The 57,671-nt window shown below is 37.7% G+C and carries 61 protein-coding genes (2 of these 61 running past the window's edge); 25 read left to right on the forward strand and 36 right to left on the reverse strand.

Annotated features, from left to right (window positions below; translation table 11 throughout):
- On the reverse strand, positions 1-138 hold the beginning of the coding sequence (locus tag HL290_RS06095) for an AraC family transcriptional regulator (protein WP_198495920.1). Its footprint begins 885 nt before the window's first position; only the first 138 of its 1,023 coding nucleotides appear in the window; it begins with the start codon at positions 136-138; the stop codon falls past the left edge of the window.
- A 121-nt stretch (positions 139-259) separates the two neighbouring features.
- On the opposite strand from HL290_RS06095, the gene HL290_RS06100 reads away from it, so the two are divergent.
- Together HL290_RS06100 and HL290_RS06105 are read left to right on the forward strand one after the other, a co-directional pair.
- Positions 260-1,807, forward strand: a complete 1,548-nt coding sequence (locus tag HL290_RS06100; RefSeq protein ID WP_198495921.1) for a flavin-containing monooxygenase — start codon at positions 260-262, stop codon at positions 1,805-1,807.
- Between the two features lie 49 nt (positions 1,808-1,856).
- Positions 1,857-2,768 carry a lysine exporter LysO family protein gene (locus HL290_RS06105; RefSeq protein ID WP_198495922.1) on the forward strand — a complete coding sequence of 304 codons (912 nt, stop codon included), beginning with the start codon at positions 1,857-1,859 and terminating at the stop codon, positions 2,766-2,768.
- Here HL290_RS06105 and pyrF read toward each other — a convergent pair.
- From pyrF to HL290_RS06245, 28 genes are all read right to left on the reverse strand, one after another.
- Entirely contained in the window at positions 2,765-3,463 is a 699-nt protein-coding gene (gene pyrF, locus HL290_RS06110; RefSeq protein WP_198495923.1) for an orotidine-5'-phosphate decarboxylase, read from the reverse strand. The two genes, HL290_RS06105 and pyrF, sit on opposite strands and share 4 nt — an antisense overlap.
- Before the next feature lie 185 nt (positions 3,464-3,648).
- Entirely contained in the window at positions 3,649-4,014 is a 366-nt protein-coding gene (locus HL290_RS06115; RefSeq protein WP_005041071.1) for a lipopolysaccharide assembly protein LapA domain-containing protein, read from the reverse strand.
- A gap of 25 nt (positions 4,015-4,039) precedes the next feature.
- Positions 4,040-4,342, reverse strand: a complete 303-nt coding sequence (locus HL290_RS06120; protein ID WP_003651488.1) for an integration host factor subunit beta — start codon at positions 4,340-4,342, stop codon at positions 4,040-4,042.
- Between the two features lie 156 nt (positions 4,343-4,498).
- On the reverse strand, positions 4,499-6,172 hold the full coding sequence (rpsA, locus tag HL290_RS06125; protein WP_003651487.1) for a 30S ribosomal protein S1: 1,674 nt from the start codon (positions 6,170-6,172) through the stop codon (positions 4,499-4,501).
- A 111-nt stretch (positions 6,173-6,283) separates the two neighbouring features.
- Complete coding sequence (gene cmk / locus HL290_RS06130) at positions 6,284-6,964, reverse strand: (d)CMP kinase (protein ID WP_198495924.1); 681 nt, start codon at positions 6,962-6,964, stop codon at positions 6,284-6,286.
- Between the two features lie 10 nt (positions 6,965-6,974).
- Positions 6,975-7,415, reverse strand: coding sequence for an SRPBCC family protein (locus tag HL290_RS06135; protein WP_198495925.1), 441 nt, complete (start codon positions 7,413-7,415; stop codon positions 6,975-6,977).
- A gap of 69 nt (positions 7,416-7,484) precedes the next feature.
- Entirely contained in the window at positions 7,485-7,988 is a 504-nt protein-coding gene (tadA, locus tag HL290_RS06140) for a tRNA adenosine(34) deaminase TadA (RefSeq protein ID WP_198495926.1), read from the reverse strand.
- Between the two features lie 5 nt (positions 7,989-7,993).
- Entirely contained in the window at positions 7,994-9,118 is a 1,125-nt protein-coding gene (locus tag HL290_RS06145) for an enoyl-CoA hydratase/isomerase family protein (protein WP_003651483.1), read from the reverse strand.
- Complete coding sequence (ung, locus tag HL290_RS06150; protein WP_198495927.1) at positions 9,115-9,828, reverse strand: uracil-DNA glycosylase; 714 nt, start codon at positions 9,826-9,828, stop codon at positions 9,115-9,117. The genes HL290_RS06145 and ung overlap by 4 nt, the downstream gene beginning before the upstream one ends.
- A gap of 49 nt (positions 9,829-9,877) precedes the next feature.
- Positions 9,878-10,474 carry a 6-pyruvoyl trahydropterin synthase family protein gene (locus HL290_RS06155; protein WP_003651480.1) on the reverse strand — a complete coding sequence of 199 codons (597 nt, stop codon included), beginning with the start codon at positions 10,472-10,474 and terminating at the stop codon, positions 9,878-9,880.
- Positions 10,475-10,703: 229 nt separating this feature from the next.
- Positions 10,704-11,663: a type II secretion system minor pseudopilin GspK gene (gene gspK, locus HL290_RS06160; protein ID WP_198495928.1), complete on the reverse strand. Its 960-nt coding sequence runs from the start codon at positions 11,661-11,663 to the stop codon at positions 10,704-10,706.
- The gene (gene gspJ, locus HL290_RS06165) at positions 11,663-12,418 is read right to left on the reverse strand and encodes a type II secretion system minor pseudopilin GspJ (RefSeq protein WP_198495929.1); all 756 of its coding nucleotides are present in this window, start codon (positions 12,416-12,418) and stop codon (positions 11,663-11,665) included. Before gspJ ends, gspK begins: the two co-directional genes overlap by 1 nt.
- Positions 12,418-12,798, reverse strand: a complete 381-nt coding sequence (gene gspI / locus HL290_RS06170) for a type II secretion system minor pseudopilin GspI (protein WP_003651473.1) — start codon at positions 12,796-12,798, stop codon at positions 12,418-12,420. The genes gspJ and gspI overlap by 1 nt, the downstream gene beginning before the upstream one ends.
- Positions 12,788-13,342, reverse strand: coding sequence for a type II secretion system protein (locus tag HL290_RS06175; protein ID WP_198495930.1), 555 nt, complete (start codon positions 13,340-13,342; stop codon positions 12,788-12,790). Before HL290_RS06175 ends, gspI begins: the two co-directional genes overlap by 11 nt.
- Before the next feature lie 9 nt (positions 13,343-13,351).
- The gene (locus HL290_RS06180; protein WP_198496397.1) at positions 13,352-13,960 is read right to left on the reverse strand and encodes a TetR/AcrR family transcriptional regulator; all 609 of its coding nucleotides are present in this window, start codon (positions 13,958-13,960) and stop codon (positions 13,352-13,354) included.
- Positions 13,961-13,996: 36 nt separating this feature from the next.
- On the reverse strand, positions 13,997-14,770 hold the full coding sequence (locus HL290_RS06185; protein WP_198495931.1) for a TatD family hydrolase: 774 nt from the start codon (positions 14,768-14,770) through the stop codon (positions 13,997-13,999).
- Between the two features lie 17 nt (positions 14,771-14,787).
- Entirely contained in the window at positions 14,788-15,129 is a 342-nt protein-coding gene (locus tag HL290_RS06190) for a PilZ domain-containing protein (RefSeq protein ID WP_003651467.1), read from the reverse strand.
- Between the two features lie 10 nt (positions 15,130-15,139).
- On the reverse strand, positions 15,140-16,120 hold the full coding sequence (locus HL290_RS06195; RefSeq protein WP_005041101.1) for a DNA polymerase III, delta' subunit: 981 nt from the start codon (positions 16,118-16,120) through the stop codon (positions 15,140-15,142).
- Positions 16,121-16,133: 13 nt separating this feature from the next.
- Positions 16,134-16,895 carry a 3-deoxy-manno-octulosonate cytidylyltransferase gene (gene kdsB / locus HL290_RS06200; RefSeq protein WP_017390561.1) on the reverse strand — a complete coding sequence of 254 codons (762 nt, stop codon included), beginning with the start codon at positions 16,893-16,895 and terminating at the stop codon, positions 16,134-16,136.
- 9 nt (positions 16,896-16,904) lie between these two features.
- On the reverse strand, positions 16,905-17,915 hold the full coding sequence (gene lpxK / locus HL290_RS06205) for a tetraacyldisaccharide 4'-kinase (RefSeq protein WP_198495932.1): 1,011 nt from the start codon (positions 17,913-17,915) through the stop codon (positions 16,905-16,907).
- Between the two features lie 2 nt (positions 17,916-17,917).
- Complete coding sequence (gene msbA, locus HL290_RS06210) at positions 17,918-19,645, reverse strand: lipid A export permease/ATP-binding protein MsbA (RefSeq protein WP_045432725.1); 1,728 nt, start codon at positions 19,643-19,645, stop codon at positions 17,918-17,920.
- On the reverse strand, positions 19,642-20,070 hold the full coding sequence (locus HL290_RS06215; protein ID WP_004642621.1) for an ExbD/TolR family protein: 429 nt from the start codon (positions 20,068-20,070) through the stop codon (positions 19,642-19,644). The genes msbA and HL290_RS06215 overlap by 4 nt, the downstream gene beginning before the upstream one ends.
- 14 nt (positions 20,071-20,084) lie before the next feature.
- Positions 20,085-20,720, reverse strand: a complete 636-nt coding sequence (locus HL290_RS06220) for a MotA/TolQ/ExbB proton channel family protein (RefSeq protein ID WP_005041113.1) — start codon at positions 20,718-20,720, stop codon at positions 20,085-20,087.
- A gap of 50 nt (positions 20,721-20,770) precedes the next feature.
- Positions 20,771-21,658, reverse strand: coding sequence for a ParB/RepB/Spo0J family partition protein (locus HL290_RS06225; RefSeq protein ID WP_016138313.1), 888 nt, complete (start codon positions 21,656-21,658; stop codon positions 20,771-20,773).
- The gene (locus tag HL290_RS06230) at positions 21,655-22,437 is read right to left on the reverse strand and encodes a ParA family protein (RefSeq protein ID WP_003651453.1); all 783 of its coding nucleotides are present in this window, start codon (positions 22,435-22,437) and stop codon (positions 21,655-21,657) included. The genes HL290_RS06225 and HL290_RS06230 overlap by 4 nt, the downstream gene beginning before the upstream one ends.
- A 21-nt stretch (positions 22,438-22,458) precedes the next feature.
- The gene (gene rsmG, locus HL290_RS06235; RefSeq protein ID WP_198495933.1) at positions 22,459-23,091 is read right to left on the reverse strand and encodes a 16S rRNA (guanine(527)-N(7))-methyltransferase RsmG; all 633 of its coding nucleotides are present in this window, start codon (positions 23,089-23,091) and stop codon (positions 22,459-22,461) included.
- A gap of 87 nt (positions 23,092-23,178) precedes the next feature.
- On the reverse strand, positions 23,179-23,868 hold the full coding sequence (gene murU, locus HL290_RS06240) for an N-acetylmuramate alpha-1-phosphate uridylyltransferase MurU (RefSeq protein ID WP_198495934.1): 690 nt from the start codon (positions 23,866-23,868) through the stop codon (positions 23,179-23,181).
- The gene (locus HL290_RS06245) at positions 23,868-24,881 is read right to left on the reverse strand and encodes an aminoglycoside phosphotransferase family protein (protein ID WP_198495935.1); all 1,014 of its coding nucleotides are present in this window, start codon (positions 24,879-24,881) and stop codon (positions 23,868-23,870) included. Before HL290_RS06245 ends, murU begins: the two co-directional genes overlap by 1 nt.
- 120 nt (positions 24,882-25,001) lie before the next feature.
- On the opposite strand from HL290_RS06245, the gene HL290_RS06250 reads away from it, so the two are divergent.
- Positions 25,002-27,434 (forward strand): LPS-assembly protein LptD, encoded by a 2,433-nt coding sequence (locus HL290_RS06250; RefSeq protein ID WP_198495936.1) that lies wholly within the window; start codon positions 25,002-25,004, stop codon positions 27,432-27,434.
- Positions 27,434-28,744: a peptidylprolyl isomerase gene (locus tag HL290_RS06255; protein WP_198495937.1), complete on the forward strand. Its 1,311-nt coding sequence runs from the start codon at positions 27,434-27,436 to the stop codon at positions 28,742-28,744. The genes HL290_RS06250 and HL290_RS06255 overlap by 1 nt, the downstream gene beginning before the upstream one ends.
- A 118-nt stretch (positions 28,745-28,862) precedes the next feature.
- On the opposite strand, the gene fba is transcribed toward HL290_RS06255, so the two are convergent.
- The 3 genes from fba to HL290_RS06270 all read right to left on the reverse strand — a co-directional run bounded on the left by fba (position 28,863) and on the right by HL290_RS06270 (position 31,580).
- Positions 28,863-29,900 (reverse strand): class II fructose-bisphosphate aldolase, encoded by a 1,038-nt coding sequence (fba, locus tag HL290_RS06260; protein ID WP_003651441.1) that lies wholly within the window; start codon positions 29,898-29,900, stop codon positions 28,863-28,865.
- A gap of 121 nt (positions 29,901-30,021) precedes the next feature.
- Entirely contained in the window at positions 30,022-30,267 is a 246-nt protein-coding gene (locus HL290_RS06265) for a hypothetical protein (protein ID WP_005041128.1), read from the reverse strand.
- Between the two features lie 125 nt (positions 30,268-30,392).
- On the reverse strand, positions 30,393-31,580 hold the full coding sequence (locus tag HL290_RS06270) for a phosphoglycerate kinase (RefSeq protein WP_198495938.1): 1,188 nt from the start codon (positions 31,578-31,580) through the stop codon (positions 30,393-30,395).
- 138 nt (positions 31,581-31,718) lie between these two features.
- On the opposite strand from HL290_RS06270, the gene HL290_RS06275 reads away from it, so the two are divergent.
- The 14 genes from HL290_RS06275 (at position 31,719) to putP (ending at position 45,343) form a co-directional block, all read left to right on the forward strand.
- On the forward strand, positions 31,719-32,102 hold the full coding sequence (locus HL290_RS06275; protein WP_003651438.1) for a DUF2237 family protein: 384 nt from the start codon (positions 31,719-31,721) through the stop codon (positions 32,100-32,102).
- The gene (locus HL290_RS06280) at positions 32,102-32,695 is read left to right on the forward strand and encodes a Maf family protein (RefSeq protein WP_198495939.1); all 594 of its coding nucleotides are present in this window, start codon (positions 32,102-32,104) and stop codon (positions 32,693-32,695) included. The genes HL290_RS06275 and HL290_RS06280 overlap by 1 nt, the downstream gene beginning before the upstream one ends.
- Positions 32,696-32,726: 31 nt before the next feature.
- Complete coding sequence (locus HL290_RS06285; RefSeq protein ID WP_198495940.1) at positions 32,727-33,890, forward strand: cupin domain-containing protein; 1,164 nt, start codon at positions 32,727-32,729, stop codon at positions 33,888-33,890.
- Positions 33,891-34,264: 374 nt separating this feature from the next.
- Positions 34,265-34,828 (forward strand): TetR/AcrR family transcriptional regulator, encoded by a 564-nt coding sequence (locus HL290_RS06290; protein WP_003651435.1) that lies wholly within the window; start codon positions 34,265-34,267, stop codon positions 34,826-34,828.
- A 466-nt stretch (positions 34,829-35,294) separates the two neighbouring features.
- On the forward strand, positions 35,295-35,606 hold the full coding sequence (locus HL290_RS06295) for an ArsR/SmtB family transcription factor (RefSeq protein ID WP_002121379.1): 312 nt from the start codon (positions 35,295-35,297) through the stop codon (positions 35,604-35,606).
- Positions 35,607-36,016: 410 nt separating this feature from the next.
- The gene (gene sstT / locus HL290_RS06300; RefSeq protein WP_198495941.1) at positions 36,017-37,219 is read left to right on the forward strand and encodes a serine/threonine transporter SstT; all 1,203 of its coding nucleotides are present in this window, start codon (positions 36,017-36,019) and stop codon (positions 37,217-37,219) included.
- A 5-nt stretch (positions 37,220-37,224) separates the two neighbouring features.
- Positions 37,225-37,905 carry a YoaK family protein gene (locus HL290_RS06305; protein WP_198495942.1) on the forward strand — a complete coding sequence of 227 codons (681 nt, stop codon included), beginning with the start codon at positions 37,225-37,227 and terminating at the stop codon, positions 37,903-37,905.
- 3 nt (positions 37,906-37,908) lie between these two features.
- Positions 37,909-38,445, forward strand: a complete 537-nt coding sequence (locus tag HL290_RS06310) for a DUF2058 domain-containing protein (protein WP_003651432.1) — start codon at positions 37,909-37,911, stop codon at positions 38,443-38,445.
- A 367-nt stretch (positions 38,446-38,812) separates the two neighbouring features.
- Positions 38,813-40,660: an ABC transporter ATP-binding protein gene (locus HL290_RS06315; protein WP_045432750.1), complete on the forward strand. Its 1,848-nt coding sequence runs from the start codon at positions 38,813-38,815 to the stop codon at positions 40,658-40,660.
- A complete protein-coding gene (locus tag HL290_RS06320) occupies positions 40,660-41,100 on the forward strand; it encodes a MaoC family dehydratase (protein ID WP_003651428.1) in 441 nt (146 codons plus the stop codon). Before HL290_RS06315 ends, HL290_RS06320 begins: the two co-directional genes overlap by 1 nt.
- A 107-nt stretch (positions 41,101-41,207) precedes the next feature.
- On the forward strand, positions 41,208-42,233 hold the full coding sequence (locus HL290_RS06325) for an AraC family transcriptional regulator (protein WP_004642603.1): 1,026 nt from the start codon (positions 41,208-41,210) through the stop codon (positions 42,231-42,233).
- Between the two features lie 37 nt (positions 42,234-42,270).
- A complete protein-coding gene (gene gcvH, locus HL290_RS06330; protein WP_003651425.1) occupies positions 42,271-42,645 on the forward strand; it encodes a glycine cleavage system protein GcvH in 375 nt (124 codons plus the stop codon).
- A gap of 99 nt (positions 42,646-42,744) precedes the next feature.
- Positions 42,745-43,452: an SIR2 family NAD-dependent protein deacylase gene (locus tag HL290_RS06335; protein WP_198495943.1), complete on the forward strand. Its 708-nt coding sequence runs from the start codon at positions 42,745-42,747 to the stop codon at positions 43,450-43,452.
- A 400-nt stretch (positions 43,453-43,852) separates the two neighbouring features.
- Positions 43,853-45,343, forward strand: coding sequence for a sodium/proline symporter PutP (gene putP / locus HL290_RS06340; protein WP_045432757.1), 1,491 nt, complete (start codon positions 43,853-43,855; stop codon positions 45,341-45,343).
- 33 nt (positions 45,344-45,376) lie between these two features.
- Here putP and HL290_RS06345 read toward each other — a convergent pair whose 3' ends face one another.
- Complete coding sequence (locus HL290_RS06345; protein ID WP_003651419.1) at positions 45,377-45,865, reverse strand: Lrp/AsnC ligand binding domain-containing protein; 489 nt, start codon at positions 45,863-45,865, stop codon at positions 45,377-45,379.
- 125 nt (positions 45,866-45,990) lie between these two features.
- Here HL290_RS06345 and putA point away from each other — a divergent pair, with 125 nt between their 5' ends.
- From putA to HL290_RS06365, 4 genes are all read left to right on the forward strand, one after another.
- On the forward strand, positions 45,991-49,743 hold the full coding sequence (putA, locus tag HL290_RS06350) for a trifunctional transcriptional regulator/proline dehydrogenase/L-glutamate gamma-semialdehyde dehydrogenase (RefSeq protein WP_198495944.1): 3,753 nt from the start codon (positions 45,991-45,993) through the stop codon (positions 49,741-49,743).
- A gap of 107 nt (positions 49,744-49,850) precedes the next feature.
- Positions 49,851-50,330, forward strand: coding sequence for a GrpB family protein (locus HL290_RS06355; RefSeq protein ID WP_198495945.1), 480 nt, complete (start codon positions 49,851-49,853; stop codon positions 50,328-50,330).
- Positions 50,331-50,428: 98 nt separating this feature from the next.
- On the forward strand, positions 50,429-51,514 hold the full coding sequence (trmA, locus tag HL290_RS06360; RefSeq protein ID WP_003651414.1) for a tRNA (uridine(54)-C5)-methyltransferase TrmA: 1,086 nt from the start codon (positions 50,429-50,431) through the stop codon (positions 51,512-51,514).
- 249 nt (positions 51,515-51,763) lie between these two features.
- Positions 51,764-51,994 (forward strand): hypothetical protein, encoded by a 231-nt coding sequence (locus HL290_RS06365; RefSeq protein ID WP_003651412.1) that lies wholly within the window; start codon positions 51,764-51,766, stop codon positions 51,992-51,994.
- 35 nt (positions 51,995-52,029) lie between these two features.
- Here HL290_RS06365 and HL290_RS06370 read toward each other — a convergent pair whose 3' ends face one another.
- Positions 52,030-52,776 carry a phosphodiester glycosidase family protein gene (locus HL290_RS06370; protein WP_198495946.1) on the reverse strand — a complete coding sequence of 249 codons (747 nt, stop codon included), beginning with the start codon at positions 52,774-52,776 and terminating at the stop codon, positions 52,030-52,032.
- A gap of 194 nt (positions 52,777-52,970) precedes the next feature.
- Here HL290_RS06370 and HL290_RS06375 point away from each other — a divergent pair, with 194 nt between their 5' ends.
- Positions 52,971-53,561, forward strand: a complete 591-nt coding sequence (locus HL290_RS06375; RefSeq protein WP_198495947.1) for a lecithin retinol acyltransferase family protein — start codon at positions 52,971-52,973, stop codon at positions 53,559-53,561.
- Between the two features lie 43 nt (positions 53,562-53,604).
- On the opposite strand, the gene HL290_RS06380 is transcribed toward HL290_RS06375, so the two are convergent.
- Positions 53,605-54,186, reverse strand: coding sequence for a YceI family protein (locus HL290_RS06380; RefSeq protein WP_005041161.1), 582 nt, complete (start codon positions 54,184-54,186; stop codon positions 53,605-53,607).
- 218 nt (positions 54,187-54,404) lie between these two features.
- Here HL290_RS06380 and HL290_RS06385 point away from each other — a divergent pair, with 218 nt between their 5' ends.
- Entirely contained in the window at positions 54,405-54,812 is a 408-nt protein-coding gene (locus HL290_RS06385) for an OsmC family protein (protein ID WP_045432773.1), read from the forward strand.
- 58 nt (positions 54,813-54,870) lie between these two features.
- Here the strand turns inward: HL290_RS06385 and tkt are convergent, their stop codons facing one another.
- The gene (tkt, locus tag HL290_RS06390) at positions 54,871-56,859 is read right to left on the reverse strand and encodes a transketolase (protein ID WP_198495948.1); all 1,989 of its coding nucleotides are present in this window, start codon (positions 56,857-56,859) and stop codon (positions 54,871-54,873) included.
- Between the two features lie 538 nt (positions 56,860-57,397).
- On the opposite strand from tkt, the gene metK reads away from it, so the two are divergent.
- Positions 57,398-57,671 carry the beginning of a methionine adenosyltransferase gene (gene metK / locus HL290_RS06395; protein ID WP_198495949.1) on the forward strand. 893 nt of this gene lie beyond the right edge of the window, so 274 of the gene's 1,167 nt are visible here — the first part of the coding sequence; the start codon lies at positions 57,398-57,400; its stop codon lies beyond the right edge, outside the window.

Genomic DNA, 57,671 nt, shown 5'->3' on the forward strand with positions numbered 1-57,671 from the left:
TAGGCGATCATGAATTGTGGAACTCGGATCTAAAGCATCAACCTTAATTCCTATACCAGCCAAACGTGAGTCGACATCAATGCCTGCATTGCGCATTCCTTGAATTAAATACATTAAACCAAGTATCGACCGTTTCATTCTTCTATCAATTTCCCTAGACTCAAATGTTTTACTATAAACAAGAAAGAAAATTAATTGCCGAATCTATCAATTTTCACGTCGATACAATCATGTTTAAACTGGTTAAAAAACGTTAGTCTTGCCTGCAATCCTCCTTTTAGCTTATGCAGGGTTTCCAATGCTAAACGCAAAGCAAGATGCTATTCAAAAAACTAAAATCGCTATTATTGGTGCTGGATTTGGTGGCCTAGCAATGGCAATCCGTTTACTGCAAAATCAACAGCAAGACTTTGTTATTTTAGAAAAATCAAATGATGTTGGCGGAACTTGGCGAGAAAATCGCTACCCAGGTGCGGCATGTGATGTTCAATCTCATATGTATTCTCTCTCTTTTGCACCCAAAACCGACTGGTCAAAACGCTATGCTGAAGCTCCTGAAATTTTTCAATATATTCAAGATATTACAGAAAAATATAAGATTAAAAATTACTGCAAGTTTAACCATGATGTGAGTAATATCCAATATGATGAAGCACGTCATATATGGACTCTAGACTTTAAAAATCAGCCTTCTATTGAAGCTCAATTTGTAGTTTTTGCATCAGGCCCGTTGCATATCCCACAAATTCCCCATATCCAGGGTATCGAAAAATTTAAAGGCAAAGTTTTCCATTCATCACAATGGGAACATGACTATAATTTGAATGGTAAATCAGTTGCATCTATTGGTACAGGTGGTAGCGCAATTCAATATATTCCGCAAATAGCTGGAGATGTTAAGCAACTCTATGTATTTCAAAGAACGGCAGCATGGGTAATACCACGAGATGAACGCAAATACTCAGGTTTGAGTAAAGCATTATTCAAATCTTCCAATATTTATCGCCAAATTCATCGTAGTCGTCTTTATTGGAGTAATGAGTCACGCGTTGTACCGATTGTTCAACCTCAAATTATGAAATATGGTCAAAAGTTGGCAGAAGCTTTCATTCGCTTCCAAGTTAAAGACAAGGAAGTGGCTAAGAAACTCACACCGGACTTTGTGATGGGATGTAAACGTATTCTTATTTCAAATAAATACTTCCCTACATTTAACCGTAAAAATGTTGAGCTAATAACGGATAACATTCAAGAAATTAAAGAAAACAGTATTATTACTAAAGATGGTAAAGAACGGCCTATTGATTGTTTAATTTACGGCACAGGTTTTATTACTGACCCACGTATTTACTTAAAACATTTCACTTGTATTGGACGCAATCAACTCGAGTTAAAACAAGCATGGAAAGATGGTGCAGAAAGTTATTATGGCATTATGACTAAAAACTTTCCCAACCTATTCCAATTGGTCGGCCCCAACACAGTATTAGGTCATAATTCAGTTATTTTTATGATTGAATCTCAAGTAAATTACATTTTACAGCTCATTCAACTTGTAGAGAAATCTGGTCAAAAAGCAATTGAGATCAAACCAGAAGTTCAAGATGCTTTTAACGAGCGGGTTCAAACTCAGCTTCAAGGGACTGTGTGGCAAGCTGGAGGCTGTAGTAGCTGGTATCAATCTGCCGATGGAAAAAACTTTTCGTTATGGCCAACCTATACATGGAAGTACTGGCTAGAAACGCGCAAAGTTAATCCTAAAGATTATTTACTATTAAATAAAAACTCACAGAGCTATGCAGCTTAAAATGTTCAAGACATAATAGGTGGGTTAAAAACAATCCACCTATTATTATATGCAATCTTTTTATCTTATCATTCAAATTTTTTTAGCACTTGCTTCCGGATATTTTTTAGCACCTAAATTATCTCTAAATATCCGCCAGTTTATTTTTAAAATACTGCCCTATTTTTCTTATATTCTTTTAGCAAGTGTGGCTTTAGAGTTAACACTAGCACTTGATCAAATTAAGAACCCTTCTGCGATACTTCCACCAGCTATAATCATTGCGCTTACCACATCTTTTGGTTCTTTTTTTACGTGTTTATTGGCTTATACAATTTTCGATAAACAAAGTGTAAAAGGAAAAATCTCACTTCAACTTTTTGTAAATGCTTTAAAGAATATTGCAAAAGCCTTTCTTGCCTTAGGCGTCGGTGTTCTATTGGGAGCTATTGTCACTCAATTCAATGCACATATTGCATTTAATAGTTGGTATTTATTATTACTGTTTATTTTCTTAATTGGTATTGAACTTGCCTTCACTCATTTCAACCGTACGTGGTTAAGCTGGAAGATTTTAATTGTACCTTTAGCTGCTTTTATAGGGTCATGTATTGCTGGCTTCTTCAACTACTTTTTGCTTAACAAGCATTTTGCACTGAACGAAACATTAGCATTAGCACAAGGTTATGGCTGGTACTCAATGTCAGGAATCTTATTTACGCAATTACATTCGGCAGAACTAGGTGGCATCGCGCTATTGACTGATTTATTTAGAGAAATTGTTGCTATATTTTTAATGTATACAATGGGATGGCGTTTTCCTCGCCCTGCTATCTCAAGTGCTGGCGCAACGTCAATGGATGTTACCTTAGCAATGGTAAAACAGTCATGCGGTACACATTATGTACCACATGCCATGATGAGTGGCTTATTATTAAGCCTACTCGCCCCGTTATTAATTAGCTTATTTCTAAATTTTTAAGCAATTGAAGTAAGAATAGACTTCAACATTTCTGTTGGATCTTCTGCTTTAGTAATCGGTCGACCAATGACCAGATGTGTAGAACCATCAAGCATAGCCTGCTTTGGAGTTACAATACGTTTTTGGTCGTCTGCATTAGAACCCTCTGGACGAATACCGGGTGTTACCAAAGAGAAGTCTTGCCCAATTAATTCACGAAGAATCTTAGCTTCTTGAGCAGAACAAACTACCCCATCCAAGCCACTTTCTTTAGTGAGTTTAGCTAAGCGCTTTACATGCTCTACAGGTTCAACATCTAGACCAATATCTTTTAGATCTTCTCGACCCATTGATGTGAGTACTGTCACAGCAATAAGCTGGGTTTGATAGTTACCTGCTTTTAAACGCTCCACACAGGTTTCCATCATTTTACGGCCACCTGAAGCGTGAACATTTACCATCCACACTCCTAAATCAGCTGCTGCACAAACAGCCTGAGCGGTAGTATTTGGAATATCATGAAATTTAAGATCAAGAAAAACTTCAAAATTTTGTTCTTGAAGTTTTTTTACAACAGATGGGCCTTCATGAGTAAAAAGCTCTTTACCCACTTTTACACGGCATAAAGTAGGATCAAGTTGTTCAACAATTTTTAAAGCGTCATATTGGCTTTTTGCATCTAACGCAACAATGATACTCAAGAGACTTTCTTCCATCACATAAAATCAGCGTCATTATAATAGACAAGTCATCAAGTAATAAAGGAATGTATAAGGAAGGCTTTCAAATTTAGAGACAATAATGTCACGGGGACTAATTTTTAGAAAAATAAAAAGAAGAAAACACTTATAAATTAAGGAATACACTACTCTTTATTCGTGAATAAAGAGTAGTGTTCGAATTATAGCGGAGTAGAGTTTTTATCTTGAGGATAAACATCTAAAACGGTTTTTTCATGTCTTACATTTGCAGCGGCTTCTGCTGCTGCTAATTGAGCACTTTGAATCTGTTCTTTTCTCAAATGGTCAATATCTTTACGAAGACGTTTAATTTCCCAGCTTTGTTGAAACACTCTGAAAACCTGTACACCTAGCAAAAGACCGACCACCGTTCCAAGTACTAATGTGAGTAGCAATAATAAGCCTAATCGCATAGCTGGAACTTGAGTAAATAGCAAATCAACAGACAGCTCTGTTGGATTTTGCAATACAAGGGCTAAAGAATAACCAAATACAACAATAAGCAATGCAATTAAAATATAACGCATAGGCACCCCACTTATAAATTTTTATTTATTTTCCGGATTCATTGACTGCATCACGCAGTGCTTTCCCGGGTTTGAAATGCGGAACAGCTTTAGCTGCCACTTCAACTGATCTTCCTGTTTTAGGATTGCGACCAACTCTTGGATCACGGTGGTGTAAAGCAAAGCTACCAAAACCACGGATTTCAATTCGATTATCAGTTGATAGTGCTTCTATCATTTGATCAATCATAATTTTAACCGCCTCTTCCACCAAAGGTTCAGCTAAGTGTGGGTTTTTTAGCGCAATGCGTTCAATCAAATCAGACTTATTAAGAGCTTCAGTAGTCATCTACGACCTCGTTATTTATTGCTACTCTATGTCGTCTGATAATAACCTGTTTAAATACAAAACGGTAGCGCAGTATGTTGAATACTAGGCTACCGTTTACAGTAATTTGTATAAAAAGTACAATTCCGTTACATGAAACTGTACTTTGTTAACCTATTACTTCATTTGTGCTTTGATCAAATCACCAATAGTCTTAGGACCATTTTCTTGACTTGTTGTTACTGTACGTAAAGTAGCAACTGCTTCTTTCTCTTCAGCTTCGTCTTTCGCTTTAACAGACAAGTTGATAGAGCGAGATTTACGATCAACGTTGATGATTTTCGCTTCAACTTCTTGACCAACTTCTAAGAATTTAGTTGCATCTTCAACGCGGTCACGGTTGATTTCAGAAGCTTTAAGAGTAGCTTCTACTTCGTCAGCTAACTTAACAGTTGCGCCACGAGCATCAACTGCAGTTACAGTACCTTTAACTAAAGCACCACGTTCGTTAGCAGCTAAGAAATCATTGAACGGATCGCTGTTCAATTGCTTGATACCAAGGCTGATACGGTTACCTTCAGCGTCTACAGACAAGATAACAGCTTCAACAGTGTCACCTTTCTTGTAACGACGAATAGCTTCTTCGCCTTGCTCGTTCCAAGAAATATCAGACAAGTGTACTAAACCGTCGATACCGCCATTCAAGCCGATGAAGATACCAAAGTCAGTGATAGACTTGATAGTACCAGATACTTTTTCGCCTTTCTCATGAGCTTTAGCAAACTCTTCCCATGGGTTAGCACGAGTTTGTTTGATACCAAGGCTGATACGACGACGTTCTTCATCAACTTCAAGAACCATAACATCAACTTCATCACCAATCTGAACAACTTTAGATGGGTGGATGTTTTTGTTAGTGTGGTCCATTTCAGAAACGTGAACTAAACCTTCAACGCCTTCAGCGATTTCAGCGAAACAACCGTAGTCAGTTAAGTTAGTTACACGAGCTTTAACGATAGAACCTTTAGGGTAACGGCTCATGATCGCTAACCATGGATCTTCGCCTAATTGTTTAAGGCCTAAAGATACGCGGTTACGCTCACGGTCAAATTTAAGTACTTTAACAGTAACTTCTTGACCAACTTCAACAACTTCTGAAGGGTGCTTGATACGTTTCCAAGCCATATCTGTGATATGGAGAAGACCATCAATACCGCCAAGATCAACGAATGCGCCGTAATCAGTAAGGTTCTTGATTGTACCTGTAACTGTTTGACCTTCTTCAAGTTGAGCAAGTAATGCTTCACGGTCAGCAGAAGATTCTGCTTCCATAACAGCACGACGAGATACAACAACGTTATTACGTTTAGCATCAAGTTTGATTACTTTAAACTCTAACTCTTTACCTTCAAGGTGAGTAGTGTCACGAATAGGACGAGTATCAACTAATGAACCTGGTAAGAATGCACGAACAGGACCGATGTCAACAGTGAAACCGCCTTTAACTTTACCAGAGATAACACCAGTAACGATTTCGCCATCTTCAAAGATTTTTTCAAGTTTAGTCCAAGTTTCAGCACGCTTAGCTTTTTCACGTGATAAAACTGTTTGACCCATACCGTTGTCAAGAGCTTCAACAACTACGTCAACAGTATCACCAACCTGAACTTCAAGTTCACGTTGTTCATTTAAAAATTCAGCACGGTCAACAATGCCTTCAGACTTTAGGCCAGTGTCAACAGTTACCCAGTCGCTATCGATGTTTACAACAACACCTTGGATGACTGCACCCTTTTCAACGTTGAGGTTTAATTCACTTTCTTCAAAGAGGGCTGCAAAAGATTCGGTCATGATATACCTGATAAATTCCGCGGTCTTGGATCAGACAAGGCCGGTTTAGTTAAGTATCAACATAGTCTTTATAGACTGATCAAGCTATGCGTCAACTGATAATTCTATTTGCTAAATGGTACGGCTATCGACATAATCAACCATCAACTTAAATACCTGATCGATCGTTAATTCCGAACTATCAATGATATAAGCGTCTTCGGCTGGCTTGAGTGGAGCAACTTCTCGCTCCATATCTCTTTTGTCACGCGCCTGTATATTAGCTAAAATGTCGTTTATTTTAGCATCTAGGCCCATGCCCTGCAACTGTTTTACTCTTCGCTCGGCACGCGACTCAGCTGAAGCCGTTAGATAAATTTTCGCATTTGCTTCAGGAAAAATAGCTGTTGCCATGTCACGGCCATCTGCAACTAAACCAGGATTTTGTGCAAAAGCTCTTTGTCGCTCAAATAATGCCTGTCTAAGTTCTGGAATTGCGGCAACTTTCGATGCATATTCACCAACCCGTTCTGTACGAATTGTTTGAGATACATCTTCGCCATCTAGAAAAACTAAAATCCCTGCTGCGGAAGTTTCAAATTTAATATCCAGTTGACGTGCATATTGAACGCATTCATCAAGCTGACTGTCTAATTTCTCTAATAAATTGTGTTTATGTAATGACAACCCTAATAAACGATATAAGGCACCAGAATCGAGTAAATGATATTGATAATGTGCTGCAAGTTTTGCGGCCAATGTTCCTTTACCCGAACCACTCGGACCATCAATAGTAATAATTTGAACTGTCATTGAACTCTCACTAAGAAGCAATTGCTTTAGCTAATCTCGAAAAGCCTAGTGTAATGGCTAGTTTTAGCTGTGCAAGGATTAATTTACTTACCACTGGAGCTTTTGCTGTTAACTCGATGCGGTATGTAACTAAAGTTATATATGGGGTAATTTCAGAAAACTCGATTCGACCTAAATGGTGTTTAATCAAAGGATTGTCTATTAATTTATATTCAATGCTTTTATTTTCTTCAAGCAATATAATTTCTTCTTTAAGTGGTTTAATTGGACCAAATCCCATACGACGAACTGAGCCTAAACCATCAGGTCTTTTAGAATCTGCTGAGTCTTTTACACGTACAACTTGTAACGGTGCAAAAGCAGTATTATAAGTTGAATGTTTAGAGAGCAAGTTAAATACATCATCAAGTGGAGCATTAAATTCTTTTTTTACGGTAATTACATTACGCATGGGTGTTCCTTATTAAATAGAATCATGGCAGTAAAATCGCGTTAGTGTGCCATAAGCTCATGTTACTTTTTAATCATTTAAGGACGTTTTTTGTTGTTTTTCTAGTTTCTTTTGCTCACGTCTTTGTTTAAAAAAATGACTGAGTTGTTGGGCACATTTTTCTTGTAAACAACCATGCTGAAAGGTAAATTTGTGATTGTAATAACCATGTTGTAGTAACTGTCGAGCGCTTACCAATGAACCTGCTTTAGGTTCTGTTGTACCAAAAACCACATGTTTGATTCTTGCATGTACTAATGCTCCTACGCACATTGTGCACGGCTCAAGAGTGACATATAAAGTTGCATCTTCAGGTAATCGATAATTTTCTAATGATAAACACGCTGCACGAATAGCCTGAATTTCTGCATGTGCAGTTGGATCTAACAGACTAATTGGAGCATTATATCCCGATCCAATCACTCTATTTTGGCTCACCACAACCGCTCCAACTGGGATCTCACCCTGCTGAGCGGCTAATTCAGCTTGCTCGTAAGCAAGCTGCATCCAATATTCATCACTATATTCAGTCATGTATTTTAGGTGATCACACCATGTTGTCTAAGCAAAGCATTCCAGCTATCTATTGAGGTAACTGGTGGACAATCAGCTAATATACCTCTTAGGCTTAGGTCTTCACATGGTTTCCATTCTGGTGATAAATCTTTATCAACCAAGCGTGCACGGACACCTTCTACAAAGTCAGGATGACGAATTTTCCACTCAGAAATCTGAGCTTCTAAATCAAAGACCTCATCCCAAGAATGTATTTGTTTACCCCATTGCCAAAGCAACCAAGTAATTGCCGCAGTACTAGGAGATCCTTTTTGCAAGTTCTCACTCGCTTGGCGGAGCCAATCACTGCTAGCATCACGCAAGCTAACAATAGCTTGGTAATCTTGTTCAAAATTAAAACCACGGCAAACGCTATGAATCACATCTAGCGAGTTTTGCAATGGACCTGCCGCAACAGGACGATGCAAACTATTTAAAGTATCATCAATTGCGCGAAAATCCCCTGCAGGATAATGAGCCCAATTAATATTTAAAACTTTTTGCAAAACATTATCACGCTGTGCTTCACAAATATGTGTTGCCCAACCGATGCTATATGCTCCAGCGGCTGTCATGATTGAACCAGTTAAACCAGTAAATAAACCTACTGGACCACGATCTGCCAGGAAACGACTCGCCCCAACATCTGGATATAAACCAATATTAATCTCAGGCATTGCCAAACGAGAATATGGGGTTACTAGACGGAATGGTGCTGCCATAAACAAGCCCAAACCACCACCCATAACATAGCCTTCACCCCAAACAACCACAGGTTTAGCATAATTATGTAAGAGTAAGTCTAAAGCATATTCTTGCTGAAAAAATTTATTCGCAGTATCTACTTCTTGATTTATAACAAGTTGACGCAATTTTCTAACGTCGCCACCTGCACAAAAAGCTTTTGGTGTAGTTGAATCTAACCAAATTGCTTTAACGCTCTCATCATCACGAAAATCTTCAAATACACGTAATAATGCCGTTACGATTGACTCATCTAAAGCATGCAATGATTTAGGACGATTCAAACGTACTATACGCCAGCCGTTTTTTGCTTCTTCAACCACCAAGTCCGGGTGATAGTTATTTACATTGGGAGAGTTCATCATGCGTCCAATTGCCAGTCTATGGGCTCAATGCCATGTTGTTTCAAATATTGATTTGTTTTTGAGAACACTTTGCATCCAAAAAAACCACCTCTATTTGCAGCAAGAGGTGATGGATGTGCGGCGGTTAAAACCAAGTGTCTATCTCTATTTATACGTTGTCCTTTGCGCTGTGCATAAGCACCCCACAAAATAAATACCACATGTTCTCTTTGCTCATTCAAAACATCAATGACTTCATCAGTAAATGCTTCCCAACCTTGCTTTTGATGTGAAGTTGGCTGCCCAGCTTCAACAGTAAGCACGCTGTTCAGTAAAAGCACCCCTTGTTTAGCCCATTTCGTTAAGTCACCATGGCGAGGAGCTGGAATACCCAAATCTGTCTGCAATTCATGAAAAATATTACGTAAAGATGGTGGTAATGCAATACCTTTTTGAACAGAGAAACTTAATCCATTCGCTTGGTTCGGTCCATGATATGGATCTTGTCCCAGAATAACGACCTTCACATCAGCCAATGGTGTCGTATTTAAAGCACTAAAGATTTGTTTACTCGGTGGATATATTATTTTTTGTGCTTGCTTCTCTTGAAATAAGAAATCGCGCAAATTATCCATTTGAGGACTTAACAAAAAAGGTGCTAAAGATATTTTCCAGCTTTCTTCTAATTGAACTTTACTGAGTTTATCTTGCTGTTGCTCAGTTAATTGCATTAATGTCATCCTAGATCAATTTTCAATTCTACAAATAGAGTAATTCGATTTACACTTCGACTTGCAAATCAACTTGAGGATTATTAAATTTCATCCCTTTTTTCAAGTCTTCATACATTTGCGGATTTGCCCACTCTATCTGAATTTGTTCTGAAAAAACAATTCCATCAAGACTTAAGATACCCATTTGTTCGTTTTGAATATCTTCAATAAAACTTTGCGCATATCCAGTATCGGTCTCATGAACAATAACTGAATAAACCTCAACATCACCTTCCCCATTTTGAGTGATTGTTGATTGCAAAACTTGCTGAGCTAAATAAAAGAAAATACGAGAGAACTGTTCGGCTGAGGGTGAAACCGGTAAAGAAATCCAGCGAGCACTAAAAGTCTGACAAGCATCAATATATTGAGAATCATCTTTTTCCCAAAAACAGATTGCATGATCAAAGCTGTCAATAAGGTCTTTTATTACCCCTTTTAAAAGCCCAAAATCATAAACCATTTGTCCATGATCTAATTTCGAAGCTTTAAGCAATAATTCGACTTTATAGCTATGTCCATGAATTGATCGCTTACAACGATCCGATGTACAGTTACGTACAACATGTGCATTTTCAAACTTAAATAACTTGCGAATTAACATGTGCCAAATCGATCATTCCTTCTAAGAACATTATTATAAAGCAAAAGACAAAAACTTCGCACCACTTTTCAATTAGAAACAATTAGCGAAAAGTATGATAAGACTTGTGAAGAAATATTGAAGATAAGCATATGGAAAATTTATATTTATTCTATTATGCCCATTAGAGAAATTCATAAAAACGACTTTTCAACGACATCACCCAAACAAATAAATTACAATTTTTCAACTAGTTAAATGGTGACATATTTCTAGAATAAACATAAACCTGCTTATCATTACGCATGAGTGCACTTGTAAATTGTCTTTTTCTATTATTAAGCACTACCTCAATTTGTGCTTGAAAAAAACTCGACTTTACATCTAACAGGCTATTCACCTCAGTTCTCTTTTGAGTATCGACTGTTGAAAAAGCATTCAATTGCCATAATTCATCAACATTTTGAAAGAATTTTAAATTTTGTTGGCGCATTTGAAGTTCTTTTCCTACCGCTCCTACATCTAATTTTTCATCAATACTCGCTAAGACTAATGGTGAAGCAGTATTAATATTCACTTTTGTATTCTCGGGTAATGCCGAAATATAAGGGGCAATTAAATCATATTTCTTGCCGTCAAAACCTCTTACTAATTTCAACTCTTCAATGCGATGAAATTTAGCGTTTGAAGCTAAATAGCTAGGATCAAGACCTTCATAATAGCTACTTTCTGCTCCCATAGGTCCAGATGGTTCGTCATCTGGATCTTGCCAATCGATGACTGCTTGACTTAATTCTGCTGGTAAGCCTACACGTACAAGTAATCGCTCAAACCAATTTTTAGCAGCTTCGTTTACCTTGCCTTCATTCGTCGTCAAATTGTTTAGGTTAAATTTGCCTGACTCATCTAGTAACCGCCCTGATACAGCTCCATCTTCTATTGGAAAAGGTGGCATTGGCTGTGCCCATGTTTCCTTTAAATGATCAACGCCACCTGCATTGTTTGCATCTTGAATTAATAACTCAGAAAAAAAAGCTTCTGCACTTTTTGCATAGAGTAATGACTGATTTTGACGCATTAAATAACCAGTGTTTTCCATCGTATTGGTTTGATGCTTTGCAATAGAGGCAGCTAAAATTGTAGCCAATGCAACCATAATTAAAATTGTGAGCAAAGCTACACCTTGCTGGCTCTTTTTATAGTGCAACATTATGCTCCTCCTTGTTTGGAGAGCGATAAATTCCCTTGGTTTAAGCTATAAATCCACTCATAACTTACACCAGCAACTGTGAGTTGTATTTTTATTCCTTTCGGCAGTTTTCTAAACTCTTCTGGCTTTGTGGGATCAATATTAATTTCTGGCCACTTTGTCACTTCTTGTGGCGTGAGCACCATAATTTGAAACTGTTCAACTTGACTCAACAAAGTGCTAGATAAAGGTTGCTCTCTGTTTGAAGTATTTAAATTGCTATATTTAAGACGATAAAGCTTTTTTTGATCAGGATCATATCGATATTCAATACGCTCAAAAGGTGATAACCCTTGTTTTAAAGGATCAGTAACACCAGCCTTACTAAAGCGAAGAACTTGATTATCAAGTTCTAATGCTGGATGAAGCTGCCCCCCTTGATTTGCCGATAAGGGTATAATTTGTAATGTATCTCGCAAAACTTGTTGATACGCATCTTGTAATTCAAATAGCTGCACTTCATGTTGAGCATTACGATCACGGACTTTTAATAAATAATCAAAAATCTTCCAACCTAACAAAGATAAAACAGCAAAAATTGCAATTGCGACTAAAAGCTCAACTAAAGTAAATCCTGAGCGAGGATTAACAAAGCGAAGCTTTGTCTGAGCGCAAGACGAAGAGCTTTGCTCGGAGTAACCCCTCATCATCTGCTCCGATCGTGCTGCAAGACGTGAAGCTGTGATTCGAGAGCGAAGATATCTATTTTTTATCATTATTTTGCTTTCATTGGATAATTAAAAAACACCAAATGGGTAATACCATTTTGAACTTTTCCTTTATCAGAATCATATAAGCTAATTTGTAAATCTACTTTCTGAACATTCGGGCTGATTGTGGATTCTGCTGATTTATCAATCTGCCAAGTTTCCCCTTGAGAAGTAACCTGCTTACTTTGAGTACCTTGAAGCCATTCTTGATTTATCTCCATTAAGGCTACTTCATTCATTGCCACAAACTGAGCTTTTGTTCTAAGAATTGCATTTGAGGTAGATTGGGTATATTGCATGGCCACTTTAGTTAACGCGACAGCAGCTACTGCAAAAATTGCTAAAGCTACCATTACTTCTAATAGAGTAAAGCCTTTAGATTTCATTTATTTTACCCAAATGATCAATTTGTATTTCTGAACCAATTGGTTTTTGTTCAAAGTAAAACTGTATTTTAACTGTTTTAGCTTCACCATTTCCAAACCAGATTAACTGAGGAGCCTGTCCTCCAACTAAATCTGTATTAGTCGCTTTTGAATAGTTCTGCCCATCTAGAGGCTGTATTGTAAACGATACATGTTTAGGCAATTGGCGCGTAGTAAATTCTGGGTATTTCTGCCAGCGGTTTTTTAAATCTTGGACCTGTAATTTACTCTGATCGTGGTATTCATACAGTTCATAGGAAAATGGGGAAACATCAGTCTCACTCAGAGTAGATAAAGCTAAAACACGAGATTGATCAAGTGATTCTTTACCAATTTTATGTACATCAAGCAAAAATAATTCTCTTGCTTGCATCGCTTTCTTTTGGTCAACCCCACCTATGTTGAGTACAACGAGAGAGGTCATAATCGTCATAATAACAATCACCACCATCACTTCAATGAGGGTAAAACCTTTTTGTGATTTAGGTGGTGATGGAGATTTCATATCGACCTATTAAGCATATTGTTCAACAGCTTGTTTAGGTAAGGCTAATGCCTGATCAATATAAGCCACTCTTAATGTGTCCCTTGAACCTAAATACCGTTGGTAAAAACTTGAGTTAAGAATAGCTGCTGCACCATGAGTTAATGACCAAATAGATGCCAGATAATCTCGAGTTGTCATATTGCTTTGAATAGATTCTAAATAGTGATCTGTCATGCGAATGATAATTCGTAATCGCTGTTTACGCACCTGATAAAGTTCATTAAAAAGGTGATGCACACCTTGAGCTGTAATCGAAAGTTTTTCCTCAATTTGATGAAATAAAACTGTCCGCTCAGGATGATGTAAATGATGCAACATGAAAAAGGCTAAGTGTTCTGGAAAGGCCTTTTCAGTATCTTGAACCATTTCAAGTAACATACCTTCATTACGAATAATCAATAGCATGTACAATTCATCTTTACTTTGAAAGTGTTTGTACAAAGTTCCTTTTGCTAAATCAAGCTCAGCAGCCAAGACATCAAGTGTCATTCCGGCTTCGCCATTTTCTAGCAATAATTGCTCCGCAACCTGAAATATTAATACTTCTCTTGCTCGGAACTGAGCCTGACGATCCATCTTCACGCAATTACTCTCTTATATAGTTTCTATAACTTAAATCGCTTTTAGCAAGTTCTCAAAATTTTGTGAGGTGATCATTGCAATTTCCTCAACCGATTTATCATATACATCACTGAGCGCTTTGGCTACATAAGGCACATATTTTGGTTCATTTGTTTTACCGCGGTATGGAACAGGTGCTAAATAAGGGCTATCTGTTTCAATTAAAAGTCGATCTAGTGGCACTTGTTTAGCTACATCACGCAAGTCTTGTGCATTTTTAAATGACACAATACCTGAAAAAGAAATGTAATAACCACAATCCAGTACAGCCTTAGCTGTTTCCCAATCTTCGGTAAAACAGTGCAAAATTCCATGCGTGGAATGTTCTGCACGGATAATATCTACCGTATCATGCCTTGCTGAACGCGTATGAACGACGACTGGTTTTTTTACAATTTTCGAAGCTTGGATATGTCTTGCAAAACATGCCTTTTGTTCTTCAACAAAATCTGTACTGTGATAATAGTCCAGTCCCGTTTCACCCAGAGCCCATACTTTTTCTGATTGAGCTAATTCAATCAAGTGCTCGGTCGTTGCACGTGCCATCGTATCTACATCTTCACAAGGATGCACACCTACCGTATAACCAACGTCTTCATGCCTATTTGCAATTTCTGCTAGTGCAATATGGTCATCAAGATCAACGGAAATTGCCATAAACTTAGACACTCCTTCTGCTCGCGCTGCAGCGAGCGCAAGGTCCAGATCACCGTTATAAGGCGTTAAATCTAACATCGTTAAATGGCAATGCGTATCAACAAACACTTTTCTATCCTATTTGATTACATGGTATAACTTGGACGATCTAGAGACATACTACCAGCCAAAACTCTTTCTGCCTCAGCTTTATAGTAAATTCCCTTATCTCCACTTAATTGAATAGCAAAACCTTGAGGTTTAAATCCACTTTGCTTGTGCGATATCCAAATCACCTTACCAGTGAGAGGAATTTTTTGAGACTGCTCAGGTAAAGTAGCTAAAATGAAAATTTCTTGTCCCATCTTTACCTTTTGTTTTGATGGTACAAATAGGCCTCCACCTTGCACATATCCCATATAGCTTGCTTGCAAAGTAGCTCTATCAGGAATATTTACCTGAATAATCCCCCCCATTTGCGGTTGCATAATCTTCCCCTTAAATATTCATTAACGTTATAAACAATTGATCTATAATAAGTTGACTTTGTACATTTTGCTCAACAAGCTTTTTTGCTTGTTGTACTTCACTATAAATATTAAATAAGCTTTCTAAATCGTAATATGGACTTAATTGATCAAAATCTAAATCAGTATTTTTTTGTGGCTGATTTAGCTTGACACAAATTAAATCTCCCAACAAGTATTCAAAAAGTACGATAAAATCATTAAAACTTAATTCTTTTTGCCATTTTCCTGAGAAAAATAGAGGCATATTTTTTTGAGCTACAATTTTTAGCCAGTCATTTAAGAAAATCTGTCGTTTAGCAAACCAATCACTTTTTGCAATTTCTATTGCTTGCAAAGGCATATCATTAGATAGACCAAGTAATAAATCAGGTTGTACTTCTGCAAGTTCAGATAAATGCTCATCCAAATATGAAGTAGCCTGTTCATATGAAATACGATCTAAAGCAAAATGCTGCAATCGGCTACGAATAGTGGCTGGTAATTTAAGATAATGATCAGCCAATAAAATTAAAACAACACGTTCACCGGGTTCTTCTAAAGTTTTTAGTAGCGCATTCGATGATGCCAAGTTAAGAGCTTCAGCAGGCTCAATAAGAATAACGCGCCAGCCTTCTCCAGTTTGTTGCACGAAAGGCAGTAAATCTCGGATCTTTTCGATTTTTATTTTTGCATTCTGCTTTTTATTTTCTTCATCTGTTGTGATATGGACATAATTGGGATGAGTGTCTGATTTTAACCATTGACAACTGCTACACTCACCACAAGCGCCATGGGGCTGCTTATTAAGGCAAAGCACCCATGCCAAAAAATGCTTAGCAAAAGCATGTTTCCCACAGCCTTGCTTGCCATAAAATAATAGGCCATGTCCAATATTGGGAAACCTTGTTGTTAAGGTATCCCATGTTGTTTTTTGCCAAGGATAAACCTTTGAGGTTACATTCGGATTCATTAAAAATTAACGCTTATTCAAAAGATTCGACAGGCATTTTATTTAAGCGATCAAGATCAGCTTGAGTGTCCACACCAGGAGGTAAATTTGCTTGAGCGACAGCAATCGCAATGCGATGTCCATTTTCTAAAACACGTAATTGTTCAAGACTTTCTAACTTTTCAAGCTTACCCATATCCCAAGTCACATATTCTTGCAGTAAGCTCACTCGATAGGCATATAAACCTAAATGGCGAAATGCTTGGTTATGTAAACTTGGCTCTGCCTGCGCAGCCCCATCACGGTCGTACGGAATGGTTGCCCGGCTAAAATATAACGCTTCATTTTGCTTAGACATGACTACTTTTACAATACTATCACGCTGAAATTCATCTAAGGTATGAATAGGCTCGCACAACGTAGACATTGAACAATTTGGTTTATCAACCAAGAGTTTTGCAACTTGTTGAACAAGCTGAGCTGGCAATAAAGGTTCATCCCCCTGAACATTCACAATAATATCATCTGCTGCCCACCCCTTAATACGAGCAACTTCGCTTAATCGGTCTGTTCCTGACGGATGATCAGGACTCGTAAGCACAACGTCCACACCATCTGCACGGCAAATCTCAGCAATACGCTCATCATCTGTTGCCACACATAGATCATCAAAGCCTTCGACTTTTTTTGCTTGATCCACCACACGCAAAATCATAGGACGGTCATGAATAAGCAACAATGGTTTACCTGGCAAACGCGAACTTGAGAAGCGTGCTGGAATGACGATGTGTTTCATTTTTTCTTCCTAAGATAATTGGATATCAAGTTTTTGCAGTTGCTGTTTTAAAACCTGATAACACTCTATAGACAGGATAGCTTTAACAGGAACAACCCAAATAGGCTGTTTAAATTCCGGATTTTTTTCAAGCAATGGTAATAATTTAACTGCATCTTTTTCAGTTGTAATAAGTGGCAGTTCATCATTAAAAATTAAATCATTGATTGAGTAATCATGATGGTCACGAAATGCATGTTCTTGAAACTGTTTTAGGCCTAAATCTTTAAGTGTTTGATAAAAACGCTGTGGAAAGCCAATACCCACTACAGCATGATAATTACTTTGAGGATTAAAGCTGTGCTCGGCCCTTGACGAAGGATTGAGTAAATATGGCTGTCCAGTCTCAAGATGCATATTTAATTCTGTAGTTGGTTTATACGCATGTTCAATTACTGTTCCAGTTTCTAAACGCTCAACTGGCTCTCTTAAATATCCTTCAGGCAATAGTTTTTTATTTCCTAAGCCACGACTCTGGTCGAGTACAATCCACTCGATTTGTCGCCCCAATGCCCAATGCTGCAAACCATCATCACTAATAATTAAATCTAGTGGTGTTGATGCAATCAAGAGCTCTATTGCAGCCTGCCTATTAGGACCCACAGCCATTGGCACACTCGTCGATTGAACAATTAATGCAGGCTCATCTCCGACCTGAGTTGCTTGAGCACCCGAAGTAACCAGCATTGGAAAAGGACCATTACCACCATACCCCCGACTAATTACTCCAACTTTGACATTATGCTGTTGTAGATAATTCACCAGTTGTATTAATAATGGAGTTTTCCCACTGCCACCCACCGTAATATTGCCAATCACCATGACAGGTACAGGTGCTTTATAAACTTTCTTTAAACCAGCAGTATAAAAATTACGATTTAATAGAAACCCAGCACGATACAAACAAGATAATGGACGTAAAGCAATCAACCAACTCGATTGCTTATTCCATGCATTCTGGATCAGCTGGGCCAATGACATGCTTAGTTATCCTCAAAATTACGCTGATGTAATTGATAATAAGCACCATGTTTTTCAAGAAGTTCTTGATGAGTACCTTGCTCAACAATTTGTCCTTGATCCATCACTACAATACAATCAGCATTTTCAATTGTTGATAAACGGTGAGCAATAACAATTGTTGTGCGATCTTGCATTGCTTCATCAAATGCTTGCTGAATAAAATGTTCAGATTCATTATCGAGAGCACTTGTAGCTTCATCTAAAATTAGAATTGGAGCATTCTTTAAAATTGCTCGAGCAATTGCAATTCGCTGACGCTGACCACCTGATAGGTTTAGACCTTGTGCCCCTAAAACAGTATCATAACCGTTTGGTAAATTCATAATGAAGTCATGTGCATAGGCTGCTTTTGCCGCTGCATAGATTTTTTCATCTGATGCACCTTCCAACTGACCATATGCGATGTTTTCACGAACAGTACGGTTAAACAATATAACTTGTTGATTTACCATTGCAATTTGCGTGCGTAGACTAGAAAGCTCAATATCATTAATTGGCAAATCATCTAAATAAATTTGTCCACTCGATACTTCTTGAAAACGTACCAACATGTTAACTAATGAACTTTTACCAGCCCCTGAACGACCAACCAACGCCACAGTTTGACCTGGAAGAATATCCAAAGAAAAATCTTTAATAGCTGATACACCATCAGCATAATTTAATGTCACATGATCAAAACGGATTGCACCATTTAATTTAGGCTTCAATTGACCACTATTTTGCTCTTCAGGTAAATCTAGTAATTCAAAAACAGAATGAGCTGCTGCTAAACCACGTTGTAACTTTTCATTAACATCAGTCAAGCTTTTAACTGGCTTTGCTAACAGACCAGCTGCTGTAAGGTAAGCTACAAATTCACCAGCACTTGTAGTGCCTAAAATCTGAGGCCGTAAAGCCAACCATACAATAAGAGCCATAGCACAAGCCATTACCACCTGAACAACCGGACTATTCAGGTTTTGTACAATTACCATTTTTAAGCCGCGTTTTAAGTTCTCTTCCGATGACTTATAGAAACGTTTTTGTTCAGATTCTTCACCAGCAAAACTTTTTACTACAGCATTACCATTAATACTTTCTTGGACGACGTGGTTCACATCACCCATAGTATCTTGTACCTGTAACGAAAGCTTTCGCATACGTTTCGAAGCTTTACGCACTAATACGCCAATCACCGGTAAAAATACAAAAATACATAACGTAAGACGCCAATTGGTATAAAACAGATAGCCTAACAACCCCAGAGTAATCATCCCATCCCTAACAATGGTTCTTAATGACTCAGAAGAAGCAGCTGTTAACTGTTCAACGTTATACATAATTTTGGCAGTAATATGGCCAGATGAATTATCTAAGTAATATTGTGCTGGGAGTTTTAAAAGTTTCGCATAAACTTCCTGGCGAATACTAAAAACTAAACTGCGTGAAATCACCGCAGTATAGTAGCCGCCCATAAATAGGCCTAAGCCGCGAAAGAATACTAATAAAATAATTAGTAACGGGAACCAATCCAAATCTGCTCTACTGTTGTTTTGGATTGCATCAATAATAAATTTAATCAATTTAGCAACGGAAACTTCTGTTGCTGAGTTAATACCGAACCCGATAAGTACTAATAAGGCCACGCCCCAATAAGGTTTTAAATAGGCTATGAGACGCGTATAAACCTTAAAATCTTGATTCACTCAGAAAAACCTCTAGAAGGAACTTTGGTACTAATATTGATGTTAACAAAACCGAGTTGTCCTGCCACATCCATAACGCGAATTACATCCTGATGAGACGCTTTGGCATCCGCAGCAATGATGAACATAAAATCACGGTGCTCTTGAGCAACTTGCTTAATTGCAGTACTCAGATCAGCAACCTCTTTAGACGAAAGTGCTTGACCATTCACAGCATAATGACCAGCAGAGTCTACCACGACTTCAATTTTATGATCGTACTGTTTTGGTGGAACACCTTGTGCATCTGGTAATGTTAGATTGATGCGACTTGGCTGATTAAAAGTGGTCGACAGCAATAAAAAAACCAAAATGAACAACAAACAATCAATCATAGGCGTTAAATTGATATGAATGTCTTCAACCTGAGAACGTTTAAATTTCATCTGGCTTTCACCTCCTAACCAACACGGCGGTGTTCAGCTACAGACGAAGAACGCTTATAGAACAATGAGGCATGAAATAAGGTCGATTGCTGTTCTAATTCGGCAATATAATCTTGCACTACTCTTTGAAAGTAGCGATAAGCAATTAAAGCAGGAATCGCAATTAACATTCCTACAGCTGTGGTTATTAATGCTTTAGAAATACCAGGAATCATTAAACTTGGACTGCCAGCCGATCCAAAATCAATAACAAGAAACGACTCAATAATTCCCACTACAGTACCAAGCAACCCTAACAGCGGTGCTACAGCACTTAGAGTGCCCAAAAAATTAATATTTTTTTCTAAATAGGAAATTTCTTGAGAAGCTGCCACTTCCATTTGCGCACGAGCAAATTGCTCACCATGCTCGCGATGCTCAAAACCTGCTTTTAAAATGTGTCCTAATGCGCTACTTTGCGCTTCTACATTTTGTTCTAAACTTTCCACGATATCTTCAGCTCTTAAAGAGCCTTTACCGCTTAATGCTTCGGGTAGAACTTGTGAACGTCTTAACCGAACAAAACGCTCAATACTGATCGCAACAGTTAAAATCGAGCATAGAATTAAAGGCAGCATCAACCAGCCACCCGCTCTCACAAGTTCCCACATATGTTCTTCCCCAAGAATATAAAATTAGAAATACATGACCCAACTGCAAATTATTCTGGCAAACAAATATTTAAAATGCCATCTAACTCATCCAAGGTATGATAATGAATAACAAGTTTACCCTTACCTTTTTGGTTATGATCAATTTTTACATTAGCGCCAAAACGCTCTGATAATTTTTGTGTCAATTGCTCAATATCTGGTGCTACAGGCGCTTTTTCTTTCTCCTGCTTAGGCTCACTTCTATCACGCACCAATTGCTCTGTTTGACGAACTGACAATCCTTTCTCAATTACAATTTTAGCAACTTCTAATTGATCTTTACCTTTCAATGTCAAAATTGCTCGAGCATGTCCCATATCAAGCTGGCCTTGCTGCATGAAATCTTTAATATCATCAGCTAAACTCAATAACCGCAATAGATTACTCACAGTGGTACGTGCTTTACCAACCGTGTCAGCAATTTCTTGATGACTTAAACCAAATTCATCATGAAAGCGCTGTAAAGCGATTGCTTGATCAATTGGATTTAAATCTTGACGCTGAATGTTTTCAATTAACGCTAATGCAATTGCAACCTGATCATTTAAATCACGAACAATTGCTGGAATTTCAGTTAAGCCCGCAATTTGTGCTGCACGCCAACGACGTTCACCCGCAATGATTTCAAATGGATGAGCTTCATCATCAACTGGACGGATTACAATAGGCTGCATCACCCCATGTTTTTCAATAGACGATGCCAACTCTTGTAAATCATGCTCATGAATAAAACGACGTGGTTGATATTCACCACGTTTCAGTAAATTCACATCAACTTGTTTTAACTGTCCGTGGTCTAACGCCTGTGCTTCCAGTTGTAGTTTTTCTTTTTGAATTGAACCAAGTAATGCATCTAAACCACGTCCTTTAGCCAATCCGCGTTTTTTGATGCTCATACTTTACTTCCTTTCTTCACTTTACTTCTCTTTAACATCTCAGCTGCAAGATTTAAGTATGCAACAGCACCTTTAGAACTTTTTTCGAAATAGATAACAGGTAAACCATGTGCTGGTGCTTCTGCTAAGCGAACATTTCGTGGAACAACAGTATCATAAAGTTTTTTGCCGAAATATTGCTCTAGTTCTGCAGATACATCACGTGTTAAAGCATTTCGTGCATCGTACATCGTACGCAGTACACCAATAATCTCTAAATCGGGATTGAGTGCTTTTTGAATACGATCAATGGTCTGAGTTAAATCAGCCAAACCCTCTAGCGCATAATATTCGCATTGCATTGGAATAATTACACTATCTACAGCTGCCAAAGCATTGACAGTAATCAAGCTCAGGCTTGGAGCACAATCTACAATGATATAGTCAAATGAGTTTCTGATTTCATTCAAAGCATTCTTTAGAATGAATTCACGACCTTCTTGCTCTGCGATAGCGAGTTCTACACCTGAAAGCTCACGGTTAGAGCCTAAAACTTTATATCCAACTTCTGCTTTTTGAATGGCTGTTTCAATTGGAACTTCGCCAAGAAGAACATCTGTAATTGAATACAAAAGATCGTTCTTTTGAATACCAGACCCCATCGTAGCATTACCTTGTGAGTCCATATCTACAAGTAATACACGTTTTTTTAATACAGCTAGAGACGCTGCAAGATTTACTGCAGTCGTTGTTTTACCAACACCACCCTTTTGGTTTGCAATCGCAATAATTTGAGCCATGGTAACCTTAATACTTTTTATTTAGATACGTTGAAGTAAAAGTAAATGACGTTGTTCATCAAGTCTTGGTACGCGCAGTTCAATCACTTTACATGAAAAGTCCTGCTTGAGCTGCTCAATTTCCTCAACTGGCACTACACCTTTCATCGCTGCGATTATACTGCTCTGATGAAGGTATGGCTGAGCCGCATCTACAAAGTCCGTTAAAGAAGCAAAAGCTCGACTTGTTATGATGTCAAACTGGCCAAGCTCATCAATTGTATCTTGATTCTCAACACGTGTTTGTACTGCCACAACGTTACTCAATTTAAGATCAGCAATAAATTGCTTCAAAAAACGAATTTTTTTACCATTAGAATCTAAAAGAACACATTGGCGTTGTGGCTGACAAAGAGCAATAATCATGCCAGGCATACCACCACCTGTACCCACATCAAGCAGTCTACCTTCAGGTAAGTCATTTAAAATACTTAGACTATCCAACAAATGCTTCACTAACATTTCTTTCGGATCACGAATTGCTGTCAGATTATATGCTTTATTCCAAAGTACCAAAGCATCTTGATACTTTAACAATAATGCCAAAGCTTCATCGCTAAGCGATAAACCTAATTTTTGACTACCCTGTTGTAACTCTTGAAAAAACGGATGCATAAACAGATAACATCTAAGTAAAATTTAAAACAAAGTATACCCATTTATGCATCGTGGAACACTAGTTAACGATTAGGGATTACACAGTTAATCGTAGAAGCCTTCACGAATTTGCAAATCTAGCTCCATTAAACGCTCAGGCGTTCCCACATCTACCCATGCACCTTTAAGTTTTTCACCAGATATTTTTTGGTTCTGCATCGCTTGCTTCAACAGTGGAGCTAAAGGACGTTTACCAGGTTCCAATCCATCAAAAAGCTTAGGATGGATAACGGACACACCACTAAAAGTGAGGTTCTCACCTGTCACATCTTGATCGAATGTAAAAGTGCGTCCATCGAACAATGTAAAGTCGCCTTCAGGATGCTGTTTAGGATTATCAACCAACACAAGATGTGCTAAATCATCATTTAGCTTAATATGGCGTAGGGCTTCAAAATCCATTGTGGTCCATACATCTCCGTTCACCAGAATAAACGGATCTGTTCCAAGCAGTGGCAAAGCATTAATAATTCCACCAGCTGTTTCTAGCCCTTCATCCTCTCGTGTCCAACGGATATCAACACCAAATTGAGAGCCATCGCCTAAGTTGCTGATGAGTTTATCGGCCAACCATGCAGAATTGATGACGATTTCGGTCACACCAATTTTCTTAAGTTTTTCAATATGCCACACAATAAGCGCCTTACCACCTACCTCAAGCAAAGGCTTTGGTGTATATAGCGTAAGTGGACGCATACGATTACCCAAACCAGCGGCAAGAATCATTGCTTTCATTATGCTGCTACCTCGTAGTTACCATATTTCTCGATAAACTTCGGCATAACGATGTTATTTATGAATAACATAAACTCATCAAGTTCAGCATAACCACGGCTTTCTTCAATCAAATACCACATTACACGCGGTAAATCTTTTAAATAACCTGATTTACCATCGCGCTCAAACAAACGCACAAAGATGCCCAAAATTTTAATATGACGCTGAATAGCCATTAAATCTGCATCACGTTTGAACTGTTCAAAACTACGGTTCTGTTTCGCAGACTCTGGTAACAAGTCATAAAAGACTCTAAACCATTGATACACACGCTCTGCATTCCACTGAACATAAGCATCACGAGTAATCGAGATTAGATCATAAGTATCTGCACCAATCACCGCATCCTGAAAATCAATAACTCCAAGCTCTAGTTCATTTGCAATTTTCATCAAATTACGACTGTGAAAATCACGATGTACAATCACTTGCGGCTGAGCCAATGCAGTTTTTGCTAACACATCGAAAGCATCATCAATCACCTGTTGCTGGCTCGCATTCGGAGTAATCTGCAAAGATGGCAGCATCCAGTCAGTCAACAGCTTCATTTCAGTTAACAATTTCTCATAGGAGTATGCTGGAAACTGCTCCTGACCATTCACAGACTGCAAATGAATCAGCTGTTTAAAGCTTTGTTCATAATATTTATCAACTGTTTCATCATTTAATAATGTCGACAACAGCACATCACCAAAATCTTCCAATAACAGAAAACCTTGAGCTAAATCTTTCGCGACGATCTGAGGGACGCGTACACCATGGCCTGCAAAAAATTCGTCAATGGTCACAAACGGAACACAGTCTTCTTTTTCTGGAGGGGCATCCATGAGCATATACGTTTTATTTTGTAACTGGATACGCGCATAACGGCGGAAGCTTGCATCACCTGCCAAAAAAGCGATCTTAAATTGATCATTTTCAAGAACAGATGTAAGCCATGTATATATCAATTGTTCACGTTGTGTATTCATTTGCAATAAAATCTAAAACAAGCTGAGATTTTTGAAGGGTTAAGTGTAGCCACTTATAAACTTTTTCTCTATGATGCGACAATAATTAATTGTGAATTAGCATACTTGGTTAATGAGACAATGAAGCATCAGTTTAAATTTAATCCTTTAGCGACAGCTATTTTTACGCTCTTATGTGGCTCCATACAATCAAGTTATGCTGAGTCAGCTGATGTTGTCTCCAATATAGACAATAATCAACTTAAAGCGAGTATCAAAGAAGCCTACCCAGGTCAAGAATTCTTTCAACAGTATTATGTTGATAAATCAGCTCCTGAGGCACAGCTTCGTGACAATAAATATTTAAGCTCGGCATTTTGCCAGGGTACATGGGTTACACCGATTAACCCTGAGACCAAAGCTCAAGATGCCGACAAAACGACTTCTGTCGTTACGGCTAACTATGGACATTATAATCCTGCCGGTGACTCTGTTTTAGAAGGCGACGTCGTTATTGATCAGGAAGGACGCACGGTTCGTGCTGACAAGGTTACGATTGATAAGACCCAAACCTTTGCACATGCACAAGGCCGAGTACAACTCGCTCAAGGCGGATTACTTTCACAGAGTGACGAAATTAATTACAACCTAAAAAACCAGACTGGTAATTTAGAAAATAGTTTTTATATTTCTGAACAACAACATGCCCATGGTCATGCAGGCAAAATCGAAAGAACATCGCCAAATGTCATGGTTCTTAACGATGCAACCTATACGACTTGCCCACCGGGTCAAAAACCGGGTTGGAAAATTCAGGCAAATAAAATTGAGTTAAATCAGGAAACTGGGCGTGGTGTAACTCGGGGGACAAAACTGTATGTTAAAGACGTTCCTGTTCTAGCAGTTCCTTACTTTAACTTCCCGATTGATGATCGCCGAACTACAGGTATTCTCAACCCACAGTTTGGTTTCTCAAACGATGGTGGTATTGAGCTTTCTGTTCCAGTTTATTTAAACCTTGCACCTAACTATGATTTGACACTGACTCCGCGTTATTTAGCAGACCGTGGTGCAATGCTAAAAGGTGACTTTCGATACTTAACCGATGGTTTTGGTGCGGGTGAAATGTGGGGTGGCATGTTGCCATCTGACAAAGAATACGATGATAAAGATCGTAAAGATTTCCATTTCTTACATAACTGGGATATCAACGATCAATGGTCAACTAATCTCGAATATAACTACGCTTCAGATAAAGACTATTTTTCAGATTTAGATAGCAGTCCTAACTCTAAAACAGACCTAAACTTACGTAGAGCATGGGAACTTAACTACCAACATGGTATTCCTGGTTTAAAAGCTCAGCTTAAAGTCGAAGATTTCCAGACACTTGATCCTGAAGTTGAAGATGCAAAAAAACCATATGCGCGCTTGCCACAATTCTTATTAAATTACGTTACTGGTAATCCATTAGGCTTACAATACGAATTCAATAACGATACTGCTTATTTTAAGAAATCAATTAATGATGATTCTGCTCAGGAAAGTAGTGGTACACGTATCTACAACCAGTTTGCAACGCGCTACAACTACCGCACACCAGCAGCATTTGTAATACCTGAAGTTTCAGTACGTTCTATTCAAACATTCTATGACAAAGACACTCAGTTAAATAATCCTGGTGGCTCTGAAAATAAATCAGTCGTTGTACCTCAATTCACATTGGACACTGGACTGAATTTTGAACGTGAGGGCAAGTACCTACAAACACTTACCCCTCGTGCATTTTATGCATATGCTCCATATAAAAACCAAGACAATTATCCAAATTTTGACTCAACTTCAGCATCAGTAAGTTACGATCAATTATTTAACCCTTACCGCTTCTACGGACATGACCGTCTTGAAGACAACAACTTTCTATCACTTGGCGTAAGTTATAGTCTTTTTGACACTGTAGGCTTAGAACGTTTACGTGCAAGTGTTGGTCAAAGTTATTATTTTGAAGACCGCCGTGTGACATTAACGCAACAAGACGAGATTGATACCGAACGCAATACTGGTCCAGTTGTAAGTTTAACAAGCCAGTTAAATCAAAACTTCACTATCGCAGCCAACTCAGCATGGATGTCTAATGGTGATAACGCTCAGCGTGATTTTCAGGTTTATTATACTGGAGATAAAGGAAATCTATACAACTTAGGCTATTTCTATCGCAAAGATATTGTAGGCCGTCAAGATACTTACGATCAGGTTGTTGCATCGTTTATACAACCAATTAAAGACAATTGGCGTATTATGGGGCACGTACAATACGACATGGATAACGATGTTGCGCGTGAGATTTTATTAGGCGTTAACTATGAATCATGTTGCTGGGGTATTTCAGTCTATGGCCGCTCATATTACAACGACCTAGATGATCCAAAATCTCCAGATGTTAGTGAAAAACGCGCCATTATGGCCGAAATTACACTAAAAGGTTTAGGTGGTTTAAACAATAAACTCGCGTCTTTACTTGAAAATCGCGTTTTAGGTTTTAACAAAATTAATCAATCTTGGACACAACGTTAATGAAGACAAAGCATCTTAAACAGTTTTTTAAAGCAACTACCCTTGCTGCCCTAATCTCTTCATCAATGCATAGTTTTGCCCAACCCGCTGATGAAGTTGTGGCAATTGTGGACAATAGCGTAATTTTAAAAAGCGATCTTCAACAGGGGATGGCTGAAGCCGCTCACGAACTACAAGCACAAAAAAAAGAGGTTCCACCTCAGCAATATTTACAATTTCAGGTGTTAGATCAATTAATCTTGCGTCAGGCACAACTTGAGCAAGTTAAAAAATATGGTATCAAACCTGATGAAAAAAGCTTAAATGAAGCCGTATTAAAAGTAGCAAGTCAATCTGGAACTAAAAGTTTAGAAGCCTTCCAGCAAAAATTAGATGCTATGGCGCCAGGGACTTATGAAAGTTTACGTGGTCGAATCGCCGAAGATTTAGCGATTAATCGTTTGCGCCAACAACAAGTCATGTCTCGTATTAAAATTAGTGATCAAGATGTAGAAAACTTCTTAAAGTCACCTCAGGGACAAGCTGCTTTAGGCAACCAAGCACATGTAATCCATATGCGTATTGCTGGTGATAATCCACAGGAAGTTCAATCTGTGGCTCAAGAAGTACGTTCAAAGCTTGGACAAAGTAATGATATAAACGCATTAAAAAAACTTTCAACTGCAAATGTAAAAGTTGATGGTGCTGACATGGGGTTCCGTCCACTTTCAGACATTCCTGCTGAACTTGCAGCACGTATTACTCCATTACAAGACGGCCAAACAACTGACTTAATTTCAGTACGTGATGGTGTACATGTTTTAAAGCTTATTGAGCGTAAACAAAATGAGCAAAAAGCTTTAGTACCTCAATTTCAAACTCGCCACATTCTCATTCAACCTTCTGAAGTGGTTAGCCTTGAAAATGCCAAGCAAATTATTGACAACATCTATAAACGCTTAAAAGCTGGCGATGATTTTGCGACACTTGCAGCTACCTATTCAAATGATACGGGTTCAGCGCGCGATGGTGGTAGCTTAGGTTGGGTAACTCCGGGTACGATGGTCCCTGAATTTGATAAGAAAATGCAGGAAATTCCTGTAGGTGAAATCAGCGAACCATTCCAGACTCAATTCGGCTGGCATATCTTACAAGTAACTGAAAAACGTGAAAAAGATATGACTCATGAATATCAAGAGCGTATGGCACGTCAAATTTTAGGTGAACGTCAATTTAACACCGAAATCGATAGCTGGTTACGCGAAGTGCGTGCAAATGCATATGTAGAAATCAAAGATCCAAGTCTAGACAAAAAGAACTTACAGAAATAAGTTCTTTTATCGTCATCAAAACCTGTGTCTATCACAGGTTTTTTTATGAATAAAATTTAACTAATAAAAAACCGGTTATATAAATAACCGGTTTCTATAAATTAAACCCTAACGGGAATTATTTATAACGATCAACCATTTTCTCTAAAGAAATTGGGCGGATCTTGTCAGCATTTCCAGCTGTACCAAACGCTTCATAACGATCGATACAAATTTGCTTCATTGTATCAACTGTTTTAGCAAAGTATTTGCGTGGATCAAACTCAGATGGATTCTCAGCCATAAACTGACGAATCGCACCAGTTGAAGCTAAGCGTAAATCAGTATCAATATTGATTTTACGTACGCCGTGCTTAATTGCTTCTACAAGCTGCTCAACAGGTACACCATAAGTTTCGCCAATATTACCGCCAAACTCATTGATTACCTTTAACCATTCTTGCGGAACAGAACTCGAACCATGCATTACAAGGTGAGTATTTGGTAATGCCGCATGAATTTCTTTAATGCGGTCAATTGCCAAGATATCGCCTGTAGGTGGACGCGTAAATTTATACGCACCGTGTGAGGTACCTACTGCAATTGCTAGTGCATCAACATTTGTATCAGCAACGAATTGAGTCGCTTCTTCAACAGAAGTTAGAAGTTGAGAATGATCAAGCACACCTTCAGCACCCACACCATCTTCTTCGCCTGCCATACCAGTTTCAAGGCTACCTAAACAGCCAATCTCACCTTCGACAGAAACACCACATGCATGTGCTAAAGCAACAACATTACGAGTTACATCAACATTGTATTCGTAAGATGTAGGTGTTTTACCATCCACACCTAATGAACCGTCCATCATTACTGAGCTAAAGCCAAGTTGAATTGAACGCTGACATATATCAGGGCTTGTACCATGGTCTTGGTGCATTACCACTGGAATATGTGGCCATTCTTCAATTGCAGCCAAAATAAGATGGCGTAAGAATGGAGCGCCTGCATATTTGCGAGCTCCAGCTGATGCTTGAACAATTACAGGTGAATTGGTTGCATCCGCGGCAAGCATAATTGCGCGCATTTGTTCTAAGTTATTTACGTTAAATGCTGGTACGCCGTAGTTATGTTCAGCAGCGTGATCCAAGAGCTGGCGCATTGAAATGAGTGCCATAATATCCTCCCAGGTAGTGCGGGTTATTCTACCCTTTCATTTATTTCAATTCAGCAACAAATCACAGTATTTCAAAAAAAATCCCCGCATATGCAGGGATTTTTTAACAAAAAACAACAAATTAATGTGTTTCTGAAGCAGCAGCCTCACTCGGTGCACTACCTTCAACCACATCGGTATTCTTTTCATCTAAAACTGGCTTATCAATTGCATCAATTGCTGCTTGTTGCTCAGGCGTTACTTTTTCAGAAACAGCTGTAGAAGCTGCCGATTCTTGTCCAGCCTGAGATGCTTCATCTTTCTTAGCACAAGCAGTCAACATCATCGGTACAATTAACAGAGCAGCAAATGTAAGCTTTAAATTCATCACTATTGTCCACAGTTGGTGATTTAATGCTCGCTATTTTATTGCAGATATATGACAGTTTAATGACCTATCCATGAAAAAAGGGATTGGTAACCCAATCCCTTCTTATTTTTCAGATAACAGTATTAAGCACGCTCAAGTAAAACAGCGACTGCTGGTAAAGTCTTCCCTTCAACAAACTCAAGGAATGCACCACCACCTGTAGAAATATAACCAATTTGATCAGCAACGTTATATTTATCAATCGCAGCTAAAGTATCTCCACCACCAGCAATCGAGAAACCAGCAGATTGTGCAACAGCAAGAGAAAGTGCTTTAGTACCTTCACCAAACTGATCAACTTCAAATACGCCTACAGGACCATTCCAAAGAATCGTTTTTGATGTTGTTAAAATACTTGCAAATGCTTTAGCTGTTTCCGGACCAACATCTAAAATCATATCGTTTGATGTTACATCTTCTACTTTCTTCACAACTGCTTGCGCTGCTGCTAACGAACCTAAGAAATCTTCAAAATTAATTTGCGACGCATCGGCAACCACAACATCTGTAGGCAGTGGAACACTTACTTTCGCAGCAATTTGTTTTGCAGTTTCAACCAAGTCAGCTTCGTATAATGATTTACCAACATTAAAACCAGCAGCTGCCAAGAATGTATTTGCAATACCGCCACCAACGATAAGTTGATCACAAATACTAGAAAGTGAGTTTAAAACATCAAGTTTAGTTGAAACTTTTGAACCAGCAACAATTGCAACCATCGGTTTTTCAGGAGTTTGCATTGCACGGCCAAGTGCATCTAATTCAGCTGCCAATAAAGGACCAGCTGCTGCAACAGGAGCAAAACGAGCTACACCTTCAGTAGATGCTTCTGCACGGTGAGCAGTACCAAATGCATCCATAACAAATACATCGCATAATGCAGCATATTTTTGTGCAAGATCTTGATTATTTTTCTTTTCACCATGGTTAAAGCGCACATTCTCAAGCAGTACGACTTGACCAGCTTCAACTTCTACGCCATCTAGGTAATCTGTTAACAATTTAACGTCTTGGCCCAATACTTCTGTTAAATAAGCAGCAACTGGCGCAAGTGATTGTTCTGGCTTTGGTTCACCTTCAACAGGACGACCTAGATGCGAACACACCATCACAGCTGCACCTTTTTCTAAAGCAGCTTTAATAGTTGGTAATGCTGCGCGCAAGCGAGCATCGCTAGTAATCACACCATTCTTGACAGGAACGTTTAAATCTTCACGAATAAGGACACGTTTACCTGTTAAGTTAAGGTCAGTCATACGCTGAAAATTCATGTAAAGCTCTCTTTATGATTTTAAAAACGCGCCAATTTTAAATGATTACATCAAAAAAGGTTAGTTTTTTTGCATAAAAGCTGTAGAAAGCCCCAGTTTTGATTATGATAGAGATAGTCATTTGATATTTCATCCATTATGTCTATTCATCCAGATCCACAAATCAATCGTTTAAATGTTTTAGGGGAACCTTTAGCAAGTTGTTGTTTCGACCCTATTACTGGCTATTTTAGAAATGGCTTTTGCCACACAGCAGTCACAGACCTTGGTCAGCATACTGTATGTGCGCAAATGACCTCTGATTTCTTAAATTTTTCACAAAAAATTGGGAATGATCTTATTACCCCTTTACCAGAAGTAGATTTCCCAGGCCTAAAGCCCGGTGATTTCTGGTGTATCTGTGTAACTCGTTGGGTAGAAGCTTATCAAGCAGGTCAAGCTCCTCCCATCAAAATACATGCATGTCATCAAGCTGTATTAAGCTATGTGCCTTTAGATGTTTTAATGGAATTTGCAGTGTAATGGTACAGCCACAAATTATTTTGGCATCAAGCAGTCAAACACGCAAAGCCTTAATGGATCGCTTAGGGATTAACTATATCTGTGTTAGTCCAGATATTGATGAGAGCCCTCGGGATGAGATCCATGCGGATGAACTTGCAAAAAGGTTGGCTTTCACAAAAGCTCAAGTAATTGCTGCAAAAAACCCACATGCAATTATTATTGGTTCCGATCAAGTCGCATGGCGAGAACATGCTCCCAATGACTTTATTGGTAAACCGATGACCGTTGAAAATGCCAAATTACAGTTAGCAGAAAACTCAGGTCGAACTGTCTACTTTAGTACCGCACTCAGTGTGCAATGGCTTGACAGGAATTTTGAACAAACGCTTGTTGAACATTATCAAGTTAAATTCCGAACCTTGAATCAAGCTGAAATTGAACGATATATTGCATTAGATCAACCACTCCATTGTGCTGGTAGCTTTAAGTGTGAAAGTTTAGGAATTAGTTTGTTCGAAAAAATGACAGGCCAAGACCAGACGACTCTTATGGGTTTACCCATGATTCAACTTTGCTATATTTTAAGGCAGCTTGGTCTACAGATTCCTTAATTTTAGATATTTTTATAAATAGGTTATTTCCATGACAGAACCTTTAGCAGTTTTAGGCGGCATTACTGCCGAACAATTTTTAGCAGAATATTGGCAGAAAAAACCTTTGCTGGTACGTAACGGATTGCCAGAGATTGTAGGTCTTTTAGAACCGCAAGATGTGCAAGAACTTGCTTTGGAAGAACATGCGAGTGCCCGACTCATTCGCCAAAAAGATAGAAATCCAAATGAATGGCATGTCAAGTCTTCACCTCTAACTAAAGGTGACTTTCAAAAGCTACCAAAATTATGGACGCTTTTAGTACAGGCGGTAGACCACTACTCTTTTGACCTTTCTGAGCTTTGGAAAAAATTTCCTTTTATTCCACAATGGCGTCGCGACGATATTATGGTGTCTTATGCACCTAAAGGCGGTTCAGTTGGAAAACATTTTGATTTTTATGATGTGTTTTTAGTTCAAGGTCACGGACACAGACGCTGGCAATTAGGACAAATGTGCGATGTAAATACTGCATTTGTACCTAATCAACCATTAAAACTTTTACCAGAAATAGACGTACAATTTGATGAAGTTCTAGCACCAGGTGATTTACTGTATGTTCCGCCTGGAATGGCACATTATGGCGTTGCCGAAGATGATTGCTTAACTTTCTCATTTGGCTTTCGCATGCCAAACGTTGCAGGAATGATGGAACGTATTAGTGATCAATTTTCAGCTAATACTTTATTGCAAAATCCTGTTGTAGACATTGCACGCAAACAGATGGGGCAAATTGGTGAAATTAATGCAACTGAACTGAGCCACTTAAAAGACTTAGTTTTAGCTCAATTAAAAGATTCATCAACACTTGATGCCGCGATCATGTATTATATGAGTGAACCTAAATATCCAGATAATATTCCAGAAGCTGATGAAATCGAAGCCGATGACTTGAAAGAAATTTTACACGAAGGATACGAAGTTCTTTTAGAGCCAGCCTCTCGACTACTTTATACAGAACAAAACGGAACCATAAACTTTTGGGGAAATGGTGAAGTTCTATTTATAGCTGAACCCTTTGAGCAAAAATTAAAAGCGATTGCCAATGGAGAGAGCCTGCAATTTGATAGCCAATTTAATGATGACGAAACACTAGAAAACGTTGCTCACTTATTAAATGAATCTATTCTGATGCTTTTACCCCCTGCAGAGTAAATGTTTTAATAAAAGTAGGTTTTTTCATGAAAGTGGAAAACCTACTTTTTAAATTAGCAAGCAAACTCAAAAATACATTCAATTATTATTCGTTAAATTTATCTAAAAAAATCTTAAATAGTATGTGGTTAAGATTATTAAACTTTAAAGAAATCTTGAAATGAGAATTAAAAAATAGAAAAGCTTCATGATTAAAAAAACGACATATTTCTTACTTACTTTTGCCTTAAAATTTAAACGTTACAGTTTAAAAAAATAATATCTTTTTTCTATCAATAACAAACAATACCTTGTAAAATTAAAGATCCAGATTTTCATTAATACAGATCACAGTTCACAAGCTAATAGCAATTCATTTGTGAGAGGCTAAAAATATGTCGAAGAAAGATGACATTATTAACACCGCATTAAGACTTTTTAACTCGTATAGCTACAATTCTATAGGTGTGGATCGCATCATTAATGAATCTGGCGTTGCAAAAATGACTTTCTACAAGCATTTTCCATCAAAAGAAAAATTAATTGAAGAATGTCTACTTCTACGAAACACGCTTTTACAGAACTCTCTTACCTCGGCCTTATCAAAACATGATGAGTTAGACCCTCTTGCGAGAATTAAAGCAGTATTTTTATGGTATTCCGACTGGTTTAATAGTGAAGACTTTAATGGCTGTATGTTTCAAAAAGCTTTGGAAGAGGTTTTAAAACAATATCCGTCAACGCATCAACCTGCCACTTTGTATAAAGCTTGGTTGACTCAACTCATGCAAAACCTTCTCAACCAATATGATGTAAAAGAACCAGGTCCTTTATCTTTACTACTCGTTAATATATTGGAAGGTATGACCATTCAAGCTCAGGTCGAGCATGGTTCAATAAAAATTTATGATTATTGGAATCGAGTTGAAAAATTAATCGACTTCGAAAGAGCTGCTTAAAAATAAAGCGTGACATTCTTCTTCTTATATTAATATTCTTCTTATCTATCACGCTGCGTCTGAAAGTCATTTTGGTTCAAAATTAGACGTTTTTTTCGACCTTACTAAACCAAAATATACAGACCTGTCTGTACAAAACAGATTATATATTTAAAAAATAAAAACTCAATCATTTTTTTTGTTTCATTCAAAGATAAATTAGATTTAACTATTTATCGGAATGAAATAAGGCTTATTTCATGCTGGCTTCAATTCACTTATACTTAACAATCAAACTTATAACACAATGCAACATTTTAAACACAAAAGAAATACAAACAACTGTTTTTAATTAAAAATACTACTTATTTATCAGTTCCCCTTATATTGCTTTTCAACAAAAACAATTGGATTGATTAGTTTTGCTACATTCATTTCAGCAAGATCAATCTATACTATGCCCGCTATATTGATATAGGTATAAAGTATGAAAGATGGACTCCAAATTGAAGAAATGAAAAATGCGGCTGATTCAGTCGTGGGAATTCTAAAATCTTTGGCTAATACAGATCGTTTATTAATTTTATGTCACTTAGCTTACGAGGAGCTAAATGTTTCACAGATTGAAGAGAAGACCCAAATTACACAGCCCACTCTTTCACAACAGCTTATGATGTTACGTAAAAGTGATGTTGTATCAACTCGTCGTGATGGCAAGCAAATTTTTTATTCTATTAAGGATGACAATATGCATTCAATTTTAAATACGCTTCATCAGCTGTACTGTGCAAGTAAATAATATTTTTAAATTATAATTTTATAATAATAGTAGTAATTTCCTGAAATATGCGATTTTTCAGCTTGAAAGCTTAGAGCCTAGTCGAAGCACAAAGTTTTGAAAATTCGCGTAGCTTTTCCAAAGCCTCACCGATACCATTTAATCTGTTATCAATTTATTTCTCCTGAGTTCATTCGGCACTTTCACCCCTTTTGATATAATTCATTTACTTGACGAACAATTAACAAGCAAAGCCTCCAATAAAAAAAATTAAAATTTAAAATTAACCAAAAATAAAACAATGACTTAATATTACCATCCACTATAAAAATCTCTAGTTAGCATAAAAAAGCTTAAGATTCCCATAACTTAAGTATAAAATACTCCGCTTGTTCAACCTTTAGCCATGAATAGGTTAATAAGGTCTTTATATGCTTGAATTCCTTTCTCGATTAAGCTTGGTAGCCAAGATTATTATCGCCATTATTTTAGGTATTGGCGTTGCATTACTATTTCCAGACATTACGCCATATTTAAGTTTATTTGGTGAGCTTTTTATTAAAGCATTAAAGTCTGTTGCCCCTATTTTAGTCTTTGTATTAGTACTTTCTTCTATTGCCAACTTTCAGGTGGGCCATAGTGCGAATTTACGTCCAATCATGATTTTATATGTAGTAGGTATGTTGCTTGCTGCTTTCACAGCTGTGATTGTTAGTCTTTCTTTTCCTAGTACTTTGTTCCTCAACACTGTTTCACACAATGATTTGCAAGCACCAGGCAGTTTAGCTGACATTCTGAAAAACTTGCTTTTAAGCTTTATTGCTAACCCTGTTCAAGCCATTAGTGAAGCAAACTTTATCGGTATTTTAGCTTGGGCAATTGGCCTTGGTTTAGCGATGCGCCATAGCTCAGACACCACAAAAGAAGTCATGCAGGATGTTGCACATGCTGTTAGTGCTATTATTCATAAAGTAATTGCTTTTGCACCTGTCGGTATTTTCGGATTGGTTGCAGTAACTTTTGCAGATGCAGGTCTCGCAACACTTGAAAGTTATGCGCAATTATTAGTAGTACTGTTAGGTACGATGTTCTTTGTTGCTTTAGTTATCAATCCAATTCTTGTTGCGCTTACTATACGTGGGAACCCATACCCTCTCGTGTTTAAATGCCTTAAAGAAAGTGGGATTACTGCTTTCTTTACACGAAGCTCAGCAGCCAACATTCCAGTTAACTTAGATTTAGCAGAGCGCTTAGGCGTTAATCCATCAACAGCAAGCGTCTCTATTCCATTAGGTGCGACAGTAAATATGGCTGGTGCAGCAGTGACAATTACTGTACTCACACTAGCAACTGTACATACGCTTGGAATTCATGTTGATTTTGCAACAATGCTCATCTTATCAGTTGTTGCTACAATTTCAGCTTGTGGTGCTTCTGGTGTAGCTGGTGGTTCTTTACTTCTAATTCCAGTAGCTTGTAGTTTATTTGGCATTTCAACTGAAATTGCTATGCAAGTAGTGGCTATTGGTATGATTATCAGTGTATTGCAAGACTCTACAGAAACAGCTCTTAACTCTTCTACGGACGTTTTATTTACCGCAGCTGTAGATATTCGTTCTAAACAAACTTCCTAAACAAAATGCCACTTCAGCGTCTACCAAACTGGTTCCAACTTGGGGCCTTTTTACTGGCATTCAATGCTGGAATGATTAATGTATTAGGGCTAATTACCCTTTTGCATCAATCTATTTCACATATGACTGGCAACGTTAGTATGCTAGCTATGAGTTTGGTAGAGTGGCAACAAGAACATATCATTTTCTTGCTTCTTGTGATCATTTGTTATGTTTGTGGTTCATTTTATAGTGGTTTTATTTTAGGCAGCAGCCATTTTCGTCTAGGTCGACGCTATGGCTTACCTTTGAGTCTTGTTGCTTTATTCATTTTTCTTTGTTGGCTATTACTTCCTTATTTTCCACGCTATGGATTATTATGGGCTTGTACAGCGATGGGCCTACAAAATGCAATGGTTAGCCATTATAAAGGAACCATTATTCGAACTACCCATCTATCTGGCGTTTTAACAGATATTGGTTTAGCACTTGGATATAAAGCTAGAGGCTTACCTGTAGAAAACCGACGTATAGTTTTACACTTACTAATTTTTGCAGGTTTTCTGCTGGGTGGAATTCTCGCCGCGCTGGTACATCCGCAATTAAAGTTACAAGCATTTTTATTGCCAGCAACTTTAAGCTTAGTCTTAAGTATTTCTTACTGGGTCGTTTACTTCTATAGCCCTTCAACTTCACATAAGGATTAAGTCATGGTTAAAAATGCCTTACAAGCACAGCTACTAAAAGCTGGGTTAGTGGATAATAAAAAAGCAAAAAAATTAACAAAACAAGCTCATCACGAACAACGTATCGGTCAAAGTAATGAGGCCGAAATCAAAGCAAATATTGAAAAAGCTCAACAAGAAAAGTTAGCTAAAGATCAGGCTTTAAACTTAGAAAAACAACAACAACTTGAGGAAAAAGCCCTCAAAGCATCAATCATACAAATGATTAAACATCATAAAATTTCAAATACTGATGGTGATAGTGTTTATCAATTTATTGATGAGAGTAAGATCAAGAAGGTATATATTTCTCAGCAAGTATATAATGCCCTTGTTTCAGGCAGTCTAGTCATTGCTAAAGATCAAAATCAATATGCTTACTTACCTAAAGCATTAGCTGAAAAAATTGATCAGAAGATGAAAGGTTTTATTTTATTGAACAATGCTGAGTCCAATGAACAGACTACAGATGAAGAAGATCCATATGCAGCTTATGTTATTCCTGATGATTTAATGTGGTAAGACATACAAGGGCCTTTATGATGCAAATATAAAGGCCTTTTTCGAATGGGTTTAAAAAGTATTAATTTAACAATTGTTCAAAATATTAAGAAAAAATACTTAAAGAATAAATTCCTTCACCACTTTATCTATTAATCCCGATATAATAAATCATAATTTTTTAAGTCTTCGCGACAATCTTGAAGATTTCTTCAAGCATCCAAATTTACGTCATGTACGAATGAATGACGTACAACATAATCAGTTCATGTGTATTTGTGCATATTCAAAAGATCGAAAACCGAAGTGATATTGATCTAACTGACTTTTTTGTAAATTTAATTGCAAAGACTTAATGAAGTGGCTTTTGTCTTAAAGGTAGTAATTCATGCTGAAGTGGTTTGAAAAACTTGTAGATCCCTACCCAACAAAAGGTCTGGATGAACCTTTACCGACTCGTTTTTTTCCATTTGTCTGGCAAGCAACGGAAGGCTTACGACCATACTTATTCTTACTTATTCTTTTTACAGCAGGTGCGGCAAGCTTTGAAGCCTTACTTTTTTCAAAGATTGGACAACTCGTAGACTGGTTAAGTAATAGTCATCCTGAAAGTTTTTTAAGTCAGCACACGACTGATTTACTACTTTTAATTGGTGTTTTATTTACCAATATCTTTTTTGTAAATATTCAATCTATTGTAAAACATCAGATTTTATATAGTACTTTTCCAATGCGTTTGCGTTGGCGTTTTCATAATCTTTTATTGAAACAAAGCTTAGATTTTTTCCATAACGACTTTGCTGGTCGACTTTCTGCAAAAGTTATGCAAACGGCTCTGGCAATCCGTGAATTCTGGATTATTTTGGGCGATATGTTGGCTTACGTCGCTATTTACTTTATTACCGTTAGTATTGTTCTTGGTTCAATTTCAACAATTTTGCTAATACCACTTTTAGTTTGGTTAACCTTATTCTTATTAAGTGCATGGTTCTTTATTCCGCGTTTAAGTAAAGTATCTCAGCAGCAAGCCGACGCTAGATCAATTATGACTGGTCGCGTTACCGACGCTTACACCAACATTCAAACTGTTAAATTGTTTGCGCATGCGGGACGTGAGAGCCAATATGCAAAAGCATCAATGAAAGAGTTTATGACAACCGTCTATGCTCAGATGCGTTTAGGCACTCTTTTTGAAATAAGTATCAACATGCTATCAGCCGTCTTATTTATTGGTGTTATTGGTACTTCAGTTTGGCTATGGACTCAAGGTTTAGCAGCATTAGGTGTAATTGCAGCGACTACTGCCATGATTTTAAAACTTAATAGTATGGCTGAGTTTATGATGTGGCATATGTCCGCATTATTTGAAAATGTTGGAACCATTCAAGATGGGATGCAAACATTAGGTAAAAAAATTAATATTCAAGACAAACCTGATGCAAAAACACTTGAAGTAAGCCAAGGTGAGATTGTATTTAAAGATGTAAGCTTTGCTTATAACAATAAAAATGTGATTAATCACTTCAACTTAAAAATTAAAGCTGGTGAAAAGATAGGAATTGTTGGACGTTCTGGAGCAGGCAAATCTACGCTTATTCAGTTGCTTTTACATTTTTATCATCTTAAGCAAGGTGCAATTTTAATTGATGGGCAAAATATTGAAGATGTGACTCAAGATAGTCTAAGAGCGAATATTGCCTTAGTAACACAAGATACGTCTTTATTACATCGCTCAGTCGCTGAAAATATTAAGTATGGACGTCCAGATGCATCTGATGCCGATATGAAAAATGCTGTAAAGAAAGCAAAAGCCGCCGAATTTATACCTCAATTGGTAGATTTAAAGGGTCGTAATGGATATGACGCTCAAGTAGGTGAACGTGGTGTAAAACTTTCTGGTGGTCAAAGACAACGTATTGCTATTGCACGTGTATTTTTAAAAGATGCCCCTATTCTCATTTTAGATGAAGCCACTAGTGCATTAGATTCAGAAGTTGAAGCAGCTATCCAGTCAAGTTTAAATGACCTTATGGTTGATAAAACTGTTATTGCAATTGCACACCGATTATCTACTATTGCACAAATGGATCGTTTAATTGTTCTTGATGAAGGCCAAATTGCTGAGCAAGGAACACATGAAGAGTTAATTGCGCAAAATGGAATATATGCACAATTATGGAAACGTCAAACAGGCGGCTTCCTAATTGAACAAAAAGTTTTACAGGGTCAAGATTAATGCTTTATTTAGAAGATTTGAAAATTGGTGATCGTTTTATTAGTCGTGAATATGAAATCACCTTAGATGAAATCAAAAAATTTGCAAATTCCTATGACCCTCAACCATTTCACATAGATGAAGAGCAAGCTAAGCATGATCCTATTTTTCAAGGGATTGCTGCCAGTGGGTGGCACACTTCTGCCATCACTATGCGTTTATGGACAGAATGCATGCCTATTCATGGAGGCTTGATAGGTTCAGAATCTAGTTTGCGGTGGCCACGCCCCACTCGACCGGGTGATAGAATTCATGTTGAAACTGAAATTTCAGCTATCACCCCATCCAAAACAAAATTAGATCGTGGTATTGTAAGTTACGTTACACAAGCCTTAAATCAACATGGGGATGTTTTACTTATTTCAACAACAAAAATTGTTGTCTTTAAAAAGAATGTTTAAAAATGGTTGATATGATTGTCTAACAGTTTTTATAAACTCAGATTATATTTCATGACAAGATGTGTAAGAAATGCATATGAAAAATTGATGAGAGCAATGGAACGCATATGAAAATTACCTCAGCTCGTCAAGATCAGGGTATTCCGGGTGTCTATGGCTTATTGCTATTAGATGTCGTTTCACGTTGGGGATACAACGATGAAACATTATTTGCTCCATTTCATCTTACAAGCGAGCAACTGGCTGACCCTGACTATCGTATTTCTACACCAGTAGCAAATGAACTGGTTAAACACGCTCTTAAACTAACTGGTGAAACTACTTTGGGTTACCATCTTGGTACTCAAATGCGTATTTCAATTCATGGTTTCATTGGCTATGCAATTATGACAGCCAAAGATATTACAGAAGCAATTGCACTCGCAGCACGCTTTATTCAGCTACGCCTGCCCTTTTTACAATTATATTTCTCAACTTTTGGACCCAAGGCGACCTTACAATTACAGTGTGATATTGAACTTGAGCCTTTACGTACAGAAATCGTTTTAGGTCTTACCATTGGTATCATGAGCATGGCGAAAGCTATGACTGGCATTGAAGATTTAGCTGGGGATGTAGACTTAGATTTTCCAGAGCCAGAAGGTTTTGACAAATATAAAAATAAACTAAGCAGCACAATTCGCTTTAACCAACCACATTTAATTTCAAGTTTTGATAAAAAGTATTTAGGACTTAAATTAGTCAACGCCGACCCTATTGCAAGTCAAGTTGCTATTAACCAATGTGAAGCTGAACTTTCTGCTTTGGGTGAACGCCGACGTTTAGCAATGCGAGTTCGTGATATTTTAAGTAATTCTGAACAACATTACTTAAGCATAGAAAATGTAGCAGAATGCTTACATATGTCGGACCGCACACTTAAACGTCAATTGGCAGCAGAAGGAACTTCCTTTTCTACATTAGTTGATGAAGTACGCTATCGACATGCAACATCTTTGCTTTCGCGTACAGATTATAGTCTTGAACAGATTGCAGATGAACTTGGCTATTCGGACGTTGCAAATTTTAGCCGTGCTTTTAAACGCTGGAGTGGCCGCAGCCCAAGCAACTGGCGTAAAGACCCATACTTATAATGTTTAAAACTATTGGACACAAGCTTAAGGAGTTACCATGAATCACCCTTCGGAACTGAAGTATGCACGTACACATGAGTGGGTAAAAATTGAAGGTGATCTTGTTATCACAGGGATTACTGACCACGCACAAGATGAGCTTGGCGATTTGGTGTATGTCGAAACTCCTGAAGTTGGTAGTCAAGTTACAGCTGGCGAACAAGCTGGAGTTGTTGAATCAGTGAAAACTGCTTCGGACATCCATGCTCCTGTTTCAGGCACTGTAGTAGAAGTAAATACTGACCTTGAAGATGATCCTGATTTTGTAAATGATGATCCATACGGCAAAGGCTGGATTTATAAAATCAAACCAGACAATATTGCAGATGTTGAAAAACTTTTAACAAATGCAGAATATGAAGCTGGCCTATAAGATAGGTATAGTTTTCAAGATTTAATAAAAACCAGTTTAGATTTAGACTGGTTTTTTTCTTTGTTTATGCAGTTAATTTAAAATCAGTTATCTGATTCGGTGACTTATATGACAAAACTTGTTGTATTCTCTGGCGCGGGTATGAGTGCCGAAAGTGGAATTAGCACTTTTCGTGACAGTAATGGTCTATGGGAAAATTATGACATTCAGCAAGTTGCCACACCTGAAGCATGGCAAAAGAACCCTGCTTTAGTTCAACGCTTTTATAATGAAAGACGCAAAAATATTTTAGAATCTCAACCTAATCAAGCTCATCAATATATTTCCAAACTACAAGACTATTTTGAAGTACAAGTTATTACTCAAAATATTGATGATTTGCATGAACGCGCAGGAAGTTCCAACGTTTTACATTTGCATGGAAACATTCGGTTAGCAAAAAGCTCGGGACCAAAGGCACAATTCACAACTCAGTTTTATGACATTAACGGTTGGAAATTAGATTTAGAACACGACCTTTGCCCAGATGGATATCCTCTTCGTCCACATGTTGTTTGGTTTGGTGAAGCTGTACCTGCTTATGAAGAAGCAATTAGAGTCGTGCAAAGTGCAGACATTTTTATTGTAATCGGGTCGACATTAAGCGTATATCCTGTTGCAGGTTTAGTGCATGAAATTACAGCTCAATGTAAAGCTTACTATATAGATCCCAAAGCAGATCATGGACGTGTTCCCCAACAATATGAATTGTTAAAGATGTCAGCTACTCAAGGAATGCATGAACTTTTTAAGAATTTAACCAATTGACTTCTATTTTTAAGTACTAAATAAATTTAATTTGAATAAAAATTATTATTTTTGGGACAAAATTTTCTAACTTTGTTCTAATTTCGCGCAATAAAATTTTATTCTCCATTCACTTTGTAACCAAATATAGAGTTATTTTTTTTAAAAACTTATTTTTCTCAAGATAATTCAAAAAAATAAAATATTAAAAAATCACAAATACATGATTAATAATATATTTTTAAAGTTATAATTTCAATTATATTTATTTACACAAAACTACAAAAAATACAATATAAAAACAACAGAGCAAAAAAATTCTTTTGTGGTTGAATCTCAACCTCTTGAATGCCGTACAAGAAAACAGCGACCTGGATTAGGTTACAATCACGGATTATGGATATAAGGACACACATCCATCATGAGTTATTTTGATCCCACCCTCATCATGTTTATGGTGTACATCGTAGCAATGGTACTTATTGGCTTATTTGCCTACCGTGCTACAAGCGACTTCTCAGATTATATTCTTGGTGGTCGTAGTTTAGGCAGTTTCGTTACTGCGTTATCCGCAGGCGCATCAGACATGAGTGGCTGGCTACTCATGGGCTTACCAGGAGCAATTTATCTTTCTGGTCTATCTGAAGCGTGGATTGCAATTGGTCTTATTATCGGTGCTTGGCTTAACTGGCTACTGGTTGCTGGTCGATTACGCGTTCATACTGAAATTCAAAACAATGCATTAACTTTGCCAGATTATTTTACAAGCCGTTTTGATGACCAGAAAAAAGTACTTCGTATTTTCTCTGCCGTTATCATCTTGGTTTTCTTCGCTATTTACTGTGCTTCAGGCATGGTGGCGGGCGCCCGTTTATTTGAAAATTTATTCGGAATGTCATACAACACTGCAATTTGGCTTAGTGCTATTGCGACCATCAGTTATGTTTGTATCGGTGGATTCTTAGCAATTAGCTGGACTGATACATTCCAAGCTGGATTGATGATTTTTGCCCTGATATTAACGCCAATCGTGACTTACCTTGCGATCGGGGACACAACTCATTTTGTTACTCTCATTGAAACTGCACGTCCGCATGCATTTAATCTCATCTCAGATTTTGGTGTGGTAGCAGTTTTATCCTCCATGGCATGGGGTCTTGGTTACTTTGGTCAACCACACATCCTTGTACGTTTCATGGCAGCAGATTCAGTAAAATCTATTCCTGCTGCACGCCGTATCGGTATGACATGGATGATTTTATGCTTAATGGGTGCTGTAGGTGCTGGTTTCTTCGGTATTGCTTATTTTGAGCAACACCCTGAATTAGCGGCAGTTGTGAGCAAAAACCCTGAAACTGTATTTATGGAATTGACTAAAATTTTATTCAATCCATGGATTGTAGGTATCATTTTGGCTGCAATTTTAGCTGCTGTTATGAGCACGTTAAGCTGTCAACTTTTGGTATGTTCAAGTGCTTTAACTGAAGATTTATACAAAGGTTTCTTTCGTAAAAATGCATCTCAAAAAGAACTTGTATGGGTTGGCCGTGTAATGGTTCTTGTCATTGCTGTTCTTGCCATTGCTCTTGCAGGTAACCCAGACAGTAAGGTTCTTGGTCTTGTTGCTTATGCATGGGCTGGCTTCGGTGCAGCGTTTGGTCCGCTTATCATCTTGTCATTGTTCTGGAAACGTATGAATTTACAAGGTGCTTTAGCGGGTATGATCGTTGGTGCAGTTGTGGTTATTGGCTGGAAAAATCTTTTCGCAGACACTGGTGTTTACGAAATTATTCCTGGCTTTATCCTTGCATTTATCAGCATCGTTGTTGTGAGTCTTTTAACTAAAGCGCCAAATACGACAGTAACTGGACGCTTTGAACAAGCAGATAAACTCTACAAAGAAAGCGTATAATCCATCTAAATAAACTAAGGGGCTTCGGCCCCTTTATTTATTTTTAGTTTTGATTTTAATTTTTGAAGTATCCTTCACAACTTGCATCACTGGGTAACTACGGGTTTCTTTTACCCCAGGTAACTGCCATAACACTTGCCCTGCAATACGTCTAAACTCTTCCATACTGGCACTTCGTAATTTAATTAAAAAATCGAAGCCCCCACTGACCATATGGCACTCAACAATTTCCGGATAATGCACCACAGCATCAATAAACTCATCTAAAACATTAGGTGTCGTTTTATCCAGTAATACTTCAACAAACACCAAAAAATTAGCATTTAACTTAACAGGGTTTAACTTAGCCTCATATCCCAAGATGAATTCATCCTTCGTTAGCTTTTGGACTCGTGCCATCACAGCAGTTGGAGATAAATTCACAAGTTCGGCTAATTTACTGTTCGAAATACGCCCATCTGTTTGAAGAATATCCAAAATTTTTAAATCAGTGCGATCAAGGCTTAATAATGGGCCATTCATCTGAATTTTCCTCTAAAAAATGGGATAAATATAGTGAGTTATTCGGTGTTTCTTCTGTAATGATAAATTATCTAAACCTCTCTACTCAAGATAAATAGTACGAGAGCTAGTTGGCGGAAACAGATATGAATACAATGGATACTTTTCATCAAATGGATAAATCTCACCAAGGCTATATCACCGAATTCAACGATAAAAGTGAGTTTGAACAACGCATTAACACAGCTTGGCGTCGTGCTGAACCAGAAGCTGTAGAAGAGCTATTACAAGCTGCCGCGGTATCTGATGATTTAGATCATAAAATTTATGACCTTGCCTTTAATCTTGCCCATAACTTACGTGAACGTAAAACCTCTTCGGGTAAAGCAGGTATTGTTCAAGGGTTACTACAAGAATTCTCCCTTTCTTCACAAGAAGGCGTGGCTTTAATGTGTCTTGCTGAAGCTTTGCTTCGTATTCCAGACTCAGCAACACGTGATTTACTTATTCGAGATAAAATCAATCAAGGCAACTGGAAAGAACACGTTGGCCAAAGCAGCTTAATGTTTGTAAATGCTGCTGCATGGGGCCTTATGCTGACTGGTAAGCTCATGGAAACACCAAAGCAAACTAGTCTTTCAAGTGTACTTACTGGCCTTTTAGCACGTAGTGGCCGTGGCATTATTCGTAAAGCAGTCGATGTTGCAATGCGTATGATGGGTGAACAGTTTGTTACTGGTGAAACCATTGAAGAAGCTGTAGACCATGCAAAAGTACTTGAAGACAAAGGTTTCCGCTATTCTTACGACATGTTGGGTGAAGCTGCTCTAACCGAACATGATGCTGAACGTTACTTCAATGATTATACGCAAGCTATCCATGCAATTGGTAAAGCGTCTAACGGTAAAGGCGTTTATGATGGCCCAGGTATCTCAATTAAGCTTTCTGCTTTACACCCTCGCTATCAACGCGCGCAAATTGAACGTGTTCATCAAGAACTTTACGGCAAAGTATTCGAACTCGCTCTTTTAGCTAAAAAGTACAACATCGGTTTAAATATCGATGCAGAAGAATCAGAACGTTTAGAAATTTCTCTTGAATTACTTGAACGTCTTTGCTTCGAACCGGAACTTGCGAACTGGAAAGGTATTGGCTTCGTTATTCAAGCATACCAAAAACGCTGTTTCTTCGTAGTTGATTATATTATCGATCTTGCTAAACGCAGCCAAAAGCGCCTCATGATCCGTCTTGTGAAAGGTGCGTATTGGGATAGCGAAATCAAGAAAGCACAAATCGAAGGTATGGATGACTATCCTGTCTTCACTCGTAAGGTGCATACGGATTTATCTTATATCGCTTGTGCTAAAAAATTACTTGCAGCACCAGAGTTCATCTATCCGCAATTTGCAACTCATAATGCTCAAACGTTAGCAACAATCTATCATTTGGCTGACCCAAGCAAATATTATGCTGGTCAATATGAGTTCCAATGTTTGCATGGTATGGGTGAACCACTTTATGAACAAGTTGTTGGCCCACGTGAGCAAAATAAATTAGGCGTACCATGCCGTATTTATGCTCCGGTTGGTAACCATGAAACTTTATTGGCTTACTTAGTTCGCCGTTTACTTGAAAATGGTGCAAATACTTCATTTGTTAATCGTATTGCCGATAAAACACTTAAAGTTGAAGATCTGATTCAGTCTCCAATTTACGATATTCGCAACGCAGCTAAACTTGAAGGTTCAGTTGGCTTAAAACACCCATCTATTCCGTTACCTTTAGACATGTATGGCTCGCTCCGTAAAAACTCTAAAGGATATGATTTAGCTAATGATGCTCCACTTGAAGCTTTAGACAGCACAGCTCAACAACTGCGTAGTCGTATTTGGCAAAGCTATCCATTATTGGCAGATAACGGTTCTTTAGAACAAGGTAATTCTGTTGCAATTACAAACCCAGCACAAAATGATGAAATTGTTGGGCATGTACAAGAAGCTGATCTAAAGCATGTAGAAGTTGCACTTAATGCAGCTGAACAAACTCAGTCTGAATGGGCTAATACACCTAAAGATCAACGTGCTCAATACTTAAAACGTGCAGCTGACCTGATGGAAAGCCGTATTGAAGAGTTAATGGTATTGCTTTGCCGTGAAAGTGGTAAAACCTATGCCAATGCGATTGCTGAAGTTCGTGAAGCTGTAGATTTCTTACGTTACTACGCAACTCAAGTTGAGAACCTTCCAGCTAATACAATCATTCAGCCTTTAGGTACTGTACTTTGCATTAGCCCATGGAACTTCCCTCTTGCGATTTTCTCAGGCCAAATCGCGGCTGCATTAGTCAGCGGTAACTGTGTTATTGCTAAACCTGCCGAACAGACTCCATTAATTGCAGCTCAAGCAGTGCAAATTTTATGGGAAGCTGGTATTCCTCATGGCGCTGTGCAGTTATTGCCAGGTCGTGGTGAAACAGTTGGAGCTCAACTCAGCCAAGATAGCCGTATCGATGGCATCATGTTTACAGGTTCAACTGAAGTTGCAAAAATTTTACAGAAGACTGTTGCAAAACGTTTATCTGAAAATGGCCAGTCAATTCCCCTCATTGCAGAAACTGGTGGTCAAAATGCAATGATTGTGGACTCATCTGCATTAACTGAACAAGTCGTACTTGATGTTGTAAGTTCAGCTTTTGATAGCGCTGGTCAACGTTGCTCTGCTTTACGTATTTTATGTGTGCAAGAAGACAGTGCTGCAACCGTTATTAAAATGCTTAAAGGTGCAATGCAACAGTTGAGCGTAGGTAACCCTGCCATTTTAAAAACTGACATTGGTCCTGTTATTGATGTTGAAGCAAAACAGACGATTGATCAGCACATCCAAAAAATGAAGTCTAAAGGCTATCCAGTACATCAGCTAATGTTTGGCGCAACGAGCCAGAATGAATTAGATAAAGGAACTTTTGTTGTACCAACAGCAATTGAGTTACCTAACCTTGATGATTTACAACGTGAAGTCTTTGGTCCAGTTTTACACATCATTACCTATAAGTATGGCGAGCTTGAGCAACTCATCTCGCGAATTAATGCCAAAGGTTATGGTTTAACAATGGGTTTACACACCCGTATTGATCAAACGATCCAAACAGTGATTCAACATGCTGAAGTTGGTAACCTTTATATCAACCGAAATATTGTTGGTGCTGTTGTTGGTGTTCAACCATTTGGTGGTGAAGGTTTATCTGGTACAGGTCCAAAAGCTGGTGGTCCGCTTTACATGTATCGCTTAATGCAACATTGTTCAAATAAAGTATTGGCAACACCATTTGCCATGAAAAATGAACAAACTGCTTTTGAAGGCTTTAACCGAGAGGTTTATCAGAGCTTACAAAATTGGGCGAAACAGCATTTACCGCAAGCAAATCGCGAAATTGAACAATTTGGCGTTGGTAAGTTTTATGAGTTACAAGGTCCTACCGGAGAAAGTAACCAATATATTATTCTGCCGCGTCACCGTGTTCTTTCAATCGCTGACACAGAACAAAATCAGTTGCATCAGCTGCTCGCAATTTTTGCAGTTGGTAGTCAAGCTGCGGTAATGCCTAATAGTCCATTATTGGCAAAATATAAACAAACTTTGCCAAAAGATGTATTAGATGCAATTCGTGTTATTAAAAACATCAGTTCAGATGATTTTGATGCAGTTTTACATCATGGTAACCGCGAAGAAATCTTCTCATTACAGCAAGAAGTTGCTACTCGTTCTGGTGCAATTGTGGGTATTACACATGTTGAGCCAAATGAGACTATTCCACTTGAACGTTTAGTGATTGAACGTGCAATTAGTGTGAATACAGCTGCGGCTGGTGGTAACGCAAGCTTAATGACAATGGCTGATTAATACGTAAGTTTCTAAAAAAAAGCCCAAATCTTAGTATTTGGGCTTTTTTATATAATGAAGTAATCTTTTCTTAAATATATAAATTTTATCAATTCGAGATTCTAATAATGATCTTTTTAGAACTAGAACAATATCAACAAAAATGCGCTCAACTTTTTAATTCATATCAAAAAGATATTTCCACATTACTACCATTTGCCAAAATTGAGCATATTGGTTCGTCTTCAATACCGAATGCAATTTCAAAGGGTGATTTAGATATTTATATTGAAGTTAAGCCTGATCAGTTCGAATTCGCAATCGAACAATTAAAAAAGCTAAACTTTATAGAAAAACAAAACACGCTGAGAACACATGAACTTTGTATGCTTGAATCACTCAATAACGATGATGTTGCTTTTCAAATTGTAGTCACAGGTTCGAAGTTCACATTTTTCTTAACATTTAGAAATAAGCTTATCGCCTCTCCAGCACTGGTCGATGAATATAATCAATTAAAATTACAGTGTAGTCATTTGGATCACGATCAATATAGAGCAATAAAATCAGAATTTATTAGCCGTGTATTAAATCAACCTAAGGTTTAGCTACGTGTCGGTATTGATATCTAGCTAAAATTGGCTCCTGTAACCCCGTTTTTTTTGATACCATTCACTATTTGATTCTGTCTAAATTTTCTTTGTCTATGACCTCTTCTTATCATCAACAACTTCAAACTAAAATTGACCGCATTACTGCCCAATTTTCTGAATTTACTCCACCTACATTAGAAGTGTTTGAGTCACCTGAACAACATTTCCGTATGCGTGCTGAGTTTCGTATCTGGCATACAGAAAATGACATGTTCTATGCCATGTTTGAACGTAACGATGATGACAAACAAAAAACCGTTTTACGCATTGATGAATTCCCCATTGCGGACCAAAGCATTAATGATTTAATGCCAAAACTTTTGGAAGAACTAAAAGCAGAACCTAAGCTTTCGAGCCGTTTATTTGAAGCTGATTTTCTTGCAACACTTAGCGGGGAAATGTTAGTTACATTAATCTATCACCGTAAATTAGATCAGGAATGGGAACAAGCAGCTAAAGCGCTTGCTGAGAAGTTAGATATTAAGATCATGGGTCGTAGTCGTGGTCAAAAAATTATTATTGGCGATGACTTTGTCGTAGAAGAATTTGAACTTTTAAATCGTTCATTTAAATACAAACAAATCGAAAGTAGCTTTACTCAGCCTAACGCACAAGTTTGCAAAAAAATGCTGCAATGGGCGTGTGATGCAGCTGAAGGATCGAAAAAACACTTACTAGAACTTTATTGTGGTAATGGTAACTTTACTCTTCCTCTTTCTTTAAAATTTGAACGTGTTCTAGCAACAGAACTTGCGAAATCTTCCGTTTATGCTGCTCAATGGAATATCGAGCAAAACCAGATTGATAATATTCAAGTAGCCCGTCTTTCAGCTGAAGAATTTACTCAAGCCTATCAGGGTGAGCGCGAATTCCGCCGCTTACAAGAAGCGAATATTGATATCCAAAGTTATGACTTTGATACCGTATTTGTTGATCCCCCACGCGCAGGGATTGATGATGAAACTTTAAAACTTTTACAAGGTTTTGAACGGATTATCTACATTTCATGTAACCCAGATACACTGTATGAGAACCTAAAAATATTAGGTTTAACTCATCGTATTACCAAGTTTGCATTATTCGATCAGTTCCCATATACCCATCATGTTGAGTCAGGTGTATTACTTGAGAAGATTTAAACAAAATCTTTCATTGTAAATTTAAAATCAAAGGGGGTTATATACCTCCTTATTTTTTAATGTTTTTTTATTTAACTATTTAGATTTTCAAAAAATATCAAGTCATCTATCCGTCATAATTTCGTTTAACTCACGCATTCCTATCGAAAATTCTCGAGTTCAATTGGTGGATTTATCACTTATAGAGACTTGTATTTTATTTTAAATTGGCTATATTTCGAGCTATGTTAGATTGTATATGAAGGCTCTATGAGTTTTTGGCAAAAGCTGTTCTTAGCAGATCAACAGCATAACGAGCATAAAAACCAAACTGCTTGTGTTGAAAATGACTGCTCATGTAAAACAAATGAACAACTTCTAAGTGCTCTTGCACTAGCAACAGATGAAGATGTCATTAAAGGAATAAAGAAAGTTCTTATTTCCCGTGGTTATAGCCGAAAAGAGTTGAATGAACTCACTCAAAAACCATCTATCCATTAATTAAAAAGCCAGTCTTGTACTGGCTTTTTTATATTTCACTTTAATCTACACTCTGTCTGATCTACCCAACCAACAATTGGTCCCATTTCAAATTGTTGATCATTACGCTTGTCTTTTTGAACATATAAACTAGAAATAGAACCATCAAGATATAAAGCCTGCTCTACCTTAAGATTTCTTTGAAAGAACTGAGCAAACTTGTAGAAACTCACGCTATTCTTCGATATTACAAAGTAGAGTTTATTATTTCGAATACCGACTCCATTACGAATTTTATTTGATTGAGAATCTGGTAAAAAAAGGGAATTTATCTTTCCATCAATCACTAACATCGGGCCAGATTGTGTCGCATAATCGACGTTGAAATCTCGGCGACTGTATTGCTGCGTTGTTAAAATAAAGGCCTGCTTTTTATTCCAACTTAACACACCATTAGGCTGCAAAAAGAAATTTCCCAACCCTTTACTTTTATTTAGTGGCTGAATCACCTTAGCTTGTTCAACATACAGCCCTACTGGAGAAAATCCCGGATGGAACATCCCTGCATTCATTGCGAAAGAAAGTCGCTCACATTGCTTTAAATGTTCCTGAACATTGTTAAAGCTTTTGTAATACTGCTGATTATTAGAATTCTTAAGAAACAACCGTAACTGTTTTAAATTGCTAATTGAAACCACATCATATTGGTCGCCTTCCGCTGTTTTAACTTGCTGGTGTTCTATCGCATAGACAGAGTGAATCAAAAGCCCATATATAGTTAAGCACCACATCAACCATTTCATTTAATACCACCAGACATGACATTTTTTCTTCATATTAAATCTTTAAATTATATACAATAAACACAATTATAATTGGATATGTACCAAACTCATCCATTCGACGTAATCAATACACTCGAAAATGTCTATATTGGTTATAATGGTTAGCAGCTTTTCAATAAAAGCCATTTACACTTTATTGGATCAGCGTAAGCATGCAACAACCGAATAAGCGCTACCCTTTAGGGGCTCATCTCATCGTAAAGCATCTCGGCTATAGCCATCATGGTATATACGCAGGGAGAGGTCGAGTTATCCATTATTCAGGCTTAGCGCATTTCATCAAAAAACGCCCCATTGAAATTACCTCAATAGATGCATTCTCGCATGGAAAAAAAATACATGTTCGCTCTTATGACACGCCACGCTATAAAGGAAAAGCTGTCGTGCGCCGGATGCGTTCACGTATGCATGAAAACCACTACCATCTAATTATTAATAACTGTGAACATTTATGTAGTTGGGCAATTACCGGAATCGAAAGTAGCACCCAAGTTGAACGTATGATGCATCGATTAACGACCATTGGTTATGTAAGTTCAATCATGAGCTATATGAATGGGATGATGCTCACAGTTGCAACGACATGTTTTGCTCTTGTTCTTTATATTAAAAAGAAATTGCGTGATCAGGCAAAAATGAAGATCCCTACTTATCAATTTCTTAGAGAAAAATCTGAAAAAAGGAATATTGATCCTTCAGTTCCTTTAGTGTTTATAGATCCAGATAAAAAAGAACCAATTTAATAAAAAAGCCCTCAAATATGAGGGCTTTTAGAAAACTTAAAACTTATTTTTTATCAACTTTTGCTTCAGTCGTAATGTTTACAGTGATCTTATCACCAACGTTTGGAACATAATTACCTAAACCAAAGTCAGAACGCTTGAATGAAGTTGTAGCATTAAAACCAATCGCTGGAACTTTTGCCATTGGGTGTTCGCCTTGCTTGTTTAAAACAGCATCAAGTACAACAGGCTTAGTTACACCTTTAACAGTTAAGTCACCAGTAATTTTAAAGTGCTTTTTGTCTTTAGTTTCAACTTTAGTACTTTTAAACGTAATGTTTGGATATTTAGCAGCATTAAACCAAGCTTCTTCTTGGAACTCTTTATCCAAAGCAGGAACGTTTGTATTTACACTGCTTAAAGGAATAGTCACATTTACAGATGAGTTTGCTGGTTTAGCATTATCAACTTTAATTACACCTTGGATATCCGAGAAATTAGCGCTTGGAGTAGAGAAACCAAAGTGATTCCACGAGAAAACAGTAGCTGTATGTGTAGGATCAATTTTGTAGTCCACTGGCGCAGCTAAAGTAACTGAACTAGCCAATGCTACTGCCAAACCAAAGCTTAGTGTTTTAAGATGCATTTTTCGTATCCTTTATTGATATAGTCGTTAGTGTATACATCAAGTAATTTAATTCACTATTCTTTATAAAACGATATGTTTCATCCATGCAACAATAAAAGCGTTACAGTTATTATTTAAAAACAATATTATAAGATATCGGTGTTGTCATACCGTTTCCGAACTCTCAAATTAATTCGTTTTTACTTCGACTTTATTGATCAATAACAAGGTAAAACATGGCTAATACTGCTCAAGCACAAAGTACTTCCACTCCATATCGAGTAACTCTGACCGATCCTTCGGGTCACCAATGGTTTGCTGATGAGCCTACAGACAAAGGTGGTCTAGATACTGCTCCAAACCCAGTTCAAATCTTACTATCTGCTTTAGGCGCTTGTACCACCATCACACTAGAGATGTATGCGAATCTTAAAGGTATTAAGCTTGATCATGTTCAAGTTGATTTAGTATTAAACCCAAATGGTGAACCAGAGAAAGGCCAAAATAATATTGAACGCAAAATCACGCTCAAAGGTGAATTCAGTGAAGATCAACACAAGCGTTTATTAAAAGTTGCCGAGAACTGCCCCATTCATAAGTTACTCACTTCTCAAATTAATATTCAAACCGAACTTAGCATTTAACCTTTCAGATATAAAAAAAGCGCTCCCTATGGAGCGCTTTTTTACACTACTTCAATATTTAAGCAGTTAATTCTTTTACTGCTGCAACAACAGCTTCAGTTGTAATACCAAAGAATTGGAACAAATCTTTTGCTGGTGCAGATTCACCATAAGTTGTCATACCAATTACTTTGCCATCAAGACCAACAAACTTCCACCAGTAGTCAACATGAGCTGCTTCAACTGCAACACGCGCACGGATATGAGCTGGTAATACAGCTTCACGATATGCAGCGTCTTGTTTCATAAATTCTTCTGCACATGGCATAGAAACTACACGCACACCGTCAAGTTGAGCATAAGCTTCCATTGCTAAAGAAATTTCAGAACCAGTTGCAATAATAATTGCTTTTAATTCGCCTTTTTCTTGAGCAAGAACATAACCACCTTTTGCAACATTTTGAATTTGTTCTTCAGAACGTGTTTGGAATGGTAAGTTTTGACGAGAGAAAATGAGTGCTGTAGGGCCATCTTTACGCTCTAAAGCAGATTTCCATGCAGTAGCAGTTTCTACAGTATCAGCAGGACGCCATGTATTTAGGTTAGGTGTACCACGTAAAGAAGCAATTTGTTCGATTGGTTGGTGAGTTGGACCATCTTCACCCAAACCAATTGAGTCATGTGTATAAACATGAATTACACGTTGTTTCATCAATGCAGACATACGTACTGCATTACGAGCATATTCCATAAACATTAAGAATGTTGCAACGTAAGGAACAAAACCACCATGTAATGCAACGCCATTGGCAATTGCAGTCATACCGAACTCACGTACGCCATAATATACGTAGTTACCAGCTGGGTTCTCTTGAATACCTTGGCAACCTTTCCAAAGCGTTAAGTTAGAACCCGCCAAGTCAGCAGAACCACCTAGCAATTCAGGCAATAAAGGACCAAATGCTTGTAATGTGTTTTGGCTTGCTTTACGTGTTGCGATTGTCTCGCCTTTCGCATTTGTTTCACGAATGAATGCATCTGCTTGCGCTGCAAATTCAGTTGGTAAGTCACCGCTAATACGACGAAGTAACTCAGCTGCTTCAGTTGGATATTTTGCTTGATACTGTGCAAATACCGCATCCCAAGCTGCTTCAGATTCAGTACCTTTTGCTTTCGCGTCCCATGCAGCATATACATCAGCAGGAATAACGAATGCTTCTTCTTTCCAGCCTAATGCTTCACGAGTTAAAGTAATCTCATCTTTACCTAATGGCGCACCATGACAGTCTTCTTTACCCTGCTTATTTGGTGAACCTAAACCAATAATGGTTTTACACATAATAATGGTTGGTTTTTGAGTTTCAGCTTTTGCTTCGATTGTTGCTTGACGAATCGCATCAGCATCATGACCATCTACACGAAGAACTTGCCAACCATAGGCTTTAAAACGCTCTTCTGTATCATCGCTGAACCAGCCTTCTACTTCACCATCAATTGAAATGCCATTATCATCATAATAAGCAATCAATTTACCAAGTTGTAAAGTACCTGCTAAAGAACATACTTCGTGAGAAATACCTTCCATTAAACAGCCATCACCCAAGAAACAGTAAGTGAAATGATCTACAACGTTTAAATCATCTTTATTGAACTGGGCAGCTAAAGTCTTTTCTGCCAATGCAAAACCAACAGCGTTTGCAATACCTTGACCTAAAGGACCAGTCGTAGTTTCGATACCTGGTGCATAACCATATTCAGGATGACCAGGAGTTTTTGAATGTAATTGACGGAACTGTTTTAAATCTTCAATTGAAAGATCATAACCTGTTAAATGAAGCAAAGCGTATTGCAACATTGAGCCATGACCGTTTGATAAAACGAAACGGTCGCGGTTTGCCCATTGTGGATTAGTTGGGTTGTGATTTAAAAACTCGCGCCAGACGACGTCAGCAATATCTGCCATCCCCATTGGAGCACCAGGATGCCCTGAGTTTGCCTGTTGCACAGCATCCATTGCCAATACACGAATTGCATTTGCAATACGACGTTCGTTTAAAGGGGTCGCCATAAGATCAGAATCCAATTTTAATAGATTGATGAAAAGAAGAAGATGAATAACAATTCAATGCCGCTATATTGTCTTAAAAAAAAGGCTGAGGGTAAACCCCAACATAGTATATTTCTTTATTTTTAACCGTTTCTTGGTTACACAAAAAACATTTGAACCTTTAAGTTATACAAAACAGTGCTCATTTTTTTAAATACTACTCCAATATGCGAGCAGGCAGTTCTATTAGACTTTGATATATAGATAAAATATTGTGAAATCTCTATCTAGATCGATCATGTTTCTTTTCTTTAAAATCCAACTTCTAAGACATCATCTTTTTGTTAAACCATATGTCTAAAAAACGTACTAACAACAAATTATTAAAATACCAATACTTTAAATAAATACTCTTTATATCAATTTTACTAATACACTTATCAATTAAAACACAGTATAAATGAAACAAATTCATGCTTTTTGGTCAGTATGAACTGGTCCTCAAGCTCAAGTCGATGTAACATATTATGTCTTTTGAAATAACCAAGATAGGACTTTCATGCGCGAGTACGCTGTTTTTACCTCGGAATCTGTAAGCGAAGGTCATCCTGATAAAATGGCCGACCAAATTAGCGACGCTATTTTGGATGCAATCTTAAAAGAAGACCCATACGCACGTGTTGCTTGTGAAACACTGGTAAAAACAGGCGCTGTTGTACTTGCTGGTGAAGTAACAACGACTGCTAATATTGATGTTGAAGCTGTTGTTCGTAATACCGTTAACGGTATTGGATACCACCACTCTGATCTTGGCTTTGATGGATCAACATGTG

The sequence above is a fragment of the Acinetobacter sp. AC1-2 genome, assembly GCF_016124155.1.
GTDB lineage: Bacteria > Pseudomonadota > Gammaproteobacteria > Pseudomonadales > Moraxellaceae > Acinetobacter > Acinetobacter calcoaceticus.

Coding starts and splice junctions, on each gene's coding strand:
- HL290_RS06325 (WP_004642603.1), top strand. CDS start 41,208: ATGAAAATTACCTCAGCTCGTCAAGATCAGGGTATTCCGGGTGTCTAT.
- gspK (WP_198495928.1), bottom strand. CDS start 11,663: ATGTTGCACTATAAAAAGAGCCAGCAAGGTGTAGCTTTGCTCACAATT.
- pyrF (WP_198495923.1), bottom strand. CDS start 3,463: ATGGAAGAAAGTCTCTTGAGTATCATTGTTGCGTTAGATGCAAAAAGC.
- HL290_RS06180 (WP_198496397.1), bottom strand. CDS start 13,960: ATGGATCGTCAGGCTCAGTTCCGAGCAAGAGAAGTATTAATATTTCAG.
- gcvH (WP_003651425.1), top strand. CDS start 42,271: ATGAATCACCCTTCGGAACTGAAGTATGCACGTACACATGAGTGGGTA.
- kdsB (WP_017390561.1), bottom strand. CDS start 16,895: ATGAAACACATCGTCATTCCAGCACGCTTCTCAAGTTCGCGTTTGCCA.
- HL290_RS06275 (WP_003651438.1), top strand. CDS start 31,719: ATGTCTATTCATCCAGATCCACAAATCAATCGTTTAAATGTTTTAGGG.
- ung (WP_198495927.1), bottom strand. CDS start 9,828: ATGCAATTAACTGAGCAACAGCAAGATAAACTCAGTAAAGTTCAATTA.
- HL290_RS06290 (WP_003651435.1), top strand. CDS start 34,265: ATGTCGAAGAAAGATGACATTATTAACACCGCATTAAGACTTTTTAAC.
- sstT (WP_198495941.1), top strand. CDS start 36,017: ATGCTTGAATTCCTTTCTCGATTAAGCTTGGTAGCCAAGATTATTATC.
- putA (WP_198495944.1), top strand. CDS start 45,991: ATGAATACAATGGATACTTTTCATCAAATGGATAAATCTCACCAAGGC.
- rsmG (WP_198495933.1), bottom strand. CDS start 23,091: ATGCATCCGTTTTTTCAAGAGTTACAACAGGGTAGTCAAAAATTAGGT.
- HL290_RS06230 (WP_003651453.1), bottom strand. CDS start 22,437: ATGGCTCAAATTATTGCGATTGCAAACCAAAAGGGTGGTGTTGGTAAA.
- HL290_RS06245 (WP_198495935.1), bottom strand. CDS start 24,881: ATGAATACACAACGTGAACAATTGATATATACATGGCTTACATCTGTT.
- HL290_RS06295 (WP_002121379.1), top strand. CDS start 35,295: ATGAAAGATGGACTCCAAATTGAAGAAATGAAAAATGCGGCTGATTCA.
- rpsA (WP_003651487.1), bottom strand. CDS start 6,172: ATGACCGAATCTTTTGCAGCCCTCTTTGAAGAAAGTGAATTAAACCTC.
- HL290_RS06375 (WP_198495947.1), top strand. CDS start 52,971: ATGCAACAACCGAATAAGCGCTACCCTTTAGGGGCTCATCTCATCGTA.
- HL290_RS06345 (WP_003651419.1), bottom strand. CDS start 45,865: ATGAATGGCCCATTATTAAGCCTTGATCGCACTGATTTAAAAATTTTG.
- HL290_RS06310 (WP_003651432.1), top strand. CDS start 37,909: ATGGTTAAAAATGCCTTACAAGCACAGCTACTAAAAGCTGGGTTAGTG.
- fba (WP_003651441.1), bottom strand. CDS start 29,900: ATGGCACTCATTTCAATGCGCCAGCTCTTGGATCACGCTGCTGAACAT.
- tkt (WP_198495948.1), bottom strand. CDS start 56,859: ATGGCGACCCCTTTAAACGAACGTCGTATTGCAAATGCAATTCGTGTA.
- HL290_RS06225 (WP_016138313.1), bottom strand. CDS start 21,658: ATGAGCATCAAAAAACGCGGATTGGCTAAAGGACGTGGTTTAGATGCA.
- HL290_RS06215 (WP_004642621.1), bottom strand. CDS start 20,070: ATGAAATTTAAACGTTCTCAGGTTGAAGACATTCATATCAATTTAACG.
- gspJ (WP_198495929.1), bottom strand. CDS start 12,418: ATGATAAAAAATAGATATCTTCGCTCTCGAATCACAGCTTCACGTCTT.
- HL290_RS06105 (WP_198495922.1), top strand. CDS start 1,857: ATGCAATCTTTTTATCTTATCATTCAAATTTTTTTAGCACTTGCTTCC.
- HL290_RS06135 (WP_198495925.1), bottom strand. CDS start 7,415: ATGCGTAATGTAATTACCGTAAAAAAAGAATTTAATGCTCCACTTGAT.
- HL290_RS06320 (WP_003651428.1), top strand. CDS start 40,660: ATGCTTTATTTAGAAGATTTGAAAATTGGTGATCGTTTTATTAGTCGT.
- HL290_RS06315 (WP_045432750.1), top strand. CDS start 38,813: ATGCTGAAGTGGTTTGAAAAACTTGTAGATCCCTACCCAACAAAAGGT.
- HL290_RS06255 (WP_198495937.1), top strand. CDS start 27,434: ATGAAGACAAAGCATCTTAAACAGTTTTTTAAAGCAACTACCCTTGCT.
- HL290_RS06120 (WP_003651488.1), bottom strand. CDS start 4,342: ATGACTACTGAAGCTCTTAATAAGTCTGATTTGATTGAACGCATTGCG.
- HL290_RS06305 (WP_198495942.1), top strand. CDS start 37,225: ATGCCACTTCAGCGTCTACCAAACTGGTTCCAACTTGGGGCCTTTTTA.
- HL290_RS06385 (WP_045432773.1), top strand. CDS start 54,405: ATGGCTAATACTGCTCAAGCACAAAGTACTTCCACTCCATATCGAGTA.
- HL290_RS06220 (WP_005041113.1), bottom strand. CDS start 20,720: ATGTGGGAACTTGTGAGAGCGGGTGGCTGGTTGATGCTGCCTTTAATT.
- lpxK (WP_198495932.1), bottom strand. CDS start 17,915: ATGTCATTGGCCCAGCTGATCCAGAATGCATGGAATAAGCAATCGAGT.
- HL290_RS06355 (WP_198495945.1), top strand. CDS start 49,851: ATGATCTTTTTAGAACTAGAACAATATCAACAAAAATGCGCTCAACTT.
- HL290_RS06370 (WP_198495946.1), bottom strand. CDS start 52,776: ATGAAATGGTTGATGTGGTGCTTAACTATATATGGGCTTTTGATTCAC.
- tadA (WP_198495926.1), bottom strand. CDS start 7,988: ATGACTGAATATAGTGATGAATATTGGATGCAGCTTGCTTACGAGCAA.
- HL290_RS06265 (WP_005041128.1), bottom strand. CDS start 30,267: ATGAATTTAAAGCTTACATTTGCTGCTCTGTTAATTGTACCGATGATG.
- HL290_RS06365 (WP_003651412.1), top strand. CDS start 51,764: ATGAGTTTTTGGCAAAAGCTGTTCTTAGCAGATCAACAGCATAACGAG.
- HL290_RS06145 (WP_003651483.1), bottom strand. CDS start 9,118: ATGATGAACTCTCCCAATGTAAATAACTATCACCCGGACTTGGTGGTT.
- HL290_RS06270 (WP_198495938.1), bottom strand. CDS start 31,580: ATGAATTTTCAGCGTATGACTGACCTTAACTTAACAGGTAAACGTGTC.
- HL290_RS06285 (WP_198495940.1), top strand. CDS start 32,727: ATGACAGAACCTTTAGCAGTTTTAGGCGGCATTACTGCCGAACAATTT.
- trmA (WP_003651414.1), top strand. CDS start 50,429: ATGACCTCTTCTTATCATCAACAACTTCAAACTAAAATTGACCGCATT.
- murU (WP_198495934.1), bottom strand. CDS start 23,868: ATGAAAGCAATGATTCTTGCCGCTGGTTTGGGTAATCGTATGCGTCCA.
- cmk (WP_198495924.1), bottom strand. CDS start 6,964: ATGACAGTTCAAATTATTACTATTGATGGTCCGAGTGGTTCGGGTAAA.
- HL290_RS06190 (WP_003651467.1), bottom strand. CDS start 15,129: ATGCAACCGCAAATGGGGGGGATTATTCAGGTAAATATTCCTGATAGA.
- putP (WP_045432757.1), top strand. CDS start 43,853: ATGAGTTATTTTGATCCCACCCTCATCATGTTTATGGTGTACATCGTA.
- HL290_RS06195 (WP_005041101.1), bottom strand. CDS start 16,120: ATGAATCCGAATGTAACCTCAAAGGTTTATCCTTGGCAAAAAACAACA.
- HL290_RS06175 (WP_198495930.1), bottom strand. CDS start 13,342: ATGAAATCTCCATCACCACCTAAATCACAAAAAGGTTTTACCCTCATT.
- HL290_RS06155 (WP_003651480.1), bottom strand. CDS start 10,474: ATGTTAATTCGCAAGTTATTTAAGTTTGAAAATGCACATGTTGTACGT.
- HL290_RS06115 (WP_005041071.1), bottom strand. CDS start 4,014: ATGCGTTATATTTTAATTGCATTGCTTATTGTTGTATTTGGTTATTCT.
- HL290_RS06250 (WP_198495936.1), top strand. CDS start 25,002: ATGAAGCATCAGTTTAAATTTAATCCTTTAGCGACAGCTATTTTTACG.
- HL290_RS06280 (WP_198495939.1), top strand. CDS start 32,102: ATGGTACAGCCACAAATTATTTTGGCATCAAGCAGTCAAACACGCAAA.
- HL290_RS06380 (WP_005041161.1), bottom strand. CDS start 54,186: ATGCATCTTAAAACACTAAGCTTTGGTTTGGCAGTAGCATTGGCTAGT.
- gspI (WP_003651473.1), bottom strand. CDS start 12,798: ATGAAATCTAAAGGCTTTACTCTATTAGAAGTAATGGTAGCTTTAGCA.